At 62.5% G+C, this 56,570-nt stretch carries 55 protein-coding genes and 2 tRNA genes (2 of these 57 running past the window's edge); 28 read left to right on the forward strand and 29 right to left on the reverse strand.

Annotated features, from left to right (window positions below; translation table 11 throughout):
• The 7 genes from AB6B38_RS07140 to AB6B38_RS07170 form a co-directional block, all read right to left on the reverse strand.
• Positions 1–163, reverse strand: partial view of an energy transducer TonB gene (locus tag AB6B38_RS07140; protein WP_371392155.1) — the start only. It extends 455 nt beyond the left edge of the window; 163 of the gene's 618 nt are visible here — the first part of the coding sequence; its start codon is at positions 161–163; its stop codon lies beyond the left edge, outside the window.
• An 18-nt stretch (positions 164–181) separates the two neighbouring features.
• Positions 182–586: an ExbD/TolR family protein gene (locus AB6B38_RS07145; protein WP_371392157.1), complete on the reverse strand. Its 405-nt coding sequence runs from the start codon at positions 584–586 to the stop codon at positions 182–184.
• A gap of 15 nt (positions 587–601) precedes the next feature.
• Entirely contained in the window at positions 602–1,015 is a 414-nt protein-coding gene (locus AB6B38_RS07150) for an ExbD/TolR family protein (protein WP_371392159.1), read from the reverse strand.
• 4 nt (positions 1,016–1,019) lie between these two features.
• Complete coding sequence (locus AB6B38_RS07155) at positions 1,020–1,541, reverse strand: MotA/TolQ/ExbB proton channel family protein (RefSeq protein ID WP_371392161.1); 522 nt, start codon at positions 1,539–1,541, stop codon at positions 1,020–1,022.
• 14 nt (positions 1,542–1,555) lie between these two features.
• Positions 1,556–2,950, reverse strand: coding sequence for a MotA/TolQ/ExbB proton channel family protein (locus AB6B38_RS07160; protein WP_371392163.1), 1,395 nt, complete (start codon positions 2,948–2,950; stop codon positions 1,556–1,558).
• Positions 2,951–2,976: 26 nt separating this feature from the next.
• A complete protein-coding gene (locus tag AB6B38_RS07165; protein WP_371392165.1) occupies positions 2,977–3,747 on the reverse strand; it encodes a DUF3450 domain-containing protein in 771 nt (256 codons plus the stop codon).
• Positions 3,748–4,212: 465 nt separating this feature from the next.
• Positions 4,213–4,287, reverse strand: a tRNA-Gln gene (locus AB6B38_RS07170).
• A 157-nt stretch (positions 4,288–4,444) separates the two neighbouring features.
• Here AB6B38_RS07170 and AB6B38_RS07175 point away from each other — a divergent pair.
• Positions 4,445–4,521: transfer RNA gene (locus AB6B38_RS07175), tRNA-Pro, on the forward strand.
• A 138-nt stretch (positions 4,522–4,659) separates the two neighbouring features.
• On the forward strand, positions 4,660–6,456 hold the full coding sequence (gene sppA / locus AB6B38_RS07180; RefSeq protein ID WP_371392167.1) for a signal peptide peptidase SppA: 1,797 nt from the start codon (positions 4,660–4,662) through the stop codon (positions 6,454–6,456).
• 73 nt (positions 6,457–6,529) lie between these two features.
• Here the strand turns inward: sppA and AB6B38_RS07185 are convergent, their stop codons facing one another.
• Positions 6,530–7,618, reverse strand: coding sequence for a DUF3667 domain-containing protein (locus AB6B38_RS07185; protein ID WP_371392168.1), 1,089 nt, complete (start codon positions 7,616–7,618; stop codon positions 6,530–6,532).
• A gap of 5 nt (positions 7,619–7,623) precedes the next feature.
• Positions 7,624–9,255: a peptide ABC transporter substrate-binding protein gene (locus tag AB6B38_RS07190; RefSeq protein WP_371392169.1), complete on the reverse strand. Its 1,632-nt coding sequence runs from the start codon at positions 9,253–9,255 to the stop codon at positions 7,624–7,626.
• Between the two features lie 257 nt (positions 9,256–9,512).
• On the opposite strand from AB6B38_RS07190, the gene AB6B38_RS07195 reads away from it, so the two are divergent.
• On the forward strand, positions 9,513–10,124 hold the full coding sequence (locus AB6B38_RS07195; protein ID WP_371392170.1) for a hypothetical protein: 612 nt from the start codon (positions 9,513–9,515) through the stop codon (positions 10,122–10,124).
• A gap of 112 nt (positions 10,125–10,236) precedes the next feature.
• Here the strand turns inward: AB6B38_RS07195 and AB6B38_RS07200 are convergent, their stop codons facing one another.
• Genes AB6B38_RS07200 through AB6B38_RS07210 form a run of 3 tightly spaced genes read right to left on the reverse strand, consistent with a single transcriptional unit; the run spans position 10,237 to position 12,313 of the window.
• Positions 10,237–11,142, reverse strand: coding sequence for an ABC transporter permease (locus AB6B38_RS07200; RefSeq protein WP_371392171.1), 906 nt, complete (start codon positions 11,140–11,142; stop codon positions 10,237–10,239).
• Entirely contained in the window at positions 11,142–12,074 is a 933-nt protein-coding gene (locus AB6B38_RS07205) for an ABC transporter permease (RefSeq protein WP_371392172.1), read from the reverse strand. Before AB6B38_RS07205 ends, AB6B38_RS07200 begins: the two co-directional genes overlap by 1 nt.
• 59 nt (positions 12,075–12,133) lie before the next feature.
• The gene (locus tag AB6B38_RS07210) at positions 12,134–12,313 is read right to left on the reverse strand and encodes a hypothetical protein (RefSeq protein WP_371392173.1); all 180 of its coding nucleotides are present in this window, start codon (positions 12,311–12,313) and stop codon (positions 12,134–12,136) included.
• 181 nt (positions 12,314–12,494) lie between these two features.
• On the opposite strand from AB6B38_RS07210, the gene AB6B38_RS07215 reads away from it, so the two are divergent.
• Positions 12,495–13,439, forward strand: a complete 945-nt coding sequence (locus tag AB6B38_RS07215) for a hypothetical protein (RefSeq protein ID WP_371392174.1) — start codon at positions 12,495–12,497, stop codon at positions 13,437–13,439.
• Positions 13,436–14,362, forward strand: a complete 927-nt coding sequence (locus AB6B38_RS07220; RefSeq protein ID WP_371392175.1) for an MBL fold metallo-hydrolase — start codon at positions 13,436–13,438, stop codon at positions 14,360–14,362. Before AB6B38_RS07215 ends, AB6B38_RS07220 begins: the two co-directional genes overlap by 4 nt.
• Here AB6B38_RS07220 and AB6B38_RS07225 read toward each other — a convergent pair.
• Positions 14,359–15,171: a DUF1499 domain-containing protein gene (locus AB6B38_RS07225; protein WP_371392176.1), complete on the reverse strand. Its 813-nt coding sequence runs from the start codon at positions 15,169–15,171 to the stop codon at positions 14,359–14,361. The two genes, AB6B38_RS07220 and AB6B38_RS07225, sit on opposite strands and share 4 nt — an antisense overlap.
• A gap of 24 nt (positions 15,172–15,195) precedes the next feature.
• Positions 15,196–15,864 carry a pyridoxamine 5'-phosphate oxidase gene (gene pdxH, locus AB6B38_RS07230; protein ID WP_371392177.1) on the reverse strand — a complete coding sequence of 223 codons (669 nt, stop codon included), beginning with the start codon at positions 15,862–15,864 and terminating at the stop codon, positions 15,196–15,198.
• Between the two features lie 99 nt (positions 15,865–15,963).
• Between pdxH and AB6B38_RS07235 the strand changes: the two genes are divergently transcribed.
• The 7 genes from AB6B38_RS07235 (at position 15,964) to AB6B38_RS07265 (ending at position 20,036) form a co-directional block, all read left to right on the forward strand.
• Positions 15,964–16,533 (forward strand): J domain-containing protein, encoded by a 570-nt coding sequence (locus AB6B38_RS07235; protein WP_371392178.1) that lies wholly within the window; start codon positions 15,964–15,966, stop codon positions 16,531–16,533.
• Between the two features lie 76 nt (positions 16,534–16,609).
• A complete protein-coding gene (gene aroC, locus AB6B38_RS07240; protein ID WP_371392179.1) occupies positions 16,610–17,704 on the forward strand; it encodes a chorismate synthase in 1,095 nt (364 codons plus the stop codon).
• Between the two features lie 5 nt (positions 17,705–17,709).
• Entirely contained in the window at positions 17,710–18,108 is a 399-nt protein-coding gene (locus tag AB6B38_RS07245) for an NUDIX hydrolase (RefSeq protein ID WP_371392180.1), read from the forward strand.
• A 32-nt stretch (positions 18,109–18,140) separates the two neighbouring features.
• Positions 18,141–18,551: a TIGR02301 family protein gene (locus tag AB6B38_RS07250; RefSeq protein WP_371392181.1), complete on the forward strand. Its 411-nt coding sequence runs from the start codon at positions 18,141–18,143 to the stop codon at positions 18,549–18,551.
• A 37-nt stretch (positions 18,552–18,588) separates the two neighbouring features.
• Positions 18,589–18,864: a type II toxin-antitoxin system prevent-host-death family antitoxin gene (locus AB6B38_RS07255; protein WP_127569476.1), complete on the forward strand. Its 276-nt coding sequence runs from the start codon at positions 18,589–18,591 to the stop codon at positions 18,862–18,864.
• The gene (locus tag AB6B38_RS07260; protein WP_371392182.1) at positions 18,861–19,127 is read left to right on the forward strand and encodes a Txe/YoeB family addiction module toxin; all 267 of its coding nucleotides are present in this window, start codon (positions 18,861–18,863) and stop codon (positions 19,125–19,127) included. The genes AB6B38_RS07255 and AB6B38_RS07260 overlap by 4 nt, the downstream gene beginning before the upstream one ends.
• 132 nt (positions 19,128–19,259) lie before the next feature.
• Positions 19,260–20,036, forward strand: coding sequence for a hypothetical protein (locus AB6B38_RS07265; protein WP_371392183.1), 777 nt, complete (start codon positions 19,260–19,262; stop codon positions 20,034–20,036).
• A gap of 6 nt (positions 20,037–20,042) precedes the next feature.
• Here the strand turns inward: AB6B38_RS07265 and AB6B38_RS07270 are convergent, their stop codons facing one another.
• On the reverse strand, positions 20,043–21,575 hold the full coding sequence (locus tag AB6B38_RS07270; protein ID WP_371392184.1) for an acyl-CoA carboxylase subunit beta: 1,533 nt from the start codon (positions 21,573–21,575) through the stop codon (positions 20,043–20,045).
• Between the two features lie 146 nt (positions 21,576–21,721).
• Here AB6B38_RS07270 and AB6B38_RS07275 point away from each other — a divergent pair, with 146 nt between their 5' ends.
• The 3 genes from AB6B38_RS07275 (at position 21,722) to AB6B38_RS07285 (ending at position 25,669) form a co-directional block, all read left to right on the forward strand.
• Entirely contained in the window at positions 21,722–22,651 is a 930-nt protein-coding gene (locus AB6B38_RS07275) for an FkbM family methyltransferase (RefSeq protein ID WP_371392185.1), read from the forward strand.
• 27 nt (positions 22,652–22,678) lie between these two features.
• Positions 22,679–24,127 carry an MBOAT family protein gene (locus AB6B38_RS07280; RefSeq protein WP_371392186.1) on the forward strand — a complete coding sequence of 483 codons (1,449 nt, stop codon included), beginning with the start codon at positions 22,679–22,681 and terminating at the stop codon, positions 24,125–24,127.
• A 273-nt stretch (positions 24,128–24,400) separates the two neighbouring features.
• Positions 24,401–25,669 carry a hypothetical protein gene (locus AB6B38_RS07285; RefSeq protein WP_371392187.1) on the forward strand — a complete coding sequence of 423 codons (1,269 nt, stop codon included), beginning with the start codon at positions 24,401–24,403 and terminating at the stop codon, positions 25,667–25,669.
• Here AB6B38_RS07285 and AB6B38_RS07290 read toward each other — a convergent pair.
• Complete coding sequence (locus tag AB6B38_RS07290; RefSeq protein ID WP_371392188.1) at positions 25,666–26,304, reverse strand: 2OG-Fe(II) oxygenase; 639 nt, start codon at positions 26,302–26,304, stop codon at positions 25,666–25,668. The genes AB6B38_RS07285 and AB6B38_RS07290 overlap by 4 nt on opposite strands.
• Positions 26,305–26,415: 111 nt before the next feature.
• Between AB6B38_RS07290 and AB6B38_RS07295 the strand changes: the two genes are divergently transcribed.
• Positions 26,416–27,348, forward strand: a complete 933-nt coding sequence (locus tag AB6B38_RS07295) for a pirin family protein (RefSeq protein ID WP_371392189.1) — start codon at positions 26,416–26,418, stop codon at positions 27,346–27,348.
• Positions 27,349–27,612: 264 nt separating this feature from the next.
• Here the strand turns inward: AB6B38_RS07295 and AB6B38_RS07300 are convergent, their stop codons facing one another.
• Positions 27,613–28,740, reverse strand: coding sequence for a DUF2891 domain-containing protein (locus tag AB6B38_RS07300; RefSeq protein WP_371392190.1), 1,128 nt, complete (start codon positions 28,738–28,740; stop codon positions 27,613–27,615).
• A gap of 162 nt (positions 28,741–28,902) precedes the next feature.
• On the opposite strand from AB6B38_RS07300, the gene AB6B38_RS07305 reads away from it, so the two are divergent.
• Together AB6B38_RS07305 and AB6B38_RS07310 are read left to right on the forward strand one after the other, a co-directional pair.
• A complete protein-coding gene (locus AB6B38_RS07305; protein ID WP_371392191.1) occupies positions 28,903–30,525 on the forward strand; it encodes a phosphoenolpyruvate carboxykinase in 1,623 nt (540 codons plus the stop codon).
• A 14-nt stretch (positions 30,526–30,539) separates the two neighbouring features.
• A complete protein-coding gene (locus AB6B38_RS07310) occupies positions 30,540–30,995 on the forward strand; it encodes an AAC(3)-I family aminoglycoside N-acetyltransferase (protein WP_371392192.1) in 456 nt (151 codons plus the stop codon).
• A 187-nt stretch (positions 30,996–31,182) separates the two neighbouring features.
• Here the strand turns inward: AB6B38_RS07310 and AB6B38_RS07315 are convergent, their stop codons facing one another.
• From AB6B38_RS07315 to AB6B38_RS07325, 3 genes are all read right to left on the reverse strand, one after another.
• Entirely contained in the window at positions 31,183–32,481 is a 1,299-nt protein-coding gene (locus AB6B38_RS07315) for a DEAD/DEAH box helicase (RefSeq protein ID WP_371392193.1), read from the reverse strand.
• Positions 32,482–32,847: 366 nt separating this feature from the next.
• Positions 32,848–33,372 (reverse strand): methyltransferase domain-containing protein, encoded by a 525-nt coding sequence (locus AB6B38_RS07320; protein WP_371392194.1) that lies wholly within the window; start codon positions 33,370–33,372, stop codon positions 32,848–32,850.
• Positions 33,369–34,010: a class I SAM-dependent methyltransferase gene (locus AB6B38_RS07325; protein WP_371392195.1), complete on the reverse strand. Its 642-nt coding sequence runs from the start codon at positions 34,008–34,010 to the stop codon at positions 33,369–33,371. The genes AB6B38_RS07320 and AB6B38_RS07325 overlap by 4 nt, the downstream gene beginning before the upstream one ends.
• 239 nt (positions 34,011–34,249) lie before the next feature.
• Between AB6B38_RS07325 and AB6B38_RS07330 the strand changes: the two genes are divergently transcribed.
• From AB6B38_RS07330 to cysN, 3 genes are all read left to right on the forward strand, one after another.
• Complete coding sequence (locus tag AB6B38_RS07330) at positions 34,250–36,175, forward strand: polysaccharide biosynthesis protein (protein WP_371392196.1); 1,926 nt, start codon at positions 34,250–34,252, stop codon at positions 36,173–36,175.
• Between the two features lie 217 nt (positions 36,176–36,392).
• Complete coding sequence (gene cysD, locus AB6B38_RS07335; RefSeq protein WP_371395079.1) at positions 36,393–37,244, forward strand: sulfate adenylyltransferase subunit CysD; 852 nt, start codon at positions 36,393–36,395, stop codon at positions 37,242–37,244.
• A gap of 1 nt (position 37,245) precedes the next feature.
• Positions 37,246–39,147 (forward strand): sulfate adenylyltransferase subunit CysN, encoded by a 1,902-nt coding sequence (gene cysN / locus AB6B38_RS07340; protein ID WP_371392197.1) that lies wholly within the window; start codon positions 37,246–37,248, stop codon positions 39,145–39,147.
• A gap of 10 nt (positions 39,148–39,157) precedes the next feature.
• Here the strand turns inward: cysN and AB6B38_RS07345 are convergent, their stop codons facing one another.
• The 5 genes from AB6B38_RS07345 to neuB all read right to left on the reverse strand — a co-directional run bounded on the left by AB6B38_RS07345 (position 39,158) and on the right by neuB (position 44,618).
• The gene (locus AB6B38_RS07345; RefSeq protein ID WP_371392198.1) at positions 39,158–40,495 is read right to left on the reverse strand and encodes a nucleotide sugar dehydrogenase; all 1,338 of its coding nucleotides are present in this window, start codon (positions 40,493–40,495) and stop codon (positions 39,158–39,160) included.
• A 38-nt stretch (positions 40,496–40,533) separates the two neighbouring features.
• Positions 40,534–41,637 (reverse strand): non-hydrolyzing UDP-N-acetylglucosamine 2-epimerase, encoded by a 1,104-nt coding sequence (gene wecB, locus AB6B38_RS07350; RefSeq protein WP_371392199.1) that lies wholly within the window; start codon positions 41,635–41,637, stop codon positions 40,534–40,536.
• Positions 41,638–41,779: 142 nt separating this feature from the next.
• Complete coding sequence (locus tag AB6B38_RS07355; protein ID WP_371392200.1) at positions 41,780–42,418, reverse strand: acetyltransferase; 639 nt, start codon at positions 42,416–42,418, stop codon at positions 41,780–41,782.
• Positions 42,415–43,581 (reverse strand): UDP-N-acetylglucosamine 2-epimerase, encoded by a 1,167-nt coding sequence (gene neuC, locus AB6B38_RS07360; protein WP_371392201.1) that lies wholly within the window; start codon positions 43,579–43,581, stop codon positions 42,415–42,417. The genes AB6B38_RS07355 and neuC overlap by 4 nt, the downstream gene beginning before the upstream one ends.
• Positions 43,578–44,618: an N-acetylneuraminate synthase gene (gene neuB / locus AB6B38_RS07365; RefSeq protein ID WP_371392202.1), complete on the reverse strand. Its 1,041-nt coding sequence runs from the start codon at positions 44,616–44,618 to the stop codon at positions 43,578–43,580. Before neuB ends, neuC begins: the two co-directional genes overlap by 4 nt.
• 85 nt (positions 44,619–44,703) lie before the next feature.
• Between neuB and AB6B38_RS07370 the strand changes: the two genes are divergently transcribed.
• From AB6B38_RS07370 to AB6B38_RS07390, 5 genes are all read left to right on the forward strand, one after another.
• The gene (locus AB6B38_RS07370) at positions 44,704–45,573 is read left to right on the forward strand and encodes a glycosyltransferase (protein WP_371392203.1); all 870 of its coding nucleotides are present in this window, start codon (positions 44,704–44,706) and stop codon (positions 45,571–45,573) included.
• 130 nt (positions 45,574–45,703) lie between these two features.
• Complete coding sequence (locus AB6B38_RS07375; protein ID WP_371392204.1) at positions 45,704–46,891, forward strand: polysaccharide biosynthesis protein; 1,188 nt, start codon at positions 45,704–45,706, stop codon at positions 46,889–46,891.
• Positions 46,892–46,911: 20 nt separating this feature from the next.
• Positions 46,912–48,072: an aminotransferase class I/II-fold pyridoxal phosphate-dependent enzyme gene (locus tag AB6B38_RS07380; protein WP_371392205.1), complete on the forward strand. Its 1,161-nt coding sequence runs from the start codon at positions 46,912–46,914 to the stop codon at positions 48,070–48,072.
• Complete coding sequence (locus AB6B38_RS07385) at positions 48,069–48,758, forward strand: cytidylyltransferase domain-containing protein (protein ID WP_371392206.1); 690 nt, start codon at positions 48,069–48,071, stop codon at positions 48,756–48,758. Before AB6B38_RS07380 ends, AB6B38_RS07385 begins: the two co-directional genes overlap by 4 nt.
• A complete protein-coding gene (locus tag AB6B38_RS07390; protein WP_371392207.1) occupies positions 48,748–50,223 on the forward strand; it encodes a hypothetical protein in 1,476 nt (491 codons plus the stop codon). Before AB6B38_RS07385 ends, AB6B38_RS07390 begins: the two co-directional genes overlap by 11 nt.
• Here the strand turns inward: AB6B38_RS07390 and AB6B38_RS07395 are convergent.
• From AB6B38_RS07395 to AB6B38_RS07405, 3 genes are read right to left on the reverse strand one after another with little or no spacing between them, the layout of a single operon-like run.
• Positions 50,216–51,208 carry a class I SAM-dependent methyltransferase gene (locus AB6B38_RS07395; RefSeq protein WP_371392208.1) on the reverse strand — a complete coding sequence of 331 codons (993 nt, stop codon included), beginning with the start codon at positions 51,206–51,208 and terminating at the stop codon, positions 50,216–50,218. The genes AB6B38_RS07390 and AB6B38_RS07395 overlap by 8 nt on opposite strands.
• Positions 51,209–51,247: 39 nt before the next feature.
• Entirely contained in the window at positions 51,248–52,291 is a 1,044-nt protein-coding gene (locus tag AB6B38_RS07400; RefSeq protein WP_371392209.1) for a nucleotidyltransferase family protein, read from the reverse strand.
• Between the two features lie 47 nt (positions 52,292–52,338).
• On the reverse strand, positions 52,339–53,352 hold the full coding sequence (locus AB6B38_RS07405) for a hypothetical protein (protein WP_371392210.1): 1,014 nt from the start codon (positions 53,350–53,352) through the stop codon (positions 52,339–52,341).
• A 22-nt stretch (positions 53,353–53,374) separates the two neighbouring features.
• Between AB6B38_RS07405 and AB6B38_RS07410 the strand changes: the two genes are divergently transcribed.
• Positions 53,375–53,506: a hypothetical protein gene (locus tag AB6B38_RS07410; protein ID WP_371392211.1), complete on the forward strand. Its 132-nt coding sequence runs from the start codon at positions 53,375–53,377 to the stop codon at positions 53,504–53,506.
• Positions 53,507–53,801: 295 nt separating this feature from the next.
• Here AB6B38_RS07410 and AB6B38_RS07415 read toward each other — a convergent pair whose 3' ends face one another.
• Positions 53,802–54,755 (reverse strand): Gfo/Idh/MocA family oxidoreductase, encoded by a 954-nt coding sequence (locus tag AB6B38_RS07415; protein WP_371392212.1) that lies wholly within the window; start codon positions 54,753–54,755, stop codon positions 53,802–53,804.
• 147 nt (positions 54,756–54,902) lie between these two features.
• Here AB6B38_RS07415 and AB6B38_RS07420 point away from each other — a divergent pair, with 147 nt between their 5' ends.
• Positions 54,903–56,570, forward strand: the 5' portion of a protein-coding gene (locus tag AB6B38_RS07420) for a hypothetical protein (protein WP_371392213.1). The gene runs 111 nt beyond the window's last position; 1,668 of the gene's 1,779 nt are visible here — the first part of the coding sequence; it begins with the start codon at positions 54,903–54,905; the stop codon falls past the right edge of the window.

Consider the following 56,570-nt stretch of genomic DNA (forward strand, 5'->3'; position numbering starts at 1 on the left):
GGATTTCCTCCGGGGCGTCGGCAATCGTGATCCTGACCTCATCACCCGCGTCGTCAGGCGGCGCGCTGTCCTCGAAAATGAGGATCTGCATCAGCGTGAAAAGGAGGAAGGTGACGATTGCCGCAAGCGGCGCACCTACAAAAAGACGGACAAGACTGGCCATCGTAATATTCCTTCCTGCCTAGCGCGGACGCGTCGAAATGGTGACCGTGACGCCCAGCTGCTGAAGCATTTCCTGGACGTCAAGAACAGTACCCACCGGCGCATCTGCGTCGCCCTGAATCATCGCTTCCGCGCGGGGGTTCTCCTGCAGAAGCTGCTCCAGCACGTTTCTGAGCTGGTTCATCTGATAGACCTGACGGTTCACCCAGACCTCGTCATCGGAGGTGACGGCAACGAGAATCGTCGGACGAACCCGTTCTTCGGTCTGGGTCAGCGGGCGCTGAACATCCACACCCGGTTCTTTAACAAAAACGGCCGTCACGATGAAGAAGATCAGCAGGATGAACACCACGTCCAGCATCGGCGTCATGTTCAGTTCGGTATCTTCGTCTTCGGTTACGACCCGGCTCTGTCGGCGCGCCATACTGAATACTCCTCGCTACGACTGACCGCCGGGACGGTCGCGATTGATCGACACAGGAATGCCGTTCGCCATCATCTCATCCCAGATCTGCACCGTGATCCCGTGATGCGCCTCGTCATGGGGCTGGATCAGCACCGCGGAATTGGGCGCTTCAGCCCGCAGCCGCGACACAGCCGCCATGACCCGGTCAACCGATGTCTGATCCTGGTTCACGAACACACGGTTCTGATCGGTTACCTGGACCAGAATAACAGGATTGGCGTCCTGCGGCGGTGTTTCAGACGGGGGAGGCGGGCGCATATCGATGCCCTCTTCCTGAAGGAAGGTCGCCGTCACGATGAAGAAGATCAGCAGGATGAACACGATATCCAGCATCGGCGTCATGTTGACGTCAGCGGAATCGTTCGGCTTGTTCTTGCGTCTGCGCATGGGATTACCCCACTTCCAGTTCGTCGGCCAGCTCGTGCACACGGCGCTTGGCCATGCGTTCGATCTGACTGGAGAAAATAAGTCCCGAAAGCGCAGAGACCATGCCGGCCATCGTCGGGATGGTCGCGCGGGCAACACCCGCTGACATCCCGCGAGCATCCGACGAGCCTGAAATGGCCATCACGTCGAACACCGCCACCATACCGGTCACCGTACCCAGCAGACCGAACAGGGGAGCAAGAGCCACAAGGGTCTTGATAAGCTCCACATTCTGATCGGCCTTCAGCTTGACCTCGGAAATGAGCTGGTCGCGGATGGCATGGGCGTACCAAGAGCTGTGGTCGCTACGCGCGCCCCACTCCCGGACCGCCCGGCCAGCCACTCCCTTGTGGGCCAGCCCGAAATAGGCCAGCCGCTCAAGGATGAACGCCCACATCACAAAGGTCAGAGCCATGATCCAGGTCAGGATCGGGCCACCGCGCTCCAGGAATTCCTGCAGGCCGGAAAAGGCACCTTGGAAATCCATGATTGCCGGTCCTTCTAGCCAGCACGCTCTTCAGCGTGACGTGCAACGATACCAGCGGCCTGCTCTTCAAGCGTTTGCTGCGCCCCGCGAGCGAAGCTGGCGGCAAACGAGTGGATGAAGAGCAGCGGGATGGCGGCGATAAGACCCATAACCGTGGTCACGAGGGCCTCGGAGATACCACCCGCCATGATGCGGGGGTCACCGGTGCCGAACAGGGTGATCTGCGTAAAGGTGCGGATCATACCCGTAACCGTACCCAGAAGACCCAGCAGCGGCGCAACGGCGGCAGCCAGCTTCAGGAAGTTCAGGCCGAACTCGAGCTTGGGCGTCTCGCGCAGGATGGCTTCATCCAGCTTGAGCTCGATCGTCTCGATCGGACGGTCCTTCACCTCTTCATAGGCGAGCATGACACGGCCAAGCGGGTTGCCCTTGGACGCCGTGGAACGGCGCTTCTGGCCATTGATCGCCGAGTTGGTCGTGAACAGGCTAAACAGGCGGAACAGACCGAAGGAGGCCGAGAAGATCAGCAGGCCGAGAATGATCTGCGCAACAATACCACCCTGGTTGAAGCGTTCGACCGTGTTGGGAACATCCTTGTAGATGTTCAGCAGCTGGCCGCGCGACGGGTCGATCGGGCCGGAGACAATTTCACCCTCGGACGCACGGGCAAGATTGCTGGCCGCGTCAAGCAGACGGCTTGGCGGCTGGCGCTCAAGCTGCACGAGACGGTAGCCGGCGGCCGGGTTGGTCTCTTCGGTGCGCCACAGCACGTAGCGCGTGCCACCTTGCGTGATGAAGGCGTTGAACACGCCCACACGGGTCACAGGAACAGGCTGACCATCATTCACGCCCGAAACACGGGCATTGAAGGTGACGACATCGCCCTGAAGCTCCATCTCGGAGATCATGGCCTGCCAGATCCGGTCCAGCTCGGCACGGTCAGGCAGGGTGCGGCTTTGCGACAGTTCGCGCAGCGGCTGGTGACGGCCCGGCGCCTGCGCCGACGCGATTGAGGCTTCGATGATCGAGGCGAACTCGCCAGATTTCTGACGGGCTGCACCAAACAGCTCACCGAACGCGCCCTGAGCGGCACGAAGCTCGGCATCGAGCTCGCGGATCTGCTCCTGATTGGCCTCGAAGCGTTCCTGATTGGCCCGCCCGGCAGCCTCAAGCGTGTTCAGCTGGCCACGCGCCTGGGCGACGAGAGCCGCCTGGCGGTCACGGTTGGCACGGAACTCCTGCAGGCGGCGCTGGTTTTCCGCCGCTGCGTCACGGGCATCGGCCCGGACACGGTCAAGAAGTTGTGAAATGGATGTCACCGGCTGGCGATCATCCTGGGCCATCGCGGGGCCGGCAAGAAGGCTGGCGCCAAGCGAGACAGCCGCGGCAATTTTAAAAAGCGTTTTCATCGCCTTGTTTCTCCGTCTCTACAGCGCTAGCGGGTAGCCGGGCCCGGAAGGGGCGCGACAAACACGTCAGGCGTGGTCACTTCCTGCGCGATCCGCAGAGCACGCTGGACGTTGTTGGCGTGGGATCCTGACAGCGAACGCCATTCAGGGTTTGACTGGGTCATGATTTCCATCGAGCCGTTCTGGAAGATGCGCACCAGCGCAACACGGCCGAACTGAAGAACGTTCACCTCGTTGGGAACACCGTCGATGACGACTTCCTCGCCATAGGTGCGCAGGCTGCGCCCGTAGGCCGCCTCGATCTCATAGGCGTTCAGGATCACCCGGTATTTCTCTGCCGGCGGCACCGACGCATCGCCAAGCAGCTGCTCGATATTGTCGAGACGGGCGCGGCGCACATCGCTCTGGAAGGGCAGGTCGTTGGTGACGAACTCTTCGATGGCGACATACATTTCCAGCAGCATCGGCGTCAGATCGCGCTCGATCGAGCCAACACGCTCAAGCTGGAACTGAAGGGCCTCAAGCTCGTTGGCCTGCGACCGCAGGAAGACTTCCTGCTGTTCGACATAAACGCGCTGATCCTCGATCTGCTGGCGCAGAGCCAGATATTCGCGCTCCAGATCGCCGGCGCGGTCCGCGACGTCATTGATCTGTTGCTGAGCCCGGGCGCCCTCCTGGGTGGACTGACGGGCCACCTGAAGCGCTTGATCGAGCTGGGCATGGGCTGCGCCCGCGACCAGCATGGAACCCAATCCGACGGCAAGTGCCGTGCGGAGACGTGATTTCAATTGTGACATGTCTCGCCTCACAGAAGCCGGCCAGCAAACAGGGAATGTTGCTCGTCCGGAATACCCTCTAAAAAAATCCGCCAGATCAAAAAGCTTCAATCTGGCACCCCCGGTACAGTGTCAGCGCAAACATTTGCGCCTAGGCCGCACGGGCCCGCGAATTGTCCGCAGGGAATAACCGTATAATCAATTATCCCCTCAAACGCGGCGTTTCCCGCCGTCTTTTTGAATGAGCAGATGCTTTGCATTCCACTCCATATTGCAGACGCTAGCGTCCAATCGGCCTTCGATCAACCGTGCAAGCGCTGCAAAAGCTGCGCCGCTCGCAGTTAACGTTTCCTAGCGCGAAACGGTTTCGAAATTGCGACAGATTATTTTTGCTGCGCCGCAATGCCGTCCTTGCTTGCCAAGGGGCTGCAGGATGGCTGCAAGCTCAACATACCCGGTGAAAATGGCGTGGCCATGACGGAAAAATGGCTGGGGTGCCAGGATTCGAACCTGGGAATGGCGGTACCAAAAACCGCTGCCTTACCACTTGGCCACACCCCAGCAGAGCACCCGGAGGTGCTTGCGGACGCGCTAGATAGCCCGCACCGGAACGGGATGCAACGCCCTGCTGCAACTGTCTGACACAATCTTCTGCACAAAAGCCGGTTCAGTGCGATTGCCATGCTGGCAGGGACTGGATATACACCCCGCCTCGGTTCGGAGTATAGCTCAGCCTGGTAGAGCACCGTCTTCGGGAGGCGGGGGTCGCAAGTTCGAATCTTGCTACTCCGACCATTTCAATCCCGCCCCCTCATCAGACATTGCAGATAATACATCCACGGCGGCCTCGACCCGGCGGTTACGGCTCTATATCGTCACACTGTGAGGGGCCCTGTATTGCGGCCAGGCCTGCGGACAATCGGGAGGGCGGCGATGCGCCAGTTCTGGATAACTTTTTTCGGGTCGGTTGCCGGCGTGATCGTCGGCGCAGTGCTGACCATGCTGCTGATCGGCTTCATGCTGGCCGCGCTGATTGCCTCTGCCGCACAGCAAGCCAGTGATGGCCGCAGCGCGCGCGCATCAGGCGGCGATCTGGTGCTCCAGCTCGATCTGCGCCGCGACCGGCTCGACCAGCCATCGCGTTCGCCTTTCGCCTTCTCCGAGCCGCTGTCTGTCGTGGAGATCATCACCACGCTTCAGCGCGCCCAGGCCGACGAACGGGTGCGCGGCGTTTTCGTCCGCGCCAATGAATACGGCATGTCCCCGGCCCAGGCCGAGGAGGTGCGCAGCGCCCTGGCCCGCTTCTCCGGCAGTGGCCGCTTCGTGATCGCCCATGCCCAAGGCTTTGAAGGTACGGGCATCACCAATTATTTCGCGGTAAGCGGCGCAGACGAAATCTGGATGCAGGACACCTCGTCATTCTCGGCGGTCGGGCTTGCCGGCGAATCACTCTTCCTCGGCGGCCTGTTTGACCAGTTCGGCATCCAGGCCGAGTTCCTGCAGTTCCACGAGTACAAGAATGCGGCCAACACCTTCACCGAGGACGGCTTCACCGAAGCGCATCTGGAAGCGACCAGCTCCTATCTGAACGCCATTCTGGATTCGGCCCTTACAGCCGCGGCTCAGGATCGCGGCATGGACGCCGCCAGCTTCCGTCAGCGCATCATATCCGGTCCGCACAGCGCCGAAGCGGCCCTGCAGGCCGGTCTGATCGATCAGCTCGGTCACCCGTCAACGGCACGTGAAGCAGCGCTGGATCGCGCTGGCGGGAATGCGTCGATACAGGATATCGAGACCTATGCGCGCAACCAGGCGGCCACGCCAGCGGCCACACGCGGCCCCGTCATCGCACTCGTGAGCGGACAGGGCAATATCGTGACAGGTTCCGGCGAAACAGGATTTGGCGGCGGCAGCGCGATAGGCGGCGACGCCATGGCCGACGCCATTGATGCGGCCGCAGATGCGGACGATGTGCGCGCGATCATCGTGCGCGTCGACAGCGGAGGCGGCTCGGCGATTGCTTCCGACCAGATATGGAACGCCGTGGTGCGCGCACGCCAGGCCGGCAAGCCGGTTATCGTCTCCATGGCCTCGCTTGCGGCATCGGGCGGATATTATCTGGCGGCGCCTGCCGACGTCATCATCGCCAACGCCACTACGCTGACAGGCTCTATCGGTGTGGTTTTCGGCAAGCTTGTTGTCGACGAGGCGCTGGACCGGGTCGGCATCAATATCGAACCGGTGTCGGCCGGCGGCGAGTTCGCGACCGCCTATTCGGCCCAGACCCCGTTCAGCGATAGCCAGCTGGCCGCTATCGAGGCAATGGCCTCCGGCATTTATGATGACTTCACCGGCCGGGTTGCCGAAGGGCGTGACCTGCCGATCACCCGGGTGCGCGAGATTGCGCGTGGACGGGTCTGGACAGGCGCCCAGGCGCTGGAGCTGGGCCTGGTTGACCGCATTGGCGGGCTGCACGAGGCACTGGAAGCCGCACGCGAGCTGGCCGGCATTGATGCCAACGAGACGGTGCGTCTGCGCAGCTATCCGCGCCAGCCGACACCGTTTGAAGCCCTGCAGCAGCTTTTCGGCCTGTCGGCCGAGGGCGCGCAATCGGTCTCGCGCCTGCAGGCCCTGATGGAGCTGCCAGAAGTGCGCGCGGCGCTGGAGGCGCGTGAACGGGCCGGGGTACGCGGCGTGCAGATGCGCTCTGACGAGACCCTGCCGCGCTAGCAGCCCTTCAGCCAAACCGGAGAAGAGGCCCGCCGGAAGGCTTCCGGCGGGCTTTTTCCTGATGGGCTGCGCCTCAGTTGGACAGCGACATGGCCCCGAAGATGACTGCCATCAGCAGGCCCGTCATCAGGAAGAAGAAGTAGAGCGCATCCAGGGTCAGGGTGCGCACCACCGAGCCAAACCGGCCCCTGCCATAGACCACCCGGTTGATCCGGTAGAGATAGGCGTTGGCATAGATCAGGAGACCCAGCGTCGCCCAGCCCCAGCCGATCACCATCGATGCCAGCACGGTCACGGTCATGGCCAGGAACAGCGCGGCATGGAAATGCAGCGACACGATCAGGTGGTCGAAATAGAGAAAGCGCCGCCGCCACAGATACACCAGGGCCAGCAGAGCTGCATAAACCGGCAGCAGGACGAACATGATGCGCGGCACCCACCGGCGGGTCTCGGCCCAGAGGGCGGATGCATTGTCCCGAACGAACCCAAGTCCCGTCGCGTCCACATCGCCGGTCCGGCCCGCCTCGCGCAAGGCTTCTAGCGCCTCAGGCGGCATGGCCGCTTCCGGCGACGCGCTGGGGCTGCGCTCCGGCGCGTCCTGCGGCGTCGCTTGCGGCGCGCCTCCGCGTAATATGCTCTCTGCCAGTCCGAGCCCTTCAACGGCCTCCCGGTATTCCTCCTCGCTCATCTCGCCGCTGTCACGGGCCTGCTCAAGCTGTTCACGGGCGGTATCAATGCCGCCCATGGACGGATCAAAACCGATCCCCTGCCCCAGCGTCAGTGGCAGCAGGACGAAGAAAATCAGGGAAGCGAAGACATAGAGGCGGAAGGGTGGAATGAACCGGGCGCGGCGGCCATCAAGATAGTCGCGCGACACACGCCCCGGATACACCATCAGCGCCGGCAGGGTTTGCGCCAGCCGCCCGTCCATGACGAACAGGGTCTCGACGCTTTCCTTTACCAGCGTCCAGAAGGGGCGCCGCAGGCTGCGGGCGCTCTGCCCGCAGCTGTGGCAGAACTCGCCGACCAGCTCGGCGCCGCAATTGCGGCAGATACCGTCGCTGCCGCCATCATCTCCGCGGCCGGCAGCGAGCCCGCCCAGCGCATCGGCCTGAGCGTGCTCGATTACCGTATCTGCTGCCTCCCCCAGGTTTTCGTTCAACGTGGTCAGCCTTCAGCTTGCCCGTCTGCCAGGTCAGAGAAGCACATCCAGCGCGTGCGGTGAATGTGGACGATATTGTCCTCCCATCCGGTCACGCGCGGATTCACCAGCGATTTGTTCACGTAATAAACAATCGGGATGTAGGGCATCTCGTTGAGCATGATCTGCTCTGCCTCGACCAGCAGGCGGCCGCGCTCCTCTGCGTCAACCGTGCGGTTGGCCTGCGCCACCAGCGTGTCGTACTCCTCATTCGACCAGCGGGTGTAGTTCATCGGCACGGACTCGGTCTCGGCGAGGAACAGGAAATTGTAGGCGTCGTTATAATCGCCGATCCAGCCGCCATCGCCCAGCTCGTAATCGCTGGAGCGCAGGTTGGAGTAGTGAATCTGCGTCTCGACCACCTGGATATCGACCTGCACCCAGTCAGCAATCAGCTGCCAGTCCTGCTGCACGACCGGCGCGATACGCGGGTTATCGCCTGTCGCGCGGAAGGTGTAGGTGAAGCGCAGCGGGTTGTCCGGCCCGTAGCCCGCTTCCTCCAGAAGCTCGCGCGCCAGACGGCGGCGCTCCTCAACCGGCGCATCGAACCAGCCGATCCGCGCTGTTCCGGGGTAATTGTCAACGCCCGGCGGAATGAAGGAGTGCGCCGGAATCTGGCCCGCACGCAGAATGTTCTCGGCGATGAACTCACGATCAATAGCCATGCCCAGCGCATTGCGCACGCGCGGATCGGAGAACTTCTCAAGGGTCGTGTTGAACGAGAAATACACAACGCCGAGATAGGGGTGAACGCGCACATAGTCGGGCACCTGCTGGCGCAGGAAGGGCAGGCTCTGGCCGGCAAAATCGGTAATCAGATCCAGCTCGCCATTGCGCACGCGGCGCTCTGCCGCCGCATTGTCGACCGTGGGATAGTAATACACCTCGTCAATGCAGACATTCTCGTTGTCCCAGAAGCGTTCATTGCGGGTGAGGTGAATGTAGTTGTTCGCGCGCCAGGCCGCGAGCCGGTAGGCGCCATTGGTCTGGATATTCTGTGGCTGCACCCATGCATCGCCATAGCGCTCGACGACATGGCGGGGCACCGGGAAGGTCGTGTAGTGCGTCAGCAGCCCTCGCAGATAGGGTGCAGGAAACTCCAGCTCGATAATCAATGTCCGGTCATCTACCGCACGCACGCCGACCTCGGACGGATCCAGTTCGCCGATATTGACCTCGCGTGCATTGCGGATCGGGTAAAGGAGCGACGCATACTGAGCCAGCGTAGCCGGATCGAGAATGCGCTGGAAGGCAAACTCGAAATCGTGCGCAGTGACCGGCTCGCCGTCACTCCACACCGCTTCGCGCAAGGTAAAGGTCCAACTCAGACCGTCCTCGGCAATCTCATAGCTTTCGGTCATCCCGAAAATGGGTTCGCCCGCAGCATCCTCGGTGAACAGGCCGATGAACATGTCACCAATAATGTTGTTCTCCCAGGCGCCGGACGACTTATGGGGATCGAGCGACAACGGCTCAGCCATATTGCCCCGATGGAGCACGACCGAGTCGCCATCCACATCGCTACGGCCACACGCACTAAGCGCAAGAGCGGCGGCACCGGCCAGCGCCAACGCGCCTGCCTGTCTGAAAATCCCCATGAATTATCTCCCTTGTTGCTGATAGCGCGGCGCGTTTCCCCTCGCAGCCACACGAACATCCGGCTTACCGGTTGAACCAGATCATATCCCTTGCTGATTGGCGAGACTATGGCAACCGCAATCGGTTCGCGGCCTGCCGGCAGCAGAACACCCTGATCCAGAGCGCCAATATCCAGCCTTACATGTTACCGTTGCATTGACAGGCGCGGGTGCAAGGCACTCATATCGCGGTTCGCTCTGTCTGGAGGAAACCCGCCATGTTCGACACCCGTGTGCGCAGCCTGCCACGCCTTGCCCTTGCTGCCAGCGCGCTGGCGCTTGCAGGAGCTGGCGCATCCGCACAGGAGCAGCAAAGCTCTGCGCTCGTAGACGAGCTTCTGGCCTGCCGCGCCATAGCCTCCGACACTGACCGTCTGGCTTGCATGGATCGCACGTCAGCAGCGCTGGACACTGCAATGAGCGCCGGAGAGCTGACCGTTCTTGAGCGCGCCCGCGCGGCAGCGGCCGAACGCAGCACGTTCGGAACCGCCGTGGCCGGTGCCGGCCGCATGTTCGGCTCATTATTTGCCGGCAGCAGCGCCTTGCCCGCAGAACAGGCATATGACGATGGCGCGGTTGCGGTTCGCACCGAGTCCGGTGACATCCAGGCGCTGCTTGGCGTTCCGGTACGCGCGATCCGCACCGATCCCCTAGGCAAGCTTGTCGTGACACTCGCTGACGGACAGGTCTGGCGTCAGACCGATGCGCGCCGGATTCCGGTTCCGCGCAACACCGAAGGGCTGACCGTCGAGATTGAGCGCGGCGCCATGAGTTCGCACTTCATGCGGCTCAGCACGCACCCGGTACGGTTCCGGGCCGCGCGCGACTAGCGATCCCCCGGATCAATAGCGTCGCCCCGGATTCCTGTGAGAGTCGCGCGAGCGCTAGCGATCCTTCGGATCGATAGCGTCGCCCCATCTTTTGTGTGGAGTCGCGCGAGCGCTAGCGATCCTTCGGATCGATAGCGTCGCGCAGGCCATCCCCGATAAAGTTGAAGCAGAACAGCGTCAGCATCATCGTCAGTGCGGGCACGATCAGCGTCCACGGTGCGACCTCCATGTCACGCGCCCCGTTGGAGATGAGATTACCCAGCGAGGTCAGCGGCTCCTGCACGCCCAGCCCCAGGAAGCTCAGAAAGCTTTCGGCCAGGATCACCGCCGGAATGGTCAGCGTCACATAGACGACCACCGGACCCAGCACGTTGGGTACGATATGGCGGCGGATGATGGAGAACTGGCTGACGCCGGCCGCCCTGGCCGCCTCAACGAACTCCATGCTCTTCAGGGTTATTGTCTGGCCGCGTACGATGCGCGCCATGGTCAGCCATTCCACCGCCCCGATAGCCACGAAGATCAGGATGATATTCCGCCCGAACACCACCATCAGGATGATAACGAAGAAGATGAAGGGCAGCGAGTAGAGCACGTCGACAATGCGCATCATCAGCTGGTCCACGCGCCCGCCGATAAAGCCGGCCGTCGCGCCCCACAGGACGCCAATCACCAGCGATACAGCTGTCGCCACCACGCCGACCATGAGAGACATGCGAAGGCCGACAAGCGTGCGCGCCAGCAGGTCGCGCCCCTGCGCGTCGGTGCCAAACAGGTGAAAGTTTTCCCAGCCCGGCGGGATCTGCACGCGGTCACGATAGATGAAGCTGGAATCGTGAACCCACAAAAGCGGGCCGATGAACGCCAGAAATGTGAGAATCCCCAGCAGCACAAGGCTCGCCACGGCCGCCTTGTTGCGCAATAGCCGCGCGCGCGCATCATCCCACAGGGACCGGCCGCGCACGGCGGCGCGTTCCATCATCTCGGTCTTTTCTGACGGTGTCGCGGTGAAACTCATCAGTCGTACTTCACTTTCGGGTTAAGCGCCGCGTAGAGCAGATCCGCGATCAGGTTCAGCACGATAATCAGGCTGGCATAGAGAATGACCACACCCATCACGACCGTGTAGTCGCGCTGCAGGGCGGCCTGAACGAACTGACGGCCAATGCCGGGCAGCTGGAAGACCTGCTCGATGACGATCGAGCCGGTCAGCAGCGCCGCGGCGGCCGGGCCAAGATAGCTGACCAGCGGCAGGACGGCGCTGCGCAGCGCATGGCGCACGACCACGCTGGCAGCAGGCAGGCCCTTGGCCCTGGCGGTGCGGACATAGTTGGAACGCAGAACCTCGATCATGGAGGCACGCATCAGGCGCGAGATGATGGCGATCTGCGGCAGGGCGAGCGTCACCACTGGCAGGATCAGCCGCTCCACCGTCATGCCGTGCCGGGGGTCGAGGCCCCCGGTTGGCAGCAATCCCCAGTGCAGGCCGATCAGGAGGGCCAGTATCGGCCCCATCACAAAGGGCGGGATAACTATCCCGATCGTCGATATGCCCACTACGGTATAATCGGCCGCGCTGTTCTGCCTCAGCGCGGCTATGGAGCCCATTATCGTGCCCACGAACACGGCAAGCGATATGGATAGCGCGCCGATGACGGCCGAGACCGGAAAGCCTTCGGCAATGATGTCGGCGACCGACTTGTCCCGGAATTTCAGGGACGGGCCGAGGTCAAACCGGGCGATCCCGGCCATATAGTCGACATACTGCTTCCAGACAGGCTGATCCATGCCATAGGCCGCCAGCACGTTCTGGCGGATTTCCTCAGGCATAGGACGCTCAAGGTCGAACGGCCCGCCGGGCGCGGCGCGCATCATAAAAAACGCAACGGTAATGATCACCAGAATCGTCGGGATGGCGACGAGCAGGCGCCGGGCGAGGTAACTGAGCATGAAGCCTTGCGCTGTGACTAATCGGAGCCGCGAAGTCTTGGCCGGTTAGCGTCTGCCGATCAAGGCGTGCCCGCAGTCATATCTGCGGCCGGCTGCAGGGCCGCCCGGTCCAGCGAAATGCGGGCGCCATTGTCCGCGCTGGCGGCTCCGCCATCGCCGGAGGACGCCATATTGTTCCCCAGCTTCATCGCCGCCACCGCCAGCATTGCCATCAAAACAACACGAATGCGCGCCGACATACCCAGCCAGAGCTTCTTTCCCGGACCCATCACCTGTACCAGCCTGTTCCAGTCTGCCAATCGGTTTTACAGAGCAGCAAAAACCGCGCCGCAGCCTCTACTGTGCAAAGCACACCATTTGCGTTGCCAAGCCCCGCCGACGCGCTAGAGTGCGCCTGAACCTGTCCAGGAGCCCTGCCTGATGGCCTCTTCTGCCTGGTGGAATGATTTCCGCTACGCCAAAGGCACGATGCACGTGAAGAAAACCGGCGCAGCGGTTCGCGTCGAACCGGCCACAGTGCGCGATTTTCTCAACTGGTGCGTGTTCCACATCTGGGTGGAGTGTGCCCGCCATACCGTGAGCTGCAATGGCCCGCGCATCTGGTTCACGCCCGACCGGGTGCGGCCCTGGTATCTGATCTGGCCGGTGATGGCACTAAGCCATGCGCGGTTCGCACAAAGTGCGGATGAAGCCGATATCATCTTTGTCTTCGACGATTCCACCTGGGTGACAGAGCGGTCATTCCCCGCCCCTATGCCCACCATCAATGCAGGCTGCGCCGATATCTCGAAAACGCATGTGGCACGGGTGTTCGAGCAGGTTACAGGCCGCGCCCTGCTCTGTGATCCGGCCAACCCGCCCGGCGCCTATGTGGAGAAATCCGAACAGAACGCCGCGCATAGTGGCCGGATACTGCGCGAGCCGCAGACCCCGCGTGAAGGCCACACCTATCAGCGCCTCATCAACAATGTGGACGATGACGGCAATGTGCTGGACCTGCGCTGCTCGATCATTGGCGGCGACGTCGTACAGGTCTATCTCAAGCGCCGCCCGGTGGAGCGCCGCTTTGCCAATTTCAACACGCGCGCAACGCTGGCCGATCCGGCCACTGTCTTCACCGCTGCCGAACGGGCGATGATTTCCCGTTTCTGCGCGGCCATGGCTCTTGACTGGGGCGGCATTGACGTCTTGCGTGACCGCGATACGGGCGAATTGTGGATCGTTGACGTGAACAAGACCGATATGGGACCGACCGTCGCGCTCGGCCTGAAGGACAAGATTACCGCCGTGCGCAAGCTCGCTGCACAATTTGATATCTATCTGGACGCGCACCTTCGCCGCGGGCAATCGGCGATAGCCGCATGACCCGGCCGCCGGTAGCGCCTGCGCCCATTCCGTTTGTACGGGATATGCAGTTCGAGCCGGGACGGGCCGATCAGGTCTCCCCTGCCATCCGGCGCGTGGTGGCGGGCAATTCCGGGGCCTTCACCTATACCGGCACCGGCACCTATCTGGTCGGGCACGGCAAGGTGGCCGTTATTGATCCCGGCCCTGCCGAAGACGCGCATTTCGATGCTCTCAACCGCGCCCTTGAAGGCGAGACGGTCAGTCATGTCATCGTGACCCACCACCATCTCGACCATTCGGCGCTGGCGCGCCGGTTTGCCGATCATCGCGGCGCGAAAGTCTATGGCCGGCCGGCGGCGGGCGGGCGGCCGATGGATCCGGATGCGCCGGTTATGGAAGAAGGCGCTGATTTCAGCTTCGTGCCCGATCACACGCTGGATGATGGCGATGCCATTGCGGGGCCGGGCTGGACGCTGGACGTGCTGCATACACCCGGCCATACCGCCAATCATATCTGCCTGGCGCTGATGGAAGAAAACGCCCTTTTGTGCGGGGATCACATTATGGGCTGGGCAACCTCGGTCGTGCTGCCGCCCGACGGTGATATGGGCGATTATCTGCAGCAGCTCGAACGCGTGCGCCAGCGCGGCTTTGCGACGCTCTGGCCGAGCCATGGCCCGCCGGTGACAGACCCCGAACCCTTCATCGTAGCCTATATCGCCCACCGCCATTACCGCGAGGCACAGATACTCCACGCGCTGGAAGCTGGCCCGTCCACGATCACCGCCCTGCTTCCGGCCATGTATGCCGGGCTGGATGAACGGCTCTATCCGGCTGCAGCCATGTCGGTCTGGTCGCACATGGTGGATCTGCACCAGCGCGGGCGCGTGACGACAGGGGGCGAACCGGCGCTGGACAGCACTTACGCGCTGGTGCGCTAGTCCTCGTCCAGACGGTCACGCAAGCGCGCCGAGAAGGTACGCAGGCGCGCCGCATTGGCACCCAGATCAGACACCCCCACGCGCGATACCGAACGGGCATCGACCACGGCCCCGCCATCGGTGAGGGCCGTGATGCGTACCACGATGTCATCGCGGAAGCCGTACCAGAATGTCGTCGCAGTCGCCTCGAACATCAGTTCGCGCTCGGACTCGGTAGAGACCGTCCATCCCAGTTCGCGCGCCACCCGCAAGGCGGCCTGATAGGCTTCAAGCGGCTCAGCTGTTACCGCAATCGGCGCAATGTCCGGATAAGCCTCAGCCTGCACCTCGGGCAGAGGGCGGCCCGAACGCGGATCGGTCTTGGATTCATAATCCACCGAATTGGCATCCGCCCCGCGCCGCGTGATGAGCGAGGCGGTAAATTGCGGCGGACTGGCCGTGTCGGTTGAAATGTCGTGAATGGGCGGAATGTCGGCAGCGCGCGCGGCCACGGACGCCGCGTACCACAGCCCCGCCGCCCCGACGGCAATCGCCGCCACTGACGCGACCCAGGCACCAACGCCCGCGCGCCGTTCCTTGACCAGGATCGCCGTGGCGATCAGCAGGACGAGCGCCAGAGCGCCCAGCCCCACAGCGGCAAACAACAGGTTGGGCCCGATCTCGCGTGTCATGGTGCCAAGACCGAAACGCCAGTCCCAAAGGCCGATGCGTGATCCCAGCCCCGCCGCCGCAAACCACAGCGGCGCGATGATCGCAGCCAGCGCGGCCAGCCAGACGGCGAACGTCCTGATTGTCAGCAAAATGCCCATGATACCCCCGCCCCTGTTTGAACCCTATGGATAGAGCCTAGTCTGGGTGAACGGAGAGTCCAAATCGGCCCGTTCGAACACCAGACGGTCATGCAGGCGGAAGGGACGGTCGCGCCAGAACTCGATCCGCAAGGGTTTCACGCGGTATCCGCTCCAGAAATCAGGGCGCGGAATCGCGCCAAGCCCGAACTTGGCGGCGAATTTGGCAACCTTCTTTTCCAGCGCATGACGGCTTTCCAGCGGGCGCGACTGGGCCGAGGCCCAGGCCCCGATACGGCTGTCGCGCGCACGGCTGGCAAAATAGGCGTCGGCCTCTTCGGCGCTCACCGCCTCCACCAGCCCCCTCACCCGCACCTGCCGGCGCAGCGACTTCCAGTGAAAGCACAGCGCCGCCTTGCTGTTGGCTGCGAGCTGGTTGCCCTTGGCGCTTTCCAGATTGGTGTAGAAGACAAAGCCGCGCGGATCGGCGTCTTTGAGAAGCACCATGCGCACATCGGGAAGCCCGCTTTCGTCTACGGTCGCCAGCGCCATCGCGTTGGGATCATTGGGTTCTTTTTCCCGCGCCAGGGTGAGCCATTCGGCAAACAGCACGAAGGGATCATTGCCATGGGTCAGCGGCGCATCGCCCGTCCCGCCCTCGCGCTTGTAATCGGCCTCGCTGGGGCTGGGCGGAATGAAATCGCGTGACGCCATCGGCGGCTCCTTAAAGAAAAAGCAGGCATACACCCAGAAATGCCGCGGTGCGCCAGTTCGTCAACCTTTCGCCAACCTGCGGGCGGCTAGATTGCCGTAATGAGCAGTGCAAGCGAAGCCATAAATGCCGCATACCGCGTGTTGGGCCTGGAACCCGGCAGCAACTACGCGGCGGTGAAATCCGCCTTCCGGGCGAAGGTGAAGGCGGTCCATCCCGATCATGTGGAACCGACCGCCGATACGCTGTCACGCCTGCAAATCCTGCTGAAGGCGCACGAAATTCTGAAAATGTGCGCCCCGCGCCAGGTCGATATTGTGATGACGCCGGAAGAAGCGCGCGTAGGCGGGCTGCGTACGGTCGATCTTGATGGCCGCAGCGCGATGATGCGCGTCCTGCCTTTCAGCAAGACAGGCGCGATTGTCGTGCCCATCGGCGAGCCGGCCTGGCAGGTGCGCATTCTGGTGCGTGACCCGATGGCAGACTGCACGGCCGACGAAGGCCCTGCCGAACGCGCCGCGCGCGAGGAAAAGGCCAGAAAGCTCGCTGAAGCCGAGGCCCGGGCGAAGGCGAACGAGAATGCGGGCCTGCTGACCGCGTTTTACGAACGCTTCGTCAAAGCCTCTCCGGCTGTGCGCTTTGCCCGCTGGGTGCGCAAGAACGCAGCGTAGGCCGCACCACGGATGACGCGGGCGCGAACGCGCTCTAGGATACCGCCAAATCCCTGACCCTGCGGCGGCTTGTCATATGTCTCACAACAGTTTCGGCCATCTTTTCCGCTTCACCACATGGGGTGAAAGCCACGGGCCTGCCCTTGGCTGCGTGGTGGATGGCTGCCCGCCGGGCATCGCCCTGACCGAGGCGGACATCCAGCCCTTCATGGACAGGCGCAAGCCCGGCCAGTCGCGCCACGTCACCCAGCGCCGCGAGGATGATGCCGTGCGCATCCTGTCGGGCGTGTTTGAGGACGAGCGCACGGGCGGGCCGGTGACAACCGGCGCACCAGTCAGCCTGATGATTGAAAACACCGACCAGCGCTCCAAGGACTACAGCGATATCCGCGATAGCTGGCGGCCCGGTCATGCCGACTATGCCTATGACGCTAAGTATGGCGTGCGCGATTATCGCGGCGGCGGGCGCTCCAGCGCGCGGGAAACCGCCGCGCGCGTCGCCGCCGGGGCGATTGCCCGCAAGGTGCTGGGAGACGCCATCACGATACGCGGCGCGCTGGTCCAGATCGGTCCGCGCGCCATTGACCGCTCCCGCTGGGACTGGGACGAGGTTCACCGCAATGATTTCTTCTGCCCGGACGCCGAGACCGCAAAGCTGTGGGAGGCGGACATGGACGCCATCCGCAAGGATGGCTCCTCGCTCGGCGCACTGGTGGAGATCGTCGCTTCCGGTGTACCCGCCGGCTGGGGCGCGCCGGTCTATGGCAAGCTGGATGCCGATCTTGCCAGCGCGATGATGAGCATCAATGCCGCCAAATCGGTGGAGATCGGGGCGGGCCTCGAAGCGGCCAGCCTTCGCGGCGAAGACGCCGCCGACGAGATGTATCTCGATGACAACGGTCAGCCCGCCTTTCGCGCCAACCACAACGGAGGCGTGCTGGGCGGCATCTCCACGGGCCAGGACATCGTTGTGCGCTTTGCCATCAAGCCCACCTCCTCCATCCGCATTCCCCGCCAGAGCCTCACCCGCGATCTGGAGCCGGTGGAAGTCGTCACCAAGGGCCGCCACGATCCGTGTGTCGGCATTCGCGCCGTGCCTGTGGGCGAGGCGATGGTGGCGCTGGTGCTGGCCGATCACATGCTGCGCCACCGCGCGCAGACCAGCCGGTGAAGCCGGTGCAGTCCCCCACCCTGGCCGTCGGCGGCGTGGTCTGGCGCGGCGGCGATGTCCTGCTGATCCGGCGCGGCAGACAGCCGTTCAAGGGCCACTGGTCGATCCCCGGCGGCAAGGTGGATTTCGGCGAAACGCTGGAAAGCGCCCTGACGCGCGAAATCCGCGAGGAAACAGGGATAGAGGCCAGCCTGAAAGGCCTTGTCGGCGCGTTTGAATCCATCACTGCCCATGGGCATTACGTGATGATCGACTATGCCTGCCAATGGCTCGCTGGCGAGCCGCAAGCCGCCGATGATGCACTGGACGCCGCCTTCTTCTCCTTTGCCGAGGCAATGGAGAAGGTGGGCTGGGACGAGACGCGCAATGTCATCTCGCTCTCAAAATCGCTAATCACGCCTTGAACATGCCGCTTTTACAGACGAATAGACGCCCCATGATCGCGCGCCTCGCCCTCCTCGCCCTGCTTGTTCCGGCCCTGACGGCCTTCGCGCCCAAGCCCGGCACGCTGGCCAGACAGGCCCCGGCCCATGGCGCGGCGCAGTCAGAATCCACCTATCCGCTGGAGCAGCTGGCCGGCGTTCTGGGCGAGCTGCACGCGCTCGCCTTCCTGTGTCAGGGCTCAGGGGCGCAGCAATGGCGCCGGCGCATGGAAAACCTGCTGGCGCTGGAAGCGCCCGAGGGCAATCCGCGCCGCCAGCGCATGATTACCCGCTTCAATGAAGGCTTCCGCCAGCACCAGCAGCGGCGCACGCGCTGCGGCGCGGAAAGCGAGATGGAGGCCCAGCGCCTCGCGCTGCAGGGTCAGGCGCTGTCGGAGACGCTGCGGCGCAATTACGCGGATTGATCTTGCAAATCTGTACAGAAATCTGTACAAATTTCGCATGGATACGATCCTCACCTTCAGCCAAGCGCGCGCCAGCCTGAAAGCGCTGATGGAGCGCGTCACCGGCAACAAGGCTCCGGCCATCATCACCCGTCAGGGCGGTGAGCCGGTGGTCATGGTGCCGCTGTCTGAATGGGAAGCCATTCAGGAGACGAATTATCTGCTCAAAAGCCCGGCCAATGCCGCGCGCCTTGCCGCCTCCATCGCCGCTGCGGACAAGGGCGAAGCCGTGCGCCACAGCGCCGACGAGCTTGCCGCGCTGCTGGACCGGTGAATGTAGAGCTGACGCCTCAGGCCCTTGAGGATATTGGCTGGCTGGCCGCCCAGCAGCCCAAACTTCTCAAACGCTGCCTGAAACTCATCGAGGATATACGCCGCGCGCCATTTGATGGCCTTGGCAAGCCTGAACCGCTAAAGGGTTCGCTGTCGGGCTGGTGGTCGCGCCGCATTGATGGCGAACACCGCCTCGTCTACCGCGTCACCGGAGCGGGCGAGGACGCCCGCATCCAGATCGTGCAGTGCCGGTATCATTATTGAGTGCCATGCCCACTGGTCACGTTCTCGGCAGATCGGCATAGTAAAAATCCGCGCCTCTTGCACGTCACCTCTCAAGACAGCGTCGAGCCAAGTAACGCACTTTCTTATTGAAAAATATCGGTAAAATTAAAAATGACAGTAGTCGCTGTTCATAAAAACCCTCAAGGCATACATTTAATATCGGACTCTCGACTTACAATCGGCAGCTCAAAAATTGACGTAGGCGTAAAGGTATGCGCGATAGATTATCGAATATTTGGAGCGAGAAACCCTGACGGCACTCAGCCTGAGCTTGCCACTGGCCGCTTCGGATTTTGCTTTGCTGGAAGTTCACTCACGGCTTATGCAGTCAAAGAGTCCATAGCTGAGATTGTTTACAATATTCAAACCACGATAGATAAACGCCTGCTTTCTTTTAGACATTTGTCCGAGATCGTTTTCGACGCGTACGTGGCATTATCAACGGAAATTGCCAGTTATTTAAGCAAGAATAGCTTCGCCACAATAGTTATTTGTGGCAAACTCCCCGCTGACAACGAGCCTAGGGCATTCTGGCTAAAGCTTCGCGACGATGGAAGTGTAGATTCCAGTGAAGTTGATTTTCAACAAAGCAATTCCACGATCTTTGGCTCCGGTGAAAAATTTATCGATAAGGACAAACGTGAAGGATTGGGGGCCTTGGCACACGAAATAAATCGCATATGTAATGATGGATCAGTTGACGATGTGGGGCCTCCAATTCAATTTGGTCGCTGCGACTCCCAAGGCAATTTCAAGTGTTTTGGACAGATTATAATTGATGATAACGGAGTGCAGCACGCAAGGGCGGGGATAGATCTCAATAATCTGAACAGCATCAGATCGGGAACATTCAATCCTCTTTTTGAATATATAGAGCTATCGGATTAACAGCCCTCACAACGGAATATTGTCGTGCTTTTTCCAAGGATTGGAAAGCTTCTTATCCCGGAGCGTACGAAGGGCTTTAATCAAACGCACGCGCGTATTGCGCGGCTGGATCACGTCATCGAGATAGCCGCGTGAGGCGGCGACGAACGGGTTGGCAAAGCGGGTCTCGTAGTCCTTCACGTGTTCGGCCATTTTTTCCGCGTCATCCATATCCTTGCGGAAGATGATCTCGGCGGCGCCCTTGGGCCCCATCACGGCGATCTCCGCCGTCGGCCAGGCATAGTTCACATCGCCGCGAAGGTGTTTCGACGCCATCACGTCATACGCGCCGCCATAGGCCTTGCGGGTGATGACGGTGAGTTTGGGCACGGTGGCTTCGGCGTAGGCGAAGAGCAGTTTCGCGCCGTGCTTGATCAGCCCGCCATATTCCTGGCGCGTGCCCGGCAGGAAGCCTGGCACATCGACAAAGGTGATGATCGGTATTTCAAACGCATCGCAGAAACGCACAAAGCGCGCGGCCTTCTTCGAGGCATCGATATCGAGCACGCCAGCGAGCGAAAGCGGCTGGTTGGCGACAAAGCCCACCGTCTGGCCTTCGAGACGGCCAAAGCCGACCACGATATTTTTCGCATAGTCCGGCGCGATCTCGAAGAAATCGCCCTCGTCTGCTGTCTTCACGATCAGCTCGCGGATATCATAGGGCTTGTTGGGATTGGGCGGTACCAGCGTATCAAGGCTCGGCTCCACACGGGCAGGATCGTCATACACCTCGCGCACTGGCGGCTTGTTGCGGTTATTGAGGGGGAGAAAATCGATCAGGCGGCGCATCTGCGCCAGCGCTTCGATATCGTTGGAGAAGGCCCCGTCGGCCACCCCGGACTTCTTCGCGTGGACGCTCGCCCCGCCGAGCTCCTCATGGGTGACAATCTCGTTGGTGACGGTTTTGACCACGTCCGGCCCCGTCACATACATATAGCTGGTATCCTTCACCATGAAGATGAAGTCGGTCATGGCGGGCGAATAGACATCCCCGCCCGCGCACGGGCCCATGATGACGCTGATCTGCGGGATCACGCCGCTGGCGAGCACATTGTTCTGGAAGATTTCCGCATAGCCGCCCAGCGCATCAACCCCTTCCTGGATGCGGGCGCCGCCCGCATCAAACAGGCCAATGATCGGCGCGCCGTTTTTCAGCGCGGTTTCCTGCAGGCGGGTAATCTTGCGCGCATGGGCCAGCGACAGCGAGCCGCCAAACACGGTGAAATCCTTGGCGAACACGTAGACAAGGCGGCCATTCACGGTGCCAGAGCCCGTCACCACGCCATCGCCGGGAATTTTCGATTCGCCCATGCCAAAATCGGTGCACTGGTGCTCGACAAACATGCCGGTCTCTTCAAACGAGCCGGGGTCGAGCAGGACTTCCAGGCGCTCGCGCGCGGTCAGCTTGCCTTTTTCATGCTGGGCGGCGATCCGCTTTTTACCACCACCGAGGCGCGCCGCTGCGCGCTTGTCATCAAGCTGTTCGAGAATGGGTTTCATCGGTTTGGCCGTCCGCCCTGAACTGGAGTGATTACATCTGGCGTGCTGGTTAGCACGCAGAGGCCAAAGGGCAAATCCCGGCCAGCTCCGGCCAAGGCGCAAACGCCCCGCGACAAGCGGGCCAAACCCTTGCTAGAACGCTGCCCATGACAAACGAAGACACCTCCCGCCCTGCCGACACGTTTGAGGAAATGGACGAGGCCGCAGCCTCCGGCGCGGTAACGGCTACCGATCCCGGCGCGGCCCATGGCAAATTCCGTCCCGGCATCGCCTCGCGCGTCGGCATGGCTATCGGGCGCGCTTTGCCGCCCGGCCGTCCGGGCCTGAAGCTCGCCGGGCTTGCCCAGCCGCTCGCCATGAGCGCGCTGAAAGACGGCGTGGCCGATATCAAGGTGCTGGGCATGAAGCTGCGCCTGCACCCTAATGACAATCTGTCGGAGAAACGCGCCTTCCTGACCCCGCAATGCTTTGACGTGGTGGAGCTGGACGCGCTGCGCGCCGCCATGGGGCCGGGCAAGACCTTTATCGATATCGGGGCCAATGCCGGGCTGTACAGCCTTGTCGCCGCAAAGGCCGGTGGCCGGGCGGCGCGGGTGATTGCGGTAGAGCCACAAGGCGAGATGCGCCGCCGCCTCGCCTATAATGCGCGCACCAACAATCTGGAGAATATCGAGATTTCCGGCGTGGCGCTGGCCGATTATGAGGGCGAGAGCGTGATGCGCCTGATCGGGCATAATCGCGGCGGCACGCAGCTCGCCGTCACCGATGATGGCGCCAGCGGACGCACCACGGCCGTGCGCGTGGCAAAGCTCTCCACCCTGCTGGAGGAAATGCGCGTCAGCCGGCTGGACGTGATGAAGATCGATGTCGAGGGCGGGGAGCTGGCCATTCTGGCCCCATACTTTGCCAGCGCGCCGCGCGAGATGTGGCCGGAGACGATCATCATGGAGCGCCCGGCCATCAACAAGGTCGAGGCGGCGCGCGATGCGCTCTCGCTTGCCTGCTCACGCGGCTACCGGGTGGAGACCGAGACCCATGCCAACGCCATTTTGAAACTCGCCCGCACCGAGGGCTGACGGGAAGGCGCGGGGGGCAGACAGGGCATGGTCTTCAGCACGCCGATATTCCTGTTCGTCTTCCTGCCGCTGACGGTTCTGGCGTTCTACGTGGTGAACCGGCGGCTGGGCCATGAGGCGGGGCTGATCTTCCTGCTGCTTGCCTCGCTGGTCTTCTATGGCTGGTGGGATGTGCGCTTCATGCCGCTCATCCTTGGCTCGATCGTGGTCAATTACGCCCTCGCGCGCGTTATCAGGCCCGGCAATGGCGGCTGGCTGCTAGCCTTTGGCGTTGCGCTCAATCTCGGCGCACTGGGCGTGTTCAAGTATGCCGACTTCTTCGTGCGCAATGTGAACGCGCTGACCGGGCTGGAACTGACCGAGCCCGGCCTGCCCTTGCCACTGGCCATATCCTTCTTCACCTTCCAGCAGATCGCCTTTCTGGTCGATTGCTCGCGCCGGATTACCAGCCCCGATGCGAAGCCGCACCGCTATGGCATGTTCGTCGCCTTTTTCCCCCAGCTCATCGCCGGGCCGATCGTGCATCACCGCCTGATGTCGCCGCAGCTGGGCGAGAAAGACCGCCAGCGCGATATCAGCGCCAATCTGGGCATCGGGCTGTCCATCTTCGCGGTCGGCCTCGCCAAGAAAGTGCTGCTGGCCGACAATCTCGCCCCTTACGCCAATGCCGCCTTTGACACGGCTGCCGCCGGAGAGCCGGTCGGGCTGTGGCTCGCCTGGACCGGAGCGCTCGCCTACACGCTGCAGATCTATTTCGACTTTTCGGGCTATTCGGACATGGCGATGGGCATTGCGCGCATGTTCGGCTTTCAGCTGCCGGTCAATTTCAATGCGCCCTACAAGGCCCGCAATATCACCGATTTCTGGCGGCGCTGGCACATCACCCTGTCGCAGTTCTTGCGCGACTATCTCTACGTGTCGCTCGGCGGCAACCGCAAGGGCTATGCCCGCATGCTGGCCAATCTGATGATCGTCATGCTGCTGGGGGGATTGTGGCATGGCGCGGCGTGGACCTTCGTGGTCTGGGGCGGGCTGCACGGCGCGGCCCTGATCTGGTGCCGGATGCTGGACCGCTGGTTGCCGAAGGGCCTCTTCGGGCGCTTCTGGATAGCCTCCAGCGCCTGCACCTTCCTGTTTGTCATCATCACCTGGGTGTTCTTCCGCGCCACCAGCTTTGATGCAGCCGCCATCATGCTGCAGGGCATGGCCGGACTGAACGGGCTGGGCGTCAATCCGGGCGACGGACCGTTCATTGCCGCCATTATCGGCCTGATCCTGATCTGGTCGCTGCCGGAAACCGCGCAGATTTTCTACCGCCAGATCGAGGAGGGCGTGCTGAAGACCGCCAATGTCGCGCCGCCGCGCAAGGAGCGCTGGAAGGCGAATATGCGCTGGGGGATCGGCCTGTCGGTCCTGCTGTTTGCGTGCATGATCGCCAGCTGGTCCTATTCCGAATTCATCTATTACAATTTTTAGGCTGTACCGGCACTCAGGGTTTGGAGCGTGATATGCGCGAAAATTGTTCACTATCAGAAGCAGGCCCGATGGAAGGGTGGTCCCCTTTCGAGGGTATGCGACACAAGAGTGGGCGATTTTCGCCATACTCCTTCGGAGCGCGGCGGATTTCATCCCCGACAGCGTCGAGCCGCCCTTGTGGAGGGATGCTCCACGGCGGCCATCTCTCCTTGTCAGGCATGAAATCCGCTACGCGTCACGCCCGAAACCTGAGTGCCGGTACAGCCTAGCCCCATGCAGCGCTATACCCGCCTTTTCCTCATCATGCTCGGCAGCGCGCTCGCCCTGTTTGTGGCGTTCAACGCATTCGTCGATCCGTATGATACGGGGACGGGTCCGCGCATTGCCGGTCTCACCGCAGAGAAGACCCGCGTCCACGAGGACGGGCGGCGCGTGCAGGTCGGCCACCAGATAGGCCAGGTGGAAGCCGGCACGCTCATCACCGGGTCTTCGCGCACGGTGGACGGCTTTCCGATGGAGGTGGAGGACTGGCCGGGGGGCTTGTGGAACGCGGGCATCCGGGGATCGAACGCGTTCGAGCTGGCACATCTGGCCGCCATTGCGGGCCGGGAAGCTAACCTGCGCTGCTTCATCGTGGGTCTCGACATGGCCGAGTTTGCCAGCGGCGAGAAATACAAGCCTGCCTTCCCGATCAGCCGTCTGGCCGACGGGCGCCGCTGGGTGGCAACAGCAAGGGTGACTCTCTCGCCCAACACGTTTGCCCGCGCCGTGCAGACAGTGCAGGAGAACGTTACCGGCACCGCGCCGCAGCCGCCCTTCCGGGACGTGTACCAGCCTGGCGAGCAGTACCGGCGTTTCATGAACACGCCCCTTCCCACGCTCAGCTATTACCGCGCCATGCGCGTTTCGCCTGAACGGATGGACTTCCTCTTTTCCACGCTGGAGGCGCTGGCGCGCGAAGGCGTCCAGGTGATCGGCCATATCCACCCGGTCCATGCCTGGAACGAGGAAGCCATTTTTGCCGCCGGGCGCACGCAAGCCTATTTCGACTTCCGGGCTGAGATGGCGGCACGCTTTGCCGCGCTGGAGCAGGTTGGCGAGCCGGTAAACGCCTGCGTTCCCGGCGGCGTGGCCGTGCTGTGGGACTTTTCAGGTTATCAGCCGCCGTCCACAACGCCCCTGCCAGCGCCGGACCAGACGATCAGCCATGATGTCTATCACGAGCCTGCGCACTATCTGCCCGCGCTGGGGCTGAACATGCTGGCCGTCATGCAGGCCGGCGAACCGATTGACGGGTTTGGCATCAATCTCAGCCAGAGCGATCCGCGCAATAGCGAGGCCGCCATTCTGGAGCGGCGCGAGGCGTATCGCAGCACGCCCGATGGTGAAAGCCTGCACGCCATGCTGGCCCCGGCCCTGACAGAGACAGGCTCGCGCGGCTGGCAGAGCGTGGGTATCAGCCATGCTGAATGGCGCAGCCTGATTGCGCTGAACGGGGCGATAGCCAGCCGCGAGGAGCGGCTGGCCGCCAGCACCAACTAGTTGCGCTGACGCAGGAGCTTTTTGAGGAAGTATTGCAGCCCGCCACGGTTTTCCTTGCGGTCCAGCTCGTCCTGACTGGTCAGGAAGGTGACCTGGATCACGTAGCGTTCACCCTCGAACGGCAGATGGCCGTGCCAGGAATTATCCGAGCGCAGGAAGGCAAAGACCTGCCCGGCCAGCGGTGGCACCTGGGCGGCATAATCGGCAAAATCATCCGGCCCGTTCAGGACGCGGATACAGCCTGCATCACTCTCATCCCAGTGCTCATTGAGATAGAGCAGCATGGTGAGAATTTTCGATTTTGAATCGTTGTGGATCGGTCCGTCTGACAGCTTGGAGATACGCCGCACCGTAATCATGCGCGGCTTGCCGGTGAGATCGATGCCCAGCTTCTCACCCAGAATTTCCGCAAGGCGCGGGCTCATCAGATCATCGGTAATGGCGGCGAACGCACCTTTGCGCTCCAGCTTTGAGAGCGGCAGATAGCCCGGTTCGTTGATGGCGGGATAGTCGGCGCGGATCTGCGCCGCCTGCTCGGGCGTTACCACACTTTCGGCCATCAGATAGGTATAGGGCTGATGCTGCACCGGACCGGCGGCCAGAGCCTCGAAATTCATCAGTGCGGAGGAACTCATGGACGATCCTTTGAAACCGGCTGGCTTGCTGTAAGTTCTATCTACTATTGCTGACTGCACCATTCAATCGGCCTGCGCTTACGCGCCGCAACCGACATCAGGGAGACATCCATGGCCAAGCCCGACATCATCATTGACGGTCGCAAGAAGGATCTGGGCGGATTTCAGGTGGCCCGCGTCCTGCCCTTTGCCAAAAAGCGCATGGTTGGCCCGTTCGTGTTCTTCGACGAAATGGGTCCGGCAAAATTCGCGCCCGGCAATGGCATTGATGTGCGCCCGCACCCGCATATCGGGCTGGCCACCGTCACCTATCTGTTCGAGGGCGAGATGCACCATGCCGACAGCCTCGGGGTGTCGCAGGCAGTCCTGCCCGGCGCCGTCAATCTGATGATTGCCGGCAGCGGCATCACGCATTCAGAGCGCACCGACCCGGAAGTGCGCGCGCGCGGCTTTTCCCTGCACGGCATCCAGACCTGGATCGCCCTGCCCGAAGCGCGCGAGGAAGACATGGCCAGCTTCGAGCATCACGCCGCCGAGACGCTGCCGGTCTTCGTCGAAGGCGGCTCGACCATCCGCCTGATTATCGGCTCGGCCTACGGCCACACCGCGCCCACGACCATGCTGTCGCCGACGATCTATTTCCATGCGGAGATGGAACCGGGCGCGTCCCTGACCCTGCCCGAAGGCCATGACGAGCTGGCGGTCTATCTGGTGTCAGGCGATGTGGAGATGGGCGGCGTGGCACTGGAGCCCGGACAGATGGGCGCGATTGATGGTGCCACCACCACCCTCACGACCGGTAATGGCGCGCGGGTGATGGTGCTGGGCGGAGCGGTAGTGGGCCAGCGCTTCATTGAGTGGAATTTTGTCTCATCTTCCAAGGCGCGCCTTGAGAAAGCCAAGGAAGACTGGCGCGCCAGCGCCGCTGGCGGCTGGACCGGCACACCCTTCACCCTGCCGCCGGGCGAGAACGAACACATCCCCCTGCCCGGCGATGACCTGCCAGAGCCCCCTGCCCCGTCGAAGGACTGCCCGACGACCTGAACCGCCAGAATATCTTTCGTCATTCCGGGCGAACCGGGGTCACCAGTTTCAGCACAATCCCCTCCACCGGGGTCCCCCGCCCCGACGGGGGACCCAGTAACTTCAGAACACCGTCAGACGGTTCCGAAGCTTCGAGGCGGGGTGTAGATGTCTTCTGATGCCGGTCGCCGTTCAGACATGCCGGAAGCCTCGTCTGGATCCCCGGTCAAGCCGGGGAACCCGGGTTGTGGCCTTCATCCGGTTTAAGGAGGTCTGGCCCCGGGTCTACTCCGGCAACATCGCCTCGAGTGCCTTGCCGGTCACCAGATAGGTGGCAAAGCTCGCCAGCCAGTGGCTGCCCTCATAATGTTCATCAGAGACCGATGCGACGCCCGCTTCGCGGTGCTCGGCGGCTGCGGCGAGCAGCGAGGCAATACGCGCATCGCCTTCGGGCAGGCGGGCGGCAATCGCGTCGAGATTCCAGGCACGTGACAGGTTGAACCCGTCCAGATGGACCAGCTTGCCGTCTGTCGGGTCCAGCACCACGCCGGGGCTGATCCAGTCAGCACTGCCATCGTCCGGGATTTGCGGCATGAAGGCGGCCAACCAGTCAGAAAACTCTGACTGGCTCATCACCCGGCGCATCAGATCGGCCTGCATCAGGCAGGGCGACAGGAAATCCTCGCCCGATGGCTCATAGGCCAGCGGGCAGTTCACGTCGCCCAGATGAAACTCACGCGTCTTCTCCACCAGCAGCGCTTCCAGCTCGCCATGCCCGGTCTGGCGTGCCCAGTCGAGCGCCAAAGCAAAGCCGAACGCGGTCTGGTTATGGGTGCCAGAGCGCACCGGGTAGACCAGGTTTGGCAGCCATTCGAGATAGCGGCCGACGGCGACTTCCTCCAGCGGCCGCAGGGTTTCGGCCCAGCGCTGCGCGTCGGCATCGTCGAAGCTGCGCAGTTCCGCCGTCAGCTGGAGGAGCCATGCAAGCCCGTATGGGCGCTCAAACGACGCCCGGCCTTCACCCGCCATGTAAGCCGCCTCCACGGCGGCGGCTTCGCTGGTGAAGTTCTGCTCCAGCGCGGCGCGTGCCTCAGCCGCGATCGGCGCATCGGGGTTAAGGCGCATCAGGCGCACCAGCAGCCAGTGGCCATGCACCGCAGAATGCCAGTCATAACAGCCATAGAAGATCGGGGTGAGCTGGCTGGGCGGCAGCGCATCGGCGTCGGAATGCAGCACGTGCGCGATCTTGTTGGGGTATTCGCGGTGTACACAATCCAGCGCCAGCCGGGCGAAGCGTTCCACCTCCGCGACATTGAGATTCACACTGCCCTCCTGCGCGTTCGCTGCGTTGCCACTGGCCAGCAGGCTGGCGCCCAAAGCCATACCTGCCAGCAATTTTGTCAGCCTTGTCATCTGCCAATCTCCCCGGACTTTGCGTGAAATCCACCCTATGCGTCGGCACGCGGGAGGGAAAGCGCCGCACTTTGTGTACTTGGCCTTGGCCGCCTTTCGGGGCTAGAAGGGGTGTCATGCACGACAAGGCCCCGGCAAGCGGGCCAGTCTGAGGGAGATATCATGTCTGACGTAGCAACGCCGATCCGCGATCTGCGCGATCTGGGTATTACCCGTCCAGGCAAGCTGAACATCAACTGGCTTGAACCGGCCCTTTACGAAGAGGCCATCCGCCGCGGCGAAGGCCGCGTGGCAAAGGGTGGCGCGCTGCTGGTCGAGACCGGCCAGCACACCGGCCGCTCGGCGCGCGACAAGTTCACCGTGCGCGACGACAATACCGAATCGCGCATCTGGTGGGACTTCAACGCCTCGATGACACCGGCCCATTTTGATGCGCTCTGGACCGATATGCGCGCCCATATGGAGGGCCGTGAACTCTTCGTGCAGGAGCTGTTCGCTGGCGCTGACAAAACCCACCGGCTGAATGTGCGCGTCGTCTCCGAGCTGGCCTGGCATTCGCTGTTCATCCGCCATTTGCTGCGCCGGCCTGAAAACGCAGAACTGGCGGATTTCGCAGCAGAGTTCACCATCGTGAACCTGCCAAGTTTCCGCGCCGACGAGACCCGCCACGGCACACGCCACGGCTCGCAAACCGTCATCGCGATCAATTTCACCGAGAAGCTGGTCCTGATCGGCGGCACCTCCTACGCCGGAGAGACCAAGAAGGCCGTCTTCACCATCCTGAACTACCTCCTGCCTGAAAAACAGATCATGCCGATGCATTGCTCAGTCAATGTGGGCGAGAAGGGCGATAGCGCGGTCTTTTTCGGCCTGTCAGGCACCGGCAAGACCACCCTCTCGGCTGATCCGAAACGCAAGCTGATCGGGGATGACGAACATGGCTGGTCGGAAAACGGCCTCTTCAATTTCGAGGGCGGCTGCTATGCCAAGATGATCCGTCTGTCCAAAGAGGCCGAGCCAGACATCCACGCCACCACGGCGATGTGGGGCACGGTGCTGGAAAACGTTGTCATGGACCCGGCGACGCGTGAGCTCGACCTTGATAGCGCGCAGCTGGCGGAGAACTCGCGCGGCGCCTATCCCCTCCACTACATTCCCAATGCTTGCGACAAAAATACATGCGGGCATCCCTCCACGCTGGTCATGCTGACCTGTGATGCGTTTGGCGTGATGCCGCCGATTGCCCGGCTAACCCCGGCGCAGGCCATGTATCACTTCCTGTCGGGCTATACGGCCAAGGTTGCAGGCACCGAAAAGGGCGTGACCGAACCGTCTGCCACCTTCTCCACCTGCTTTGGCGCGCCCTTCATGCCGCGCCATCCGGCCGAGTACGGCAATCTGCTGCGCGAGCTGATCGCGCGCCATGGCGTGCAGTGCTGGCTGGTCAATACTGGTTGGACCGGCGGCGCCTATGGCGTGGGCCACCGCATGCCGATCCGCGCCACGCGCACACTCCTGAACGCAGCCATCGACGGATCGCTGTCAGCGGCCCAGTTCCGGAAAGATCCGGTCTTCGGCTTTGATGTGCCGGTATCAGTCCCCGGCATCGACCCGGCCATACTTGATCCGCGCCAGACCTGGAGCGATGCCGCCGCCTATGACGCGCAGGCGCTGAAACTGGCCGACATGTTCGTGGCGAACTTTGAAAAGTTCGAGACCCATGTCGATCCGGCGGTGCGAGCCTCTGCCCCCAGCCCGGACGCCATTCGCGCGGCAGCGGAGTAGCTGGCAGGGCCAAAATGAAGATCGTCCGGCTAGCCCAAGACGATACAGCCCTGTTCACCGAATGGCTGACGCTGTTTGGAAAGGCGTTTGACGAACCGGACACCTATACCGGCGCCATGCCCTCTGCGGGTTATCGCGACCGGCTGCTTGCCAATCCTGATTTCATCGCGCTGGCGGCTGTCGATAGCGGTAAAGTTGTCGGCGCGCTCGCGGCCTATGTGCTGGTCAAGTTCGAGCAGGAACGCAGCGAGATCTACATTTACGACCTCGCCGTGGACGAGGCCCACCGGCGTAAAGGCGTCGCCACCGCGCTTCTCAACGAGACGCGCCATATCGCGCACGACATCGGTGCATGGGTGATCTATGTGCAGGCCGATTACGTCGACCCGCCGGCGGTAGCGCTCTACACCAAGCTTGGCGCGCGCGAAGACGTGCTCCATTTCGACATGACGCCGCTGAAGCGGGGGTAGTCCGTCCCGCACCCCAGCTCGTCACCCCCACGCAAGTGGGGGTCCAGAGATCAAAGGGCGAAGGCCGTTGCCAATCAGCTCTGGATTCCCGCCTCAAGCGGGAACGACCAGAGAGGGGTGCTGGAACCATTTTCCCTCATCCTGAGGGGCTTCGTCAGAAGCCGTCTCGAAGGAGGAGGGAAAATTGTCACGCACTCTGGCGCTGACCGCCCTGCCCGCCGCCGGGCTTGCGCCGGCGGTTACGCGAACGCTTCTGACCGCCACCGGCATTGTTCTGCTGGCCGCCCTGGCGATTGCCGCCCTGACCACCACGGCGCTGGCCACGCTGCGGTTGCACAGGCCGTGTCGGACCGGAGATTGGCGGAGCGTCATTAAGCCCCTTGATCCGCAGTCCGGTCAGCTTCTCGATATCCTGCAACAGGCCGCGCTCGTCCGGCGCAACCAGAGCCACGGCCCGGCCTTGCGCGCCGGCGCGCGCCGTACGGCCAATGCGGTGCACATAGGATTCCGGGACGTTGGGCAGTTCGAAATTCACCACCAGCTCCACACCATCAATGTCGAGCCCGCGCGCGGCGATATCGGTCGCCACCAGCACGCGCATCTCGCCGGCCTTGAACGCGGCCAGCGCCTTCTCGCGCTGGTTCTGGCTTTTATTGCCGTGAATGGCGGCGGCCTTGTGGCCATACTCGGCCAGAAACTTCGCCACCTTGTCGGCGCCGCGCTTGGTGCGGGTGAAGATGATGGTGCTTTTCTTCGCCTCAGGTGCCATCAGGTCGATGAGCGCCTGACGTTTTTCAGCCGTGCCGACATAGAGCACGGCCTGCTCGATGCGCTCCACCGGGCGCGATTGCGGGGTTACCGCCACCGTCACCGGATCGCGCAGGAAATCATCGGCCAGCGCCCGGATGGGCGGCGGCATGGTGGCGGAGAACATCACCGTCTGGCGCGGCTTGCCCACCATGTGCAGGATTTTGCGAAGCGCCGGCATGAAGCCGAGATCAAGCATCTGGTCGGCTTCGTCCAGAACGACGAGCGAGGTGAGGTCAAGGCGCGCCTTGCGGTCGGCCGCATGGTCGAGCAGACGGCCGGGCGTGGCCACCAGAATGTCGAGGCCGCGCGCGAGCGCGCGCACCTGGGGTCCGTGCTTAACACCGCCGAACACGACCGCATGGGTGAGGCCCGTATGGCGGCCATAAACGGCAATGGAATCGCCAATCTGGGCGGCCAGCTCACGCGTTGGTGCGAGGATAAGGCAGCGGCAGGACAGGCCGGGAGCCTGTTTCTTCTCCGCCAGCAAGCGGGTCAGGATCGGCAGCACGAAGGCGGCCGTCTTGCCGGTGCCGGTCTGGGCGATGCCGACAACATCCTTGCCCTGCAGGAGCGGCGGAATGGCGCGCACCTGAATCGGTGTCGGCGTCTCATAGCCTTCATCCACGACTGCACGCTCGACCGGAGCCGCGAGGCCCAGCTCAGTAAACTTAGTCATTTCAATGCCTTTCATCGGGCGCGCGGTGTTCGCGTCAGCCCGTGGGGAGTTCTTGTTCTTTTTTGACAACTGCGCAGATCAGCCGCCGGTTAGGGGATGGGCCTGCCACCCTGGCAGGTCATGTATCCCACGCCCGGACTTAAAGATCGCGGACATGTCCGCTACCGGTCCGATCAGGCCGCGCTTGAAGCCTCCCTCGAGGCCCTTCTACGCACGCGGCACTTATGCGCTGTCGCGGTGTATGCGCATGCTTTGCGGCGAATGCAAGGCGTATTGCGCTCAGATCACGAGATCGGGATCGAAAAAGATGGCCATCTGGCTGGCACCGCCCACGCCTTCACGCACCCCGGCTATATCGCGCACCAGTCAGCGCCGGCCATGGCGCGCGGCGACGCCCTCGGCCCACCCCCGGAAACGCGCCCGGTCCCACTCGAACATGTGCTCAGGGTGACGGAAGCGGTGCGCGGGAACACCGAGCAGCGCATTATATTCGGCATTGGGTGTGGTGATGATGGTCACTTTGGGGGCGATGACATCGAAAACCGCCCTCTCCAGCCGCGAAAGCTGGTCAGGGGGCAGGTGTTCGATCGTTTCAACCATGGTGACAGCATCATATCCTGCCAGCTCTGGGCGCGGGTCGAGCATGGAGCCTTCGATCAGCGTCACACGGCTGCCAGCATCGCCGTCACGGCGCGCCAGGGCAGCGCGCAACACGCCCAGCGCCGTCACCGATTGCTCGACACCGGCAACACGGACAAAGCCGGGATCATCCAGAAGGCGCAGGATAAGCGCGCCATCGCCGCAGCCCAGATCGGCGACCGAGCGCGCGCCGGTCAGATGCAGCACGTCCAGCACCGCCTGAAGACGTTCCTCGTGCAGGACCGTGCTCACCGCTTTCTCATCAGGGCGATGTCCTTGGCGGGGATTTCACACTCCCAGCCGAACCGGTTTGCCAGCCAGTGCATCGTCTCTTCGCGGTAGAATACCACATGGGTGGGATCCTTGCGGTAATGCCAGTTCCCAAACCGGGCATCATCGATGTGAAAACACGTCATTATGCCCAGCCAGCCACCCGGTTTGAGCAAGCTATCCAGGCGCTCGAACTCACTGGCAGGACGATGGAAATGCTCGGCCACTTCGGTACAGGTGATGAAGTCGTATTTTCGCTCCAGCACCGCCGTTGCTGGCGCGTAGAACGGATCGTACAACGCCATGGAATGGCCCGCCGCCTCCATCATGGCCGCCAGTGCGGGGCCGGGACCGCACCCGTAGTCGAGACCTTGCGCGCCCGGTGCCAGCCTCTCCAGCAACGGCACTGACAGGCGCGACAGGAAGCGCCGGTAGCCAGGATCAGCCACATCATTCTCGTGCAGATCGTACTGGGCGCGCTCCGCATCGCCATCCAGCCGCGAACCCGGATCGAGATAGCGCGCGCCGCACTGCAGGCAGCGGCTATAGCTGCGCGAACCTTCTTCAAAGAAGGCTTCCACGTGGCTGTCTTCGCATACCGGGCAGGAATTGCGGATCATCTGTCCCTCGCGCCTCTGGACGGCCCGGCGCCCAACCTGTCACACAGAGTTTGTCGCCGAAGCAATAGAGTATTACGCTGTCTGGCAAACTTGACGTGTTCAGATATGCCCGCGCCTGCCATTTTAGGCACATCAAGGCGGCGGGCAGGGGGGAACCGGAGCGTTGGCAGCACAGATGGACAGCCCCGTCTCATGGAGCCACGCGACGGGCCGCCAGCGCGCAGGAAAGGCGGATATCGGTGATCTCCGGCGGTCTTGACCAGATTTTCGACTGGCCGCGCCCGGTCAAGCGCGTGATCCTGACAGCGGTGGATGCCGTTTTCATTGCGGCAAGCTTTCTCGCCGCCATGGTCCTGCGTCTGGACAGCCTGCACTGGGTAAGCGCGCCGCAGATCTGGGTGGCGCTGGCCATCACCCTTCCTGTGACATTGCTGATCTTCGACAGGCTGGGCGTTTACCGCAGCGTGGTGCGCTTCATCGGGATCGACTCGCTAAAAGCCATCGGCCTTGGCGTGGTGCTTTCTGCCCTGTTCGTGCTGATGGCCAGCCAGTTTTTCCAGCTGCTGGTGCCGCGCTCCGTACCGTTCATCTACGCCCTGCTGCTGTTCGTGCTCGTTGGCGGCGCGCGTTTCGCCGTGCGCTCCCTCTTCCTGCAACGCCAGTCACTGCAGAAATCACGGGTCATCATTTACGGGGCGGGCATGTGCGGCCGGCAGGTGCTGGTATCGCTCCAGCAGGCGTCTGACTATCTGCCGGTGGCCTTTGTTGACGACTCGCCCGACCTGCACGGCGCCCATGTCGGCGGCCTGGAAGTATACCCGTCTGAAGCCGTACCCCGCCTTGTGAGCTCAACAGGCGCGAAAATGGTGCTGCTGGCCATTCCCAGCGCCACGCTCGCCCAGCGCAAGCGCATCATCGCCCGGATGGAAGAACTGCCCGTCCGCGTCCAGACCATTCCCGACATGACCGATATCGTTTCGGGACGGGCGAGCGTCAGCGAGATAAGGCAGGTTGCGCCCGACGACCTGCTGGGGCGCGATCCTGTGCCGCCAGACCCAGCCCTGATGGGTGCCAACATCACCGGCAAGGTGGTTCTGGTCACCGGGGCAGGCGGCTCCATCGGCTCTGAGCTCTGCAGGCAGATAATCAGGCAGAAGCCCAGCCAGCTCGCCCTGCTCGAACAGTCCGAAATCGCGCTTTACATGATCGAGCGCGAGCTTGACGCGATGGCTGCCAAGGAAGGCATCGACGTCGCGATCACCCCGCTGCTCGGTTCGGTCCAGCACGAAGGCAGGATGGGTGCGGTGCTGGCCCGGCTGGGGGTGAACACCATATTCCACGCCGCCGCCTACAAGCACGTGCATCTGGTGGAAGAAAACGTCGTCGAGGGGCTGCGCAACAACACATTCGGCACGCTGACCATGGCGCGCTCGGCCATAAAGGCCGGTGTGGACATGTTTGTGCTGGTATCCACCGACAAGGCTGTCAGGCCCACCAATATCATGGGCGCCAGCAAGCGCCTGGCCGAGTTGATCTGCCAGTCGCTGGCAGCAGAGCAGGCACACACCCGCTTTTGCATGGTGCGGTTCGGCAATGTTCTGGAATCGTCAGGCTCGGTCGTGCCGCTGTTTCGCCGCCAGATAGCCGCTGGCGGCCCGATAACCGTCACCCACCGGGACATTACCCGTTACTTCATGACGATTCCTGAAGCGTCACAGCTGGTTATCCAGGCCAGCGCGCTTGCCAGCGGCGGTGACGTGTTCGTTCTGGACATGGGCGAGCCGGTGAAGGTGTATGATCTGGCACGCCGCATAGTGAGGCTGTCCGGGCTGAGGCCCTATGTGGCCGGCGAACGCGGCGCAGAGACCGGGGATATCGAGATTGTCTTTGGCAAGCTGCGCCCCGGTGAGAAGCTGTACGAGGAGTTGCTGGTCTCTGACCAGGCCCGTCCGACCCGCCATCCGCGCATCCTCACCGAGCCTGTCACTTCCATGGCGTGGAGTGAGCTGGAACCTATGCTGCACCGCTTACGTGAAGCGTGCGGCGCCTACGACATCACAAATATCCGCAATATTCTGGTGAACGCGCCGGTCGAATACAAACCCGACCCGCGCATCGCCGATCTGGTCTGGCGGCTGGCCGCGCGGGACGCGGCGGCGGAATAGCCCGTCCGCGCATGTCACGCCGGAACGCAGCAAGTGTTGACTATGCTGACCGAATGGTCTGTACCCCCTGACAACGGGAAGGAATTACAGGCAGATCATGTCGAACATCGCCACAGACCTCAGAAACTATGCCGGGCGCTTCTCCGGGGGCGGCTATGAGCGCTCCCGGCCGCTATCGCCACACCTCAAAGCGCTGGAAGCCGAATCCATCCACATCATGCGCGAGGTTGCCGCCGAGTTTGAGCGCCCGGTCATGCTGTATTCCATCGGCAAGGACTCCGCGGTCATGCTGCATCTGGCGCTGAAGGCGTTTTACCCGTCACGCCCCCCTTTCCCGCTGCAACATGTCGATACTGGCTGGAAATTCCGCGACATGATTACCTATCGCGACACGCTGGCCAGCGCGCTGGGGCTGGAACTGCGCGTGGAGATCAATGAGGACGGCGTAAAGCGCGGCATCAACCCGTTCGACAGCGGATCAAACCTGCACACACAGGTGATGAAGACCGAGGCGCTCAGAAACGCGATGAACCGCCATCGCTATGATGCAGCCTTTGGCGGCGCGCGGCGCGACGAGGAGAAGTCACGCGCCAAGGAACGGATTTTCTCCTTCCGCGACGCCCATCATGCCTGGGATCCGCGCAATCAGCGCCCTGAGCTCTGGCGCACCTTCAACACCCGCATCAAGCAGGGTGAGTCCATCCGGGTTTTCCCGCTATCGAACTGGACCGAGCTGGATATCTGGCAGTACATTCTTGAAGAGGACATTCCGATTGTACCGCTCTACCTGTCCGCCGATCGGCCGGTTGTAGAGCGCGATGGCACCCTGCTCATGGTCGATGATGACCGCTTCCCGCTGCAGCCGGGCGAAACCCCGCAAATGCGCCGGATACGGTTCCGCACGCTGGGCTGTTACCCGCTTACCGGGGCTATTGAGTCCGGCGCGGAGACGCTGGAAGACATCGTGCTGGAAATGCTGACAGCGCGCACCTCCGAGCGTTCGGGGCGCCTGATCGACCACGACGAGTCCGGTTCGATGGAAAAGAAAAAGCGTGAGGGGTATTTCTGATATGGCCGAAGGGGATGCACGCAGCACAGTGCTGAGCCGGCTCACGCGGGCGGGCGACAAGGGGGTCTTGCGCTTCATCACCTGCGGGTCGGTGGATGATGGCAAGTCGACGCTGATCGGGCGGCTGCTCTACGATTCCAAGCTGTTGTTCGAGGACCAGATCGCCACGCTGGAGCGCGATTCCAGAAAGCACGGCACCACCGGCGAAAACACGATGGATTTCGCGCTCCTGCTCGACGGGCTGGAAGCCGAGCGCGAGCAGGGCATCACCATTGATGTCGCCTACCGCTTCTTCAACACCGAAAAGCGCAAATTCGTCGTCGCCGATACGCCGGGCCACGAACAATATACCCGCAATATGGCCACCGGCGCGTCCACGGCCGATCTGGCCATCATTCTGGTCGATGCGCGCAAGGGCGTGCTCACCCAGACGCGCCGCCACACCTATATCGCCAACATGATGGGCATCCGCCACGCGGTGCTGGCGGTGAATAAAATGGACGTGGCTGACTACTCGAGGTCGCGCTTCCACGAGATCGTGTCCGACTATCTGCGTGTCGCCGAGACACTCGGCTTTGACACTATCACACCGATACCCATCTCGGCCCTGCATGGCGACAACATCTTCGCGCCGTCAGAGGCCATGAGCTGGCATGACGGCCCTACCCTGCTGGCCCACCTTGAAAGCGTGGAAACCGCTGCCGAGGAAGTGGCCGGGCGGCCCTTCCGCATGCCGGTCCAGTGGGTGAACCGGCCCAATCTGGATTTCAGGGGCTTTTCCGGCGCCGTCACTTCGGGGCGCATCGCCCCCGGTGACGAGATCGTCGCGGCCTTAAGCGGCAAGACAGCCAATATCGCACGCATAGTCACCGCCGATGGCGACAGGGACGAGGCTGTGGCCGGGGACGCCGTCACCATCGTGCTCGACCGCGATATTGACGTGTCGCGCGGCGATATTCTGGCTGATCCCAAGGCGCGCCCGGAGGTTTCCGGCCAGTTTGCCGCCGAGCTGCTGTGGATGGCCGAAGAGGAAATGCTGCCCGGCCGTTCCTACCTGCTTAAAGCCGGCGGACAGGTGACGCCCGCCTCCGTCACCACGCTGAAACACAAGCTGAATGTGAACACATTCGAGAAGGAGCCCGGCACCAGCCTGAAGCTCAACGAGATCGGGGTGTGCACGCTGGCCACGTCGCGTGCCATCGCCTTCGACCCTTACGCCGATCAGCGCGATACCGGCTCCTTCATCCTGGTGGACCGTTTCACCAACCAGACGGTTGCGGCCGGCATGATCGAGTTCGGCTTGCGCCGGGCCAGCAATGTCCACACCCATGCGATGGATGTTGATCAGTCCCGCCGGGCAGCCATGAAAGGCCAGAAGCCGTGCGTGCTCTGGTTCACCGGCCTGTCGGGCGCGGGCAAGTCCACAATCGCCAACCTGGTCGAGCGCAAGCTGGCCGAGGGCGGGCGCCACACCTACTCGCTCGACGGCGACAATGTGCGCCACGGGCTGAACCGCGATCTGGGCTTCACCGATGCCGATCGGGTGGAAAACATCCGGCGCATTGGCGAGGTGGCGCGCCTGTTTGTCGATGCCGGCTTGATTGTCACCTGCTCCTTCATCTCGCCCTTCCGCGCCGAACGGCAGATGGTGCGCGACATGCTGGAAGAGGGCTGCTTCATCGAAGTGTTTGTCGATGCGCCGCTTGAGCTGTGCATGCAGCGCGACCCCAAGGGCCTCTACAAGAAAGCCCAAGCGGGCGAAATCAAGAATTTCACCGGCTTCGACAGTCCTTACGAAGCCCCCGAAACGCCCGAACTGCACCTGCGCACCGGCGAGATGTCAGCCGAGGAGGCTGCCGAACAGGTGATCGACCAGCTGATCCGGCAAGGGCTGATCGGTTAGGCTGATGCGCCTATCCGGGCGTTGCCACCTTGCCGCTCTGCCCGGCCGCAAGGGACGGCACAGCTGAAGGGCGCAACAGGGGCGCGCCTACCGGGATCACGGTGAAGCCGGCAGCCGTCAGCGCGCGCCGGTCAACAAGGTTGCGGCCATCCGCAATCAGCTTGCCCGCCATGCCCGCGAAGGCTTCAGGCCCCAGCCCGCGATACTCGGAGTGATCCGTCATGATGATGGCGCCATCAACGCCGTCCAGCGTCTGCGCCAGATCAATACCCACGGGCACAATCCGACCGTCATGCATCCGGAAGTTTGAGACATACGGATCATGCACCACATAGCCCACGCCATCGGCTTCAAGTGCGTGGATAAGGTGCTCGGCTGGCGTGTCGCGGGCATCATCAAGATTGCCGCGATAGGCTGCACCCAGGATCGCAACTTTCGCGATTGGCGCGCCAGCGCTCTTCACGCGCGCCCACAAATGGTGGGGTTGCCCGTCATTGATGGCGCGGGACTGGCGCAGCAATCCGGTGTGTTCGGGGAAGCCGTCAACCAGAAACCACGGGTCCACGGGAATACAGTGCCCGCCAACGCCCGGTCCCGGCTTATGTACATTCACGCGCGGGTGCCGGTTCGCCAGCGCAATGGCATCGTTCACATCTATCCCGGCAGTCTCGGCTATGTGGCCGAACACATTGGCGAGCGCGATATTCACATCCCGATAGGTGTTCTCCATAAGTTTGGAAAACTCGGCAATCGTCGCTGTCGTTTCAAGCCGCCCACCCGAACAGAAGCGGGCGTAGAACGCGCTTGCACGCGCCGCAGCACGCGGCGTCAGGCCGCCAATGATGCGGTCATTTTCGACAATTTCGGAGATGGTCGATCCGGGGAAAACACGCTCCGGGCAGTAGCAAAGGTCCAGGTCCTCGCGGATATCAAACCCTTGCGCAGCCAACTCTTCGCCTACCGTATGCTCGGTCGTGCCAACCGGGCTGGTGGACTCAAGGATGACCAGGTCACCCTTCTTCACATATTTGGCCAGTGTCCTCGCTGCAGACCGCACTATCGACACATCAGCCCTTTTGTCGTGGGTAATGGGCGTGGGTACACAGATGATGAATACATCGCCGTTCACGGGCGTATCACTGGCTCTAAGACGGCCCGATGCAAGCGCATCAGTTACAATCCTGGTGACTTCCGGCTCGCCAATAGGACAGCCGCCAGCATTGAGCACTTGTAGTGTAGCCGGATTGACATCAACTCCGTGCACGTCAAACCCGGCATCAGCCATAATGGCTGCTGTGGGAAGGCCAACATATCCCATACCTATTACGATAATCTTGTTGTCACTCATGGCCCGCCCCTGAACTCAATAATCTCCGGAAACTGTAATCATTTTGCGTGAAAGGGGGTATATTCCCGCCCGGTCAGCACGTCGCAGATGCGTTTTGACGCGAGGCCGTCCCCGAACGGATTTGGCGTATTCCGAGCGGTGAAGCGCTCCGGATGGGCCAGCAATTCGTGGGCCCGCTCGACCATCCGCTCCGGGTTGCTGCCGACAAGCTCACACACGCCCGCGTCGACGGCCTCCTGACGCTCTGTCGTCTGTCGCATGACAAGCACAGGCACGCCAAAGCTGGGGGCCTCTTCCTGTATGCCGCCGGAATCGGTGCAGATGACCGCCGCCCCAAGCATCAGGCGGACAATCTCAGGGTAGCTGACCGGCTCGATCAGCTGGATGTTCGGCTTGCCGCCCAGATGAGCATGGGCTGCCTTCTGGACGTTCGGGTTCAAATGGACCGGGTAGATGAAATCCACATCGGGGTTCATCTCCGCCAGGCGGGCGAGCGCGCCGAAGAGCGCATCAAAGGCCGCACCGTGGTTTTCCCGGCGATGTCCCGTAATCAGCACGTAGCGCCGGTCCCGTCTGGTCCCTTCCGCCTTCTTCACCCGTTCGGCAGTGCTCAGCAGCGCATCGACAACCGTATTGCCAACGACGTGCACTACGCCCTGCCCCTTCTCGTCACGCACAGCATTGGCCGCACGCTCTGTCGGGCAGAAATGCCAGCGTGTGATCCGGCTGGCCAGCTGCCGGTAGCCTTCCTCCGGGAAGGGGTGCTCCAGATCATAGGTCCGCAAGCCCGCCTCGACGTGCCCGAACGGCACCTGGCGGTGAAATGCCGATAATGCGGCAGCAAAGACGGTCGCCGTATCGCCCTGCGCCACAACGGCCTCCGGCTTGTGCTCGAGGATGAGCGCATCAAGCCCTTTCATCGACTGGGTGACAACGTCTGTCAGCGTCTGATTGGGTGTCATGATGGCCAGGTCGTGATCCGGCGTAATCCCGAACCAGTCCAGCGCGGTGGCGACCATCTCGCGGTGCTGCCCGGTCGAAACGAGGATCGGCTCGATATCAGGATCCGCGCGCATCGCTTCGATCACCGGGGCGAGCTTGATCGCCTCGGGCCGCGTACCCAGAACTACCAGAACCCGCATGCCTGTCTCTCTTGCCCGGCTGCGCCGGACCCCTGCCCAATTTGCCCCAGACGTCTGGCGGCCAAGCTTACCGATAGAGATCAGAGGCGGTGTCGGCTACCGAAATCTGGGGTTTCGACCCGAAATATCCGGGCTGGGCAGCCTAGCGCGCCGGGATGCCCTTGGCGGTTACGCCGTCCGCGATATCGGACACGGCAACCGCTCCCGCGCCAAGCGTTGCGTCCGATCCAATGGATATCCCCTGCCGGACACAGGCCCCGACGCCCACAAGCGCGTTGTTGCCGACGCGAACATTTCCAGACAGTACCGAGCGTGGCGCGAGATGCGCAAAATCGCCGACCACCGCATCATGGTCGATGCAGGCGCCTGTGTTTACAATGACATGCCTGCCGATACGCGATCCGGCATTCACCGCTGCCAGCGCCATCACAGCCGTCCCCGGTAGAATCACGACCTCCCGGCCGATAACAGCCGCCGGGTGTATGGCCGATATTGGCAGGGCGCCCGCATCCGCAGCGATACTGGCCAAACGCCGACGAAGGGGCTGCCCGCCACAGGTCGAGCCTACCCCGACAATGAAGTGACTGACCGCACCGGACGACACCAGCCCGGCCAGCGCGGCGTCATCACCCAGAAGCGGAATATCCAGCCAGGCATCCCCTTCCGGGGCAATGAAGCCGGCAATGGTCAGATCAGCGCCTTTCCCGGCCATCGACATGAGGATGTCAGCGACAACCCGCGCATGGCCGCCCGCACCAAGAATAGCCACCTGGGCGGTCATGCCCCCCCCTCCAGAACGAAGCGCTTGCGGGCCGACCCTGCTCCTTTGAGAAAGCGGGCGATTTCCTGTGTGATACGCTCGCCAGCATCCCCCTGCCCGTAGACATTGTTCGCGCTTCGGGCCTGCTCGTGAAACGCCTGGCTTCGCGCGGTCTGCAGTGCAGCGCGGATTGCCGGCTCTGTTCCTGGCGTGTCGATGGTGTTGGCTGACCTCTCACGGCCTTTCTGCCTGTCACCGATATTGATCACGGGCAGGCCAAAGGACGCCGCCTCGATAATACCGGATGACGAATTTCCAATCATCAGCTCGGCGTGTGCCATGGCCGAGAAATAGCCCTCAGCGCCCATCGTGCCGACAAGGGTCATGCGCTCGCTGGACGCGGCCATCTCATCAAGGCGGGCATTGACGGCCCGGCCGACTGCATCGGCGTTCGCCTTGGTAAATACGACCGCTGAGCTATCCCCTTCCAGAGCCGCCCACAGCGCCTCCAGCTCGGCGCGGCTGGCCTTCGGGTCGAGCGTCACCGGATGGTAAGTGGCGAGGATATAGGGGCCGTCAGCAGGCAGCCCGAAACGGGCCGCCAGCTCTTCGCGCGAGAGCCGCTTGAAACCGGCCAGCCCGTCGAGTGCTGGCGCTCCCGCAATGATCACGCGCTCCTCAGGCTCGCCCATCGCACGTATCCGCCGCGCCGAGAGCGCTGTGGCGGGAAAGTGGAGACTGGCCAGCTTGGTCAGCGAATGGCGCAAGGCATTGTCTATGGCGCCTTCGGTCTCCTCTCCGCCGTGAATGTGTGCAATCGGGATACCCATCGGCACTGCAGCCAGTGCCGCCGCGTGCATTTCAAAGCGATCTCCAAGCACCAGCACGAGATCAGGCCGCAGACGCCCCAGACTGTCAGCGAAGCCCAGCGTAGTCAGGCCCATTGATTTGGCGGTGCCCACATCACTGTCCGACGACACCAGACCCTCTATACAATCCCAGATCGGATGGCCGGACTCGCGCACCATGGAAAGGGTCATCCCGAATTCCGGCGACAGATGCATGCCCGAGGCCAGCAGGCCGTAATCCAGCTCACCCGATCTGGACAGCGCCGCCAGAACCGACCGGTAGATGCCAAAGTCGGCCCGGCTGGTGGTTACGGCTGCGATCCGGGGCCGTGTCATGGTGCCAGCATCTCCCAGGAAAGCAGTTCACCTTCCTTGATGTCGCGCGCAGCCTTGCGTCCCAGCACCTCGGATTTGCGCTTGGGTGCCAGGCCGGATCCCGGCCGCCGGGCCGCCACATCATCCGGGCCGAGACGCGTTCCTGCCCCTACATCTCTAGCAGCAACGAGCGAGCGGCGTGCCACCCGCGCAGTATCCTGTTCTTCCACCGTCGGGCGCTTGATACCATCGCCAAGTGCCGCCTCGACCGCCCGCACACCTGCGATGAGTTCGGTCAGTTCGTTCGGCTCCAGAGAGGCGGCGTGGTCAGGGCCGGGCATAGTCCTATCCAGCGTAAAATGCTTCTCGATGATCCGCGCGCCCGCTGCCACCGAGGCCAGCGTGATTACGCCCCCTTCTGTGTGGTCCGACCAGCCTACCGGACGGCCAAACGCCGCCGCCAGCGTGTTCATCGCACGCAGATTGGCCTGATCCGGGCGGGCGGGATAATTGGACACACAGTGCAGGATCGACAAAGGCGGATTACCCGCCTCCTCAATGGCCCGCACCGCGTCTTCAACCTCCGCCAGCGTGGCCATGCCGGTGGAGATGATGATGGGCTTGCCGAAGCGCGCCAGGTGCTGAAGGAAATCGAGATGCGTGAGGTCGCCTGACGATACCTTGAAGCGGTCCACGCCGAGCGCGTTCAGAAAGTCAGCGCTATCTTCATCAAACGGTGTGGAGATGAACTCGATGCCGATCTTCGCGCAGTGATCGCGTACAGCGCGGAACTCAGCCACGGTCAGCTCCAGCTTTTTGAGCATGTCGCGCTGGCTCTCGCCTTCGGCAGGCGCGTTGCGATCCTGATAGGAGGCTTTTTCCGCACCCGCTGTGGCCAGCATGGCGGCATTGAATGTCTGGAATTTCACGGCATCGGCACCGGCCTGCCTTGCCACGTCACACAGGGCAATCGCGGTTTGCGCATCACCGTTGTGATTTACTCCGGCCTCGGCAATGAACAGGACGCCATCTTCGCGCCTTACGCTGGATGATGTCATCAGGCGTGACGCCCCCTGTTGCTGGCTCTATCGCTGGAGTCGGCCACTTGGCCTCGCTCTGGAGGAATGCCACACTTGGCACACGATGAACAATACCGTTTCAGTTATAACTCGCACGCGGCGGCGTCCCGACTTCCTCCGGCGCGCGTTTTCCAGTGTCGCGGCGCAGCGCCTTCCCGGCGGCGGGCAGGTTGAATGGGTCATCGTCAACGACGACCTGCCCAGCTCCGCTGTGGCCGATATCGCCAGCGCCGCCCGAGATCAGGGCCTGACCTGCGTTCAGATCGATACCGGCGTGGAAGCGGGCGGAGGGCGCGCCGCTGCGGCGAATGCAGGCGTGCGCGCGGCATCGGGCTGGGCCTATCTGCTGCACGATGATGACGACACGCTCGCGCCTGACGCCTTGGCAGCGCTGTCTGAGGCGCTCGCGGCGCAGGCAGATTTCGCCGCTAGCGCTTGCGGCGTTGAGGAGGTGAGCGAAACGGGCGCCGAAGACCTCAATCCGTCAGTATCTGCCAGCCCGATGTTTCAGCGTGACTACCCGCTGAGCCTCATAGAAGTTGCCTACCGCAACCCGCTGCCGCCCATCGGACTGATGGTCCGGCGCTCGGCATTCGACAAGGCAGGCGGGTATGATGACGGTCTTCCGGTGCTGGAAGACTGGGAGTTTCTCCTCCGCCTGCTCATGCAGGACGAGGTGGAGTGCATACCGCCCCTGCTGGCACGTCATCACCGGCGCACCGCCGAGGGTGATGCCGCCAACAGTGCCGATGAGCTGCACCGCAGGTGGGACATCATCATACGCAACCGGCTCTTGCGCGCTGACATAAACGCTGGCGCAGGCGGTATGGGCGCACTGGCCAATGTCCATGACCGATTGACGGGTGAACGCCTGAACAAGCTCCTGGGCAGCGTGTCAGGGTTTGCGCGCCGGTTTGGTCACAAGCCGCGCTGACGTCAATTCGCGCCCTTGCCCGGCGGTATAAGGCGCGCTATCGCTTCCATCGACCTCAGACCCCGCCATATAGGCCCCTTTCATGTCTGCACCTCCCCTTTCATCCGTCGCCACGGGGCGAGATGCCTCCATGTTCGCCGCAGACATGCGCGAGCGGGCCGGAGACATCGCAGAACGCGTGCGGGGAAAACGCATTCTCGCCATCGGCGCGGCAGGTTCGATTGGTTCAAATACCGTGCAGACCCTGCTGGGTTTCCGCCCTGCCGCTGTCCACATCGTTGACCAGAACGAAAACGCTCTGGCCGAGCTGGTCCGCCAGCTGCGCTCAGCGCCGGAACCCTTGCAGGTCGAGGATTTCCGCACCTTGCCGCTCGACTACGGTGCAGCGGCTACCCGCCAGCTCATGCTGGCCGAAGGACCCTATGACCGGGTACTGAATTTCGCCGCCATCAAGCATGTCCGCTCGGAGAAGGACGGCTTTTCGATCATGCAGATGTTCGACACGAACATCGTCAAGCAGGCGCGCTTCATGGGCTGGCTCGCCGAAAGCTCGCCGCAGGCCGACTATTTTTCCGTGTCCACCGACAAGGCGGCCAACCCCGTTTCCTTCATGGGCGCCACCAAGCGGATCATGGAGCATGTCCTGTTCGATCCTGCGTTTTCGCAAGGTCTTGCCGGCACCATCAACTCGGCCCGATTTGCCAATGTCGCGTTTTCCAACGGATCCCTGCCCCAGGCGTGGCAATACAGGCTGGAGCGCGGCGAGCCGCTGGCCTGCCCCAAAGACATAAGGCGCTATTTCGTGAGCCTGGAAGAGTCCGGGCATATCTGCGCGCTGGCCAGCCTGTTCGCGCCTGACCGGACGATTGCGATCCCCGATCTTGATCCGGTGGAGCATTTGCGGCCGCTGCAGGAGATAGCAGAAGCCTTCCTGCATCATTCCGGCTACGAGCCTGCTCTCTACGACAGCGAAGACGAAGCCAAGGCCGCCATGGCCCGCGACCGGAGCAAGGGCCGCTGGCCGCTACTGCTTACGCCTGCCGATACTGGCGGTGAGAAGCCCTATGAAGAATTTGTCGGAGAGGGCGAAACCGCTATCGAAATCGGCCTGTCCGCGCTTCGCGCCGTAGGCTGGGCCGGATTGCGCCACGGCGGCTCCATCGCAAGGCTCATGGAGCAGATGGAGCCGATGATAACGGGCGCGCCCGGCGCGCCCCGGCCAGACAAGGAACAGCTCAAATCCCTTATCGGATCGATTGAGCCGGGCTTTCTGACCGCTCACCGCGATTCCGCCCTTAACCTTGATCAACGCGCCTGATCGCGCCGCAGGAGACCAGTGTGTCCCGAAACCTCCCCGCAATACCTCTGGCGATACCCAATATCGGCGCAGGCGAAGCCAAGAACCTTCAGGCGTGTGTGGACACCAATTTCGTCTCGTCAGTTGGGCCGTTCGTCACTGAATTTGAAGAGCGCGTAGCAGCGCTGTCGGGATCATCGGCAGGTGTTGCCATGGGTGCAGGCACACAAGCCTTGCACATGGCGCTGCGGGCGACCGATATAGGGCCGGGCGATCTGGTGATACTGCCCAGCTTCACCTTCATCGCCAGCGCCAATGCCATCAGCCATTCGGGCGCCACGCCCTGGCTTATGGATATCGATCCGGCCAGTTGGACGCTTGACCCGGAGACCGTACGCACAGCCCTGAAAACGCACACCGAAATGCGCGGCGGCACGTTGCGGCACAAAGCCTCCGGCATGCGCGTCGCGGCGATGATACCCGTCTATACGCTTGGCACGCCGGCCGACATGGACGCGCTCGGCTCGATTGCCAGCGAATATGGCCTGGTCATCATAGCGGATGCGGCGGCGGCCATCGGTGTGGACTATCGCGGCCAGCCTATCGGCCCGAAAGCCCACATGACCTGCTATTCCTTCAACGGCAACAAGACCATTACGTGTGGCGGCGGCGGCATGGTGGTCGGCGATGACCCCATGCTGATGAAGCGTGTGCGCCACCTCTCCACCACTGCCCGCGTATCGCCCAACTATGAGCATGACATGGTGGGCTATAATTATCGCATGACCAACGTGCAGGCGGCCATTGGCTGCGCGCAGCTGGACCGGCTGAACGATTTTCTCGCCGTCAAACGCCGTATACGCGCCCGTTACAATGACGCGTTTTCCGGGCAAACCGGTGTCGGCGTTTTCCCTCAGCCCGAAGACAGGGAATCGGCGTGCTGGTTCTCCGGGCTGGTGCTCGAAGACGATGCCCTGCCGCCGGTGAATGATGTGTGCGCACGGCTGAAGGAGCACAATATCGAGGCGCGGCCCTTCTGGATGCCGGTCCATATGCAGGCACCTTATGCGCAAGCGATAAGGGAAGCCTGTCCGGTCACTGAAGGCGTATGGCAGCGCATCCTGACCCTGCCCTGTTCGACCAGCCTCTCCCCGGCAGATCAGGAGCGGGTAATCGCCGCAGTAGAGGCCGCACTGTCGTGAGCTGTCACGCCTACATTCCCGCCCGCGCTGGCAGCAAGGGGCTGCCAGGCAAGAATATCCATCCCTTCGCCGGGCGGCCCTTGATCGCCTGGACGATAGAAGCCGCAAAGGCGGCAAAGGGCGTGGACCGCGTCATCGTGTCTACCGATGGCGAAGACATCGCGCGGGTGGCCGAGGCAGAAGGCGCGGAAATCGCCTGGCGCCCGACACACCTGTCCGGCGACACAGCCCTGCCCAAGGATGCCCTGCGTTACCACTATCTCGAAATGGCCGAGCCCGACCGGCCGGAGGTAATGGTTCTGTTGCAGCCGACCTCGCCGCTGCGCCGCTCCAGCGATATTGAAACCTGCGTGTCCGCAGTTGCCAGCGGCGAATGGGACTCCGCCTGCACGTTCAAGCGGGCCGATACAAACCCTTATCGCGCATGGAAGATCGAGCACGGGGCCGTTGTCACCTTCATTGACGATATCGATCCCTGGCAGCCGCGTCAGGCCCTGCCCGACGCCATTGAACTCAATGGCGCAGTGTATGCCGTGCGCGCAAAACCCTTCCTTGACGACCCCGGCCCCGGTTTTGTGATTGGGCGATCCAAACCGGTAATGATGGACGAAGCGCGTTCGGCAGACATAGATTCCGCCCTGGACCTGCTTATCGCCGAACTGATCAGAGACAATCTTGAACGTTGAGCGCCGCCCATTGTCAGCTGACACCGGCACCCCTTTGCGTCTGCTCTTTTTCGCTCTCGACTCCGCGAGTGGAGACGCAGGAAAGCGTCTTGCCGCCGGTCTGTCGGCGCGCGGCCATCACTGTTTTGCCAGTGTCTACAACCGTGACGAGGCCCTGGAAGCGCGCCTGAAGGCCGGCTTTTCGCAGGCCGGCGCGAGCGTCGTGGAAACCCGTGCCATGCGGGGCGTTCCGCTGCGCCAGTTTCTGGCCGATCCCCGGCTACGCAGGGAAGTACGCTGGTACCATCTTCCCATTGCTCTGGTGGCGGCGGCGGCCTTCTGGTGCGCGCGCGTGGCCCAGATAGACCGGGCGCCGGTGTTCTGGCGGATATTTGGTCGTGGCCCGCAGACGGTGTTGCGAACCTGGGCAAGTCTGGCGTCGGACAAGGCCGAAGCCCGCCGGCTGCTTGAGGAGACGAGACCTGATGTCGTGGTTCTGCACCACGACTATGCCGGGCATTTCTCCACCACGCTTGCCATCGTCGCCCGGAGAGAAGGTGTGCGGGTGGCCGTAATTCCGGCCCTCTACCCCGAGCCCGAACTGCTGGTTCGCGCTTTGGCACGCCGCCCCCAGAACCTGATACTGAATGCACGCGCCAGGGCCGTGGCAAGGCGCAGGCCGGACTGGCGCGCCCAGGCCGACGGCGTCACCATTCTGCGATACGAGTGGTGGCGGGTGGAGCTTCTGGTTTCCCTTGGACTGGCGCCCAAGCAGCCCTTTGTGCACCAGAGTTGTCTGGCCGATGCAGTGTTGTTGCCCGATGCCGCCATGGCAGCTCGCTATAGCGAGCTGGGCTTCGACCCGGCTCATCTCAAAGTCACCGGCTCGGTCGTCCAGGACGAGCTCACGATGGAATACAGCCCCGCGAGCGGGGCGCGGGTTGTGGTGGCAGTCCCGCCCGACCAGTCAGCAGCAAAAGAGAAAATCGACGGCGGCTATCAGGGCCTGATATCCCGGCTGATCGAAATATGCGCCGGCTTGCCCGGATGCACACAGCTTGTCGCCTCGGTGCACCCCAAGCAGGACGAAGCTGCGCTGGCACCGCTGATCGCCGCCGGGTTCGACATCTCACGTCAACCTCTGCCGGCCCTGCTGCCCGGCGCGGCCGCAATGCTGGGCTATGTTGGCTCGTCAACGCTGAGATGGGGCACATGGGCCGCCACCCCCGTTATCGCCTGGGACGCCTATGGCTACGAACCCGGACAGGAAGAACACTCCCTGGATGAAATCAGCCCCATTCGCCCTTGGGTCCAGGCCACCGCGACACATCAGGTACGCAGCGCACTCGCGCAGGCCCTGACGGCCGATGGCGCAGCCGCCTGGCGCAGCGCTTATGCCAGGCTTGGCCTGACGCCACCGGATGGACGCGCGCTGGACAATATCGAGACGGCGCTGCGGGAGCTGGCCGGGAGCCGGATCAGGTAACGGGGCAGAGTCTGTCTTCCTGCCCGGGACCAAAAAACACGCGGTTATAAATACTGATCAGTCCCAGATGCGGAGCGAACATGGAGGTGTAATCGGGCAAGGCACAGTCTCCCGCGGTCAGCAGGTCCTGGAATACCGGCGCCATCTGGCTGGCATACAGCATCCCGAACGGGACCTCTTTCCAGTCCCAGCCGGTTTCCTCGCTCTGTTCGAGCATCCGGCTCTGCGCTTCAAAGATGATGAACCGGCCCGCAGCACCCAGAATATCCACCGTCACTGCGGCCCGCCCTTCCTTGAAGCAGACCAGCGATGCACTGCTGCCGCCATCGCCGCTGGCGGCGAGGGTTCCAGTCACTTCCCGGTATCCCTGACGGCGGTTTTCAATCGGATCCTTGTCGAGCCCGGAACCGTCGAACCGGTCGAAACGCTCTTCGGTAATAGCCTCGAAAGCAGCCAGAAAATGGATCGCGTTCGATGCCAGCGCCCAGCCGGCACCGGCCACTCGAATAGATAGCGGCCCTGTGCCACGCAAACGCGCCGCCAGCTTCATATAACCCGGCCAGGCAGGGCGGGGGCAGTTCACCCAGGCGCGCGTTCCCGTGGCATTCAGGCGCGCCGAAAGATCGGCATAATGCTGACGGTCAGTGAACAGGAATTTCTCCAGCACCAGCCGATCTATCCGGGCATGGTCCATCAGGGCTGTGACTGCTGCATGACGTACCGAGGAGGTGGTGGACACCACCGCAAGGTCAATCGTGCGCGGGAGTTCGGAAACATCAGATACGAAACGCAGATCCAGCCCGTCGACGCTACCCGCTCCGATGATCTCTCCAGCCCGTGTCCGGGCGAGATCCAGCGCCTCGGCACTGGGGTCCATGCACCATATCTGGAGGCCGCCAAGACTGCCGGCATCTACCGAAACAAGCGATTGCAGGGTGCGGCTACCAATGTTTCCGCAACCGATAAGAACAATGATTTTTGTCATGAACTCCTGCCAGGCCAGCTTGGTCGTCAATATGAGGTTCTACTGTTCGCCGAATACGCGCTTTGCCCGCTCAAACTCGGTCCGCGTGCCAATGTCGAGCCACAGCCCGTCTATCCGGTGAACGCTGCAATGGTGCCCAGCCTTGACGAGGTCGGTAAAAAGGGTGGGCATGTCATAGAACTCATCCTTCGGTGTGGAACGGTAAGCCTCTTCCGACAGGCAATAAATCCCTGCGTTGATGTCGTGATTTAGCGTCGGCTTCTCGTCGGTGGAGAGGTAGCGTCCGTCCTCGGAACGAACTACGCCAAACGGTATGGTTGTCCGGTGCTCTCGCGTACACATCGTGGCAACTGATTTTGTTTCCTGATGCCGCTCCAGCAGGAATCTGAAATCGACCTCCGTTATGAGGTCCCCGTTCATCACGATAATGGGTCCCGAAACGTCTTCGGGGATCAACGACAAAGCCCCCCCGGTGCCGAGCCGCTTCTTCTCCCTCAGATAACCAATGTTGACATCGAAAGCCTCGCCGGTTCCGAAATAGTCCTCAATGAGATGCCCAAGGTAGTTCACCGACAGGAAAAAGTTGCGGAAGCCCTGTTCGTGGAAGCGCTCGATGGTTCGCTCCAGTATGGGCCGGTCTCCGAGCTTCAGCATCGGTTTGGGGCAGTTTTCCGTGAGGGGGCGTAGCCGCTTGCCAAGACCGCCAACGATCAGCACCACGGGAACATCCGTGTCCGGATTCTTCCTGGGGTCGGCCAGCATCATCAGATCGACAATCTGCCGGTTGTCATCGACCACCGGCATCTGCCTGATCCTGTTCAACCGCATCCGGGCAAGGATGTTGGAGGCTGGCTCGCCTGCCTGTGCGACCAGCGGCGAGCGATTCATCGCCGTCGAAACCGGATCGTCCATCGATCCGTCGCTCAACAGCGCCCGGCGGATATCCCCGTCCGTGCAGGTGCCTGCCAGCTTGTTGTGAGCATCGACAACCAGCACAATCTGTACGCTGGTCTGGTCGAGCAAACGCATTGCGTCCCGCAAACTTGCGTCAGACGGCAGCGTTACTTTCTCAATATCCTGCATTCCAATACCCTCGTACGCGGTGCTGATCTTGGTGTTTGGTTGAGAAACTACGGGCGATCGTCCGGATCACCGCCCTCAGGCACGATCCCGGCACGCGCTTCAAGCGCGTCCAGCCTTGCAGACAGATTTTCGAACTGACGTGCCTGCTGCACGCTGAGTTGACGTTCGATGCGAGCGGCAGCGCGCTCGATGCGCGCGCGCAAGGTCAACATACCAAGCGTGAGAGCGACCAGCCCCAGGGCCGCCAGAAAGGCCACAGCAATCTCTATCATCAACGTGCTCACAAGCAGAAGGGATGGGAGAAGACAAGAGATGAAAATCACACTGGCAGCAAGCCACGGGCGCAAATTCGCCTGATCCGCAAGGAGAAGCGCCTGTTTAACGATACGGGTTGCCGCGCCAGCCCGCCTGACGCCTACCGGGGCGTCGGCCCTGTGTCCCAGACGAACCGGAGCGGCGCGTCCGGCTGGTAGAACGGGGCTTCCGGCTGCGGCCATGCGGGTCAAGCAATCTGACAGACATGCATAGTGATGCTCGAAATATTCTTCAGGAACACTTGCACCAAAAGCGGGATGCGTGGCGAGAAGCGCCGTGGCGGCCCGGACATGCTCTATCTCCCGATCATGCGCCCACCACCGGGAAAGGCTCTCCGCCGGCCGCTGCAAGGTCACACCGGCCACCCTGACAGGCCCGCCCAGTGCAGCCGCCAGCGGAAGCGCCGCGGACGTAAACACATTGCGGGTTGGCTGCACGCTGAGCGGACCGCCATCGTCAAAGTCGTCGGGCAGGGCTAGCGAGTCCTCGGCGAAAGCCAGCCTGAACGGCGCCGATAGGGCAGCTGGGTGCACAACACGCGCGCCGCAAAATTTCGAGAGCCGCCGCATATGACGGCGGGCGGTTTGCGCGGCGCGGGAGGGGCCAAGCTGCGCGGCAGCGTCCCATGCTAGCACCACGTCCACCTTTAATGACGTTCCCAACCTCTCATCACCGATACATCCTCCGATCGCGATCACGAAAGGGGGTGCATCCGCAGCGGACTGAAACCGGATGGCGTCATCCACGCCGCCGGGTCCACTGCCAACGATGAGCGCACGCCTGCCGGCGCTGCGTGCGCGGGCCAGCATCTCGCGCAGCACCGGCGTGTCATCGGGTGCGCCGCCAGCAAGCGCGGTAACGCGCGTCATTACCGATGCCGGGTTCTCAGGGTCACTGTAGGGATCATCAAGAATTGCCCGCCGCTGCAGCCATAGGGGCGCAGCCAGCAGCGCAGGGCGCGACCATGCGAGCACGAGATCGGCACCGCCCGCCAGGGTCAGCGCATCCTTCCTTGATGTCTCAACCGGAATAGCGGCCGTATCGCGCGCAATGTGATCAGGCGCGGACGGTGCGTGACCGGAGCAGAGAAGTGTCAAATCTGGAATGGGCGCGAGCAACCAGCGCGCTCGCGCAAGCGCTGCAGCGGCTTCTGGACTGCCATCCAGCGCCGGGTAGAGCACGGCCCGCACCGGATTCACCCCCCAACAAACTTGCGAAAGCACCGCAACCGGTCTGCCTGGCCCTTCAGCGACAGGAAGGCGGGCTGGTCGGGGTCCTTTTGAAACGCTGCCAGCATGTTGAAAAGGCCGGGCTTCAAGCCGGATGGCTCGCCGTGGGACAGGGCAAGCTCGTTGAGCCGGAAACTGCCTGCCGGCATTTCGCTTAGCGTCTCCACCGGCTTGAGCACCAGCCGCCGGCGCGGCGTGCAGAGCTCGATGCCCCAGCGGCCGGCGGAGCTCCAGTCAGCGTGGAAGGCGTACACGACGTCGCCTATCCGGCCCGCCCCGCCATAGGCCTGAGAGGGCGGCAGGGCAGCCGCGTCGCCGTTGGCGAACGCCGCCATTTCGTGATCGGGTATCCGCGAGGGATAGCCTGCCAGAAAGAAGGCGGTATCAACCACATGGGTGGAGTTGGCGAAAAACCAGTTGGCTTTCACTGCGGGTGTATGCTGGGTCAGGCCCGCCACCAGCGACCGGTTCTCGTTGAACTCGAACATCATCGAGGTGAGCCCGCCATCTGATGCGATACAGTCGGCGGCCGTCAGCACAGACGGCAGAAAGCGCCTGTTATACGCGAGCCGGACCCGGTCATCCCCGTCGCCGCTTGCCAACGCCTCGACATCCTCCAGCGTGGCCCCACCGGGCTTTTCCAGAAGCACCCGCTCGCATCCAGCCGCCAGGACAGCCCGCGTCGCATCGCCCAGTTGCGCCACGCTAACCGCCACCAGCGCCCTAGCCGGAACGACCTTCATCGCTTCCAGCTGTGATTGCAGCTCACCTGTACCCGGACGCATTCCGGTTTCTGCCTCAAAAGCATCAGCAGACGCCTCCCCTCGCCCACACACGGTGACCGTCAAGTCCAGCGCCCGGGCCGCTTTGTAGTGCTGGACCGCCATCGGGCCAGCTCCGATAAGAAGAATGTCTGCCATGTCCTGCTCCGGTCCGCGCACGTGGGCTGCTTATCGCATCACGGCTGCCATGCCTAGGCCGCGATGGGTCAGCACGCATTGCGGATGACTCAGGATTGCGCGTAGATTCAATCGGTAAGGATACACAAAACCATGTCAGGCGAAACTATGACCATTACGGCTGAAGAGACACTTGCGCTCGGGGATGCGCAGTTGGCGCAGGCGCAGCCTTCGGTCACTCCGCGATTGGCCGGACTCGCTGCTCGCTTTATCGGGAATTTACTGGAATCCAACCGAACCGAGATTGCTGTAACATTCGCGCTCAGCCTTCTATCCGCGCTGGCACAGTTCGGCCTGGCGCTGCTGCTGATACTGGCACTGCGCGCAGAGGAGCAGCAACTGACCCTTGGACCGGTGGAACTGCACGGCGGGCAGATGTGGGCATTCATCGTCAGCGTCGCGATACTCGCTGCGGCGCTACCTTTCGTGACTGAACGCTATGTCATTTCCCGGACGATCAGCTTCTTCAAAAGCTCGCTAAAGCGCTTCGGTACGGCGCTGTGCGACAAGCGTCTGCGTTTCGCGCTGTTCACCGCGGGTCACACCCGGGCCAGCCTGACGCGACTAATGTCGGCAGACACACGCTATGCGAGCCTAGCTTTCGGTGGCCTGCTACGGCTGTTTTTGCCGCTATTCATGGGCTTGTCCGCATTGGCAATCATGGCTTGGCTAAACTGGACGTGGACCCTCATTTTCGCCGCAGTCATCACGCCGTTTCTTGTCGGGCAATTATATATTGTGTTCTCGGGTATCCGCCTGAACCGGCAACTGCGTTCTGCGGCCGTCGCGCATGGGCGTTCGGTCGGTGCGTTCATTGACGCGGTATCGACGCACTTCACGGCCAACCGCTGGGGCAGCGACCAGCTGCACAGCCACTTCGCGGCGAAGGTCGGACACGCCTTCCCCGATGCGTACGGACGCAGACTTAGGCTGGGCGTATCCACACGTGTGCTCAGCGATCTGAGCTTGGTAGCCGCGCTAGTGGCTCTGGTCTATCTGCTGCTGGTGGAACAGTCCGACATTCAGACGATAGGTTATCTTCTAATCTTCGCGATCCTTGCACGCCATGCAATCGGCAGCTTCGCCTCAGCGGTCTCAGGAACGATCTCGATCGTCGCACAGCTGCCCTTCTACGAAAACTATCTGGCAGTCTCCCACTTTCTAGACTCTGAAGAGTCTCGAAAGCCGGTCTCGATAGCCCAAGCAGCCGGTATAACACCGGGAATAAGCGTGTGTTTCAGCGCCGCCCATCTAAACTGGGCACTGGCGTCACACTTTATCATGGCGCGCCATGGACGCGATGTAGGCGAGGCGGTATCAACCCGCTCCAATCTCGTTCAGTCGCGCTACAGCCGACTCAATGACGTCTATACGCATATGCTACAGATCCCGCCAAATCTCTCCGAAGCGCATTTCAGCAGACTTTTTCCCGCATCTTCTCATCGATGGGAAGGATGGCAGGAAATTTTGGAGGACCAAGATCAAGTGCTTTCCAGTGAAACCTGGATGGATCTGCCGCCCATGCTCAAGTTTCTGAGCGCCGCACTTTACGCATCGCGAAAATCGACATCGGACGCCTATACATTCGTGAATGGCGCTGACTACAGCGCACTCACACGCCCCGAGAAAGCGTGGCTGCACCAATTATTCAGAGGCACCCGGATACTCATATTCCACGCACGGCCAGTCAATCTGAAGCACTACCCTGCTCGTGCACCCATACTTCACGTCAACAATAATGGCACGCATACGGAACTCGGGATGGTCGGAGACGTT

Source organism: Glycocaulis abyssi (assembly GCF_041429775.1).
Taxonomy (GTDB): domain Bacteria; phylum Pseudomonadota; class Alphaproteobacteria; order Caulobacterales; family Maricaulaceae; genus Glycocaulis; species Glycocaulis abyssi.

Coding starts and splice junctions, on each gene's coding strand:
- AB6B38_RS07400 (WP_371392209.1), bottom strand. CDS start 52,291: ATGCAGGATATTGAGAAAGTAACGCTGCCGTCTGACGCAAGTTTGCGG.
- AB6B38_RS07355 (WP_371392200.1), bottom strand. CDS start 42,418: ATGACCGCCCAGGTGGCTATTCTTGGTGCGGGCGGCCATGCGCGGGTT.
- AB6B38_RS07200 (WP_371392171.1), bottom strand. CDS start 11,142: ATGAGTTTCACCGCGACACCGTCAGAAAAGACCGAGATGATGGAACGC.
- AB6B38_RS07155 (WP_371392161.1), bottom strand. CDS start 1,541: ATGGATTTCCAAGGTGCCTTTTCCGGCCTGCAGGAATTCCTGGAGCGC.
- AB6B38_RS07410 (WP_371392211.1), top strand. CDS start 53,375: ATGAGCGCACGCCTGCCGGCGCTGCGTGCGCGGGCCAGCATCTCGCGC.
- AB6B38_RS07150 (WP_371392159.1), bottom strand. CDS start 1,015: ATGCGCAGACGCAAGAACAAGCCGAACGATTCCGCTGACGTCAACATG.
- AB6B38_RS07255 (WP_127569476.1), top strand. CDS start 18,589: ATGGATACGATCCTCACCTTCAGCCAAGCGCGCGCCAGCCTGAAAGCG.
- aroC (WP_371392179.1), top strand. CDS start 16,610: ATGTCTCACAACAGTTTCGGCCATCTTTTCCGCTTCACCACATGGGGT.
- AB6B38_RS07275 (WP_371392185.1), top strand. CDS start 21,722: ATGACAAACGAAGACACCTCCCGCCCTGCCGACACGTTTGAGGAAATG.
- AB6B38_RS07145 (WP_371392157.1), bottom strand. CDS start 586: ATGGCGCGCCGACAGAGCCGGGTCGTAACCGAAGACGAAGATACCGAA.
- AB6B38_RS07195 (WP_371392170.1), top strand. CDS start 9,513: ATGTTCGACACCCGTGTGCGCAGCCTGCCACGCCTTGCCCTTGCTGCC.
- AB6B38_RS07290 (WP_371392188.1), bottom strand. CDS start 26,304: ATGAGTTCCTCCGCACTGATGAATTTCGAGGCTCTGGCCGCCGGTCCG.
- wecB (WP_371392199.1), bottom strand. CDS start 41,637: ATGCGGGTTCTGGTAGTTCTGGGTACGCGGCCCGAGGCGATCAAGCTC.
- neuC (WP_371392201.1), bottom strand. CDS start 43,581: ATGACACGGCCCCGGATCGCAGCCGTAACCACCAGCCGGGCCGACTTT.
- pdxH (WP_371392177.1), bottom strand. CDS start 15,864: ATGGCGTCACGCGATTTCATTCCGCCCAGCCCCAGCGAGGCCGATTAC.
- AB6B38_RS07345 (WP_371392198.1), bottom strand. CDS start 40,495: ATGAGTGACAACAAGATTATCGTAATAGGTATGGGATATGTTGGCCTT.
- AB6B38_RS07270 (WP_371392184.1), bottom strand. CDS start 21,575: ATGAAACCCATTCTCGAACAGCTTGATGACAAGCGCGCAGCGGCGCGC.
- AB6B38_RS07375 (WP_371392204.1), top strand. CDS start 45,704: ATGTTCGCCGCAGACATGCGCGAGCGGGCCGGAGACATCGCAGAACGC.
- cysD (WP_371395079.1), top strand. CDS start 36,393: ATGCGCGAGGTTGCCGCCGAGTTTGAGCGCCCGGTCATGCTGTATTCC.
- AB6B38_RS07190 (WP_371392169.1), bottom strand. CDS start 9,255: ATGGGGATTTTCAGACAGGCAGGCGCGTTGGCGCTGGCCGGTGCCGCC.
- AB6B38_RS07160 (WP_371392163.1), bottom strand. CDS start 2,950: ATGAAAACGCTTTTTAAAATTGCCGCGGCTGTCTCGCTTGGCGCCAGC.
- AB6B38_RS07300 (WP_371392190.1), bottom strand. CDS start 28,740: ATGACAAGGCTGACAAAATTGCTGGCAGGTATGGCTTTGGGCGCCAGC.
- AB6B38_RS07395 (WP_371392208.1), bottom strand. CDS start 51,208: ATGACAAAAATCATTGTTCTTATCGGTTGCGGAAACATTGGTAGCCGC.
- AB6B38_RS07220 (WP_371392175.1), top strand. CDS start 13,436: ATGACCCGGCCGCCGGTAGCGCCTGCGCCCATTCCGTTTGTACGGGAT.
- AB6B38_RS07210 (WP_371392173.1), bottom strand. CDS start 12,313: ATGTCGGCGCGCATTCGTGTTGTTTTGATGGCAATGCTGGCGGTGGCG.
- AB6B38_RS07215 (WP_371392174.1), top strand. CDS start 12,495: ATGGCCTCTTCTGCCTGGTGGAATGATTTCCGCTACGCCAAAGGCACG.
- AB6B38_RS07305 (WP_371392191.1), top strand. CDS start 28,903: ATGTCTGACGTAGCAACGCCGATCCGCGATCTGCGCGATCTGGGTATT.
- AB6B38_RS07235 (WP_371392178.1), top strand. CDS start 15,964: ATGAGCAGTGCAAGCGAAGCCATAAATGCCGCATACCGCGTGTTGGGC.
- AB6B38_RS07265 (WP_371392183.1), top strand. CDS start 19,260: ATGACAGTAGTCGCTGTTCATAAAAACCCTCAAGGCATACATTTAATA.
- sppA (WP_371392167.1), top strand. CDS start 4,660: ATGCGCCAGTTCTGGATAACTTTTTTCGGGTCGGTTGCCGGCGTGATC.
- cysN (WP_371392197.1), top strand. CDS start 37,246: ATGGCCGAAGGGGATGCACGCAGCACAGTGCTGAGCCGGCTCACGCGG.
- AB6B38_RS07250 (WP_371392181.1), top strand. CDS start 18,141: ATGATCGCGCGCCTCGCCCTCCTCGCCCTGCTTGTTCCGGCCCTGACG.
- AB6B38_RS07370 (WP_371392203.1), top strand. CDS start 44,704: ATGAACAATACCGTTTCAGTTATAACTCGCACGCGGCGGCGTCCCGAC.
- AB6B38_RS07295 (WP_371392189.1), top strand. CDS start 26,416: ATGGCCAAGCCCGACATCATCATTGACGGTCGCAAGAAGGATCTGGGC.
- AB6B38_RS07285 (WP_371392187.1), top strand. CDS start 24,401: ATGCAGCGCTATACCCGCCTTTTCCTCATCATGCTCGGCAGCGCGCTC.
- AB6B38_RS07325 (WP_371392195.1), bottom strand. CDS start 34,010: ATGATCCGCAATTCCTGCCCGGTATGCGAAGACAGCCACGTGGAAGCC.
- AB6B38_RS07310 (WP_371392192.1), top strand. CDS start 30,540: ATGAAGATCGTCCGGCTAGCCCAAGACGATACAGCCCTGTTCACCGAA.
- AB6B38_RS07315 (WP_371392193.1), bottom strand. CDS start 32,481: ATGACTAAGTTTACTGAGCTGGGCCTCGCGGCTCCGGTCGAGCGTGCA.
- AB6B38_RS07225 (WP_371392176.1), bottom strand. CDS start 15,171: ATGGGCATTTTGCTGACAATCAGGACGTTCGCCGTCTGGCTGGCCGCG.
- AB6B38_RS07415 (WP_371392212.1), bottom strand. CDS start 54,755: ATGGCAGACATTCTTCTTATCGGAGCTGGCCCGATGGCGGTCCAGCAC.
- AB6B38_RS07165 (WP_371392165.1), bottom strand. CDS start 3,747: ATGTCACAATTGAAATCACGTCTCCGCACGGCACTTGCCGTCGGATTG.
- AB6B38_RS07205 (WP_371392172.1), bottom strand. CDS start 12,074: ATGCTCAGTTACCTCGCCCGGCGCCTGCTCGTCGCCATCCCGACGATT.
- neuB (WP_371392202.1), bottom strand. CDS start 44,618: ATGACATCATCCAGCGTAAGGCGCGAAGATGGCGTCCTGTTCATTGCC.
- AB6B38_RS07280 (WP_371392186.1), top strand. CDS start 22,679: ATGGTCTTCAGCACGCCGATATTCCTGTTCGTCTTCCTGCCGCTGACG.